At 65.4% G+C, this 56,264-nt stretch carries 53 protein-coding genes (2 of these 53 running past the window's edge); 33 read left to right on the top strand and 20 right to left on the bottom strand.

What is annotated here, in order from left to right:
- From tldD to ACZ41T_RS05545, 5 genes are all read right to left on the bottom strand, one after another.
- Window positions 1-934, bottom strand: partial view of a metalloprotease TldD gene (gene tldD, locus ACZ41T_RS05525; RefSeq protein WP_464923476.1) — the 5' portion only. The gene continues 539 nt to the left of window position 1, outside the view; 934 of the gene's 1,473 nt are visible here — the first part of the coding sequence; it begins with the start codon at window positions 932-934; the stop codon falls past the left edge of the window.
- Between the two features lie 276 nt (window positions 935-1,210).
- Window positions 1,211-2,155: a carbon-nitrogen hydrolase family protein gene (locus ACZ41T_RS05530; RefSeq protein ID WP_464923477.1), complete on the bottom strand. Its 945-nt coding sequence runs from the start codon at window positions 2,153-2,155 to the stop codon at window positions 1,211-1,213.
- A gap of 16 nt (window positions 2,156-2,171) precedes the next feature.
- Window positions 2,172-5,999, bottom strand: a complete 3,828-nt coding sequence (locus ACZ41T_RS05535; RefSeq protein WP_464923478.1) for a YhdP family protein — start codon at window positions 5,997-5,999, stop codon at window positions 2,172-2,174.
- 88 nt (window positions 6,000-6,087) lie between these two features.
- On the bottom strand, window positions 6,088-6,501 hold the full coding sequence (locus ACZ41T_RS05540) for an RNA-binding S4 domain-containing protein (protein ID WP_464923479.1): 414 nt from the start codon (window positions 6,499-6,501) through the stop codon (window positions 6,088-6,090).
- Complete coding sequence (locus tag ACZ41T_RS05545; RefSeq protein ID WP_464923480.1) at window positions 6,491-7,396, bottom strand: LysR substrate-binding domain-containing protein; 906 nt, start codon at window positions 7,394-7,396, stop codon at window positions 6,491-6,493. Before ACZ41T_RS05545 ends, ACZ41T_RS05540 begins: the two co-directional genes overlap by 11 nt.
- 78 nt (window positions 7,397-7,474) lie before the next feature.
- Between ACZ41T_RS05545 and ACZ41T_RS05550 the strand changes: the two genes are divergently transcribed.
- Both ACZ41T_RS05550 and ACZ41T_RS05555 read left to right on the top strand, forming a co-directional pair.
- Window positions 7,475-7,630 (top strand): hypothetical protein, encoded by a 156-nt coding sequence (locus ACZ41T_RS05550; RefSeq protein WP_464923481.1) that lies wholly within the window; start codon window positions 7,475-7,477, stop codon window positions 7,628-7,630.
- Window positions 7,631-7,710: 80 nt separating this feature from the next.
- Entirely contained in the window at window positions 7,711-8,280 is a 570-nt protein-coding gene (locus ACZ41T_RS05555) for an NADPH-dependent FMN reductase (RefSeq protein ID WP_464923482.1), read from the top strand.
- Window positions 8,281-8,355: 75 nt separating this feature from the next.
- Here the strand turns inward: ACZ41T_RS05555 and ACZ41T_RS05560 are convergent, their stop codons facing one another.
- Window positions 8,356-8,745 carry a translational machinery protein gene (locus ACZ41T_RS05560; protein ID WP_464923483.1) on the bottom strand — a complete coding sequence of 130 codons (390 nt, stop codon included), beginning with the start codon at window positions 8,743-8,745 and terminating at the stop codon, window positions 8,356-8,358.
- A 116-nt stretch (window positions 8,746-8,861) separates the two neighbouring features.
- Complete coding sequence (gene acs / locus ACZ41T_RS05565; RefSeq protein ID WP_464923484.1) at window positions 8,862-10,829, bottom strand: acetate--CoA ligase; 1,968 nt, start codon at window positions 10,827-10,829, stop codon at window positions 8,862-8,864.
- Between the two features lie 96 nt (window positions 10,830-10,925).
- On the opposite strand from acs, the gene glnE reads away from it, so the two are divergent.
- Complete coding sequence (gene glnE / locus ACZ41T_RS05570; protein WP_464923485.1) at window positions 10,926-13,610, top strand: bifunctional [glutamate--ammonia ligase]-adenylyl-L-tyrosine phosphorylase/[glutamate--ammonia-ligase] adenylyltransferase; 2,685 nt, start codon at window positions 10,926-10,928, stop codon at window positions 13,608-13,610.
- A 22-nt stretch (window positions 13,611-13,632) separates the two neighbouring features.
- Here glnE and ACZ41T_RS05575 read toward each other — a convergent pair whose 3' ends face one another.
- The 3 genes from ACZ41T_RS05575 to ACZ41T_RS05585 all read right to left on the bottom strand — a co-directional run bounded on the left by ACZ41T_RS05575 (window position 13,633) and on the right by ACZ41T_RS05585 (window position 18,019).
- Window positions 13,633-16,275, bottom strand: coding sequence for a cation-translocating P-type ATPase (locus tag ACZ41T_RS05575; protein WP_464923486.1), 2,643 nt, complete (start codon window positions 16,273-16,275; stop codon window positions 13,633-13,635).
- Window positions 16,268-17,281 carry a sodium:calcium antiporter gene (locus ACZ41T_RS05580; protein WP_464923487.1) on the bottom strand — a complete coding sequence of 338 codons (1,014 nt, stop codon included), beginning with the start codon at window positions 17,279-17,281 and terminating at the stop codon, window positions 16,268-16,270. Before ACZ41T_RS05580 ends, ACZ41T_RS05575 begins: the two co-directional genes overlap by 8 nt.
- Before the next feature lie 186 nt (window positions 17,282-17,467).
- Window positions 17,468-18,019 (bottom strand): DUF2062 domain-containing protein, encoded by a 552-nt coding sequence (locus ACZ41T_RS05585; RefSeq protein ID WP_464923488.1) that lies wholly within the window; start codon window positions 18,017-18,019, stop codon window positions 17,468-17,470.
- Between the two features lie 194 nt (window positions 18,020-18,213).
- Here ACZ41T_RS05585 and ACZ41T_RS05590 point away from each other — a divergent pair, with 194 nt between their 5' ends.
- The 7 genes from ACZ41T_RS05590 to ACZ41T_RS05620 all read left to right on the top strand — a co-directional run bounded on the left by ACZ41T_RS05590 (window position 18,214) and on the right by ACZ41T_RS05620 (window position 25,027).
- A complete protein-coding gene (locus ACZ41T_RS05590) occupies window positions 18,214-20,922 on the top strand; it encodes a cation-transporting P-type ATPase (protein WP_464923489.1) in 2,709 nt (902 codons plus the stop codon).
- Between the two features lie 79 nt (window positions 20,923-21,001).
- Window positions 21,002-22,738, top strand: a complete 1,737-nt coding sequence (locus tag ACZ41T_RS05595; RefSeq protein ID WP_464923490.1) for a potassium/proton antiporter — start codon at window positions 21,002-21,004, stop codon at window positions 22,736-22,738.
- 99 nt (window positions 22,739-22,837) lie between these two features.
- The gene (locus ACZ41T_RS05600; protein WP_464923491.1) at window positions 22,838-22,981 is read left to right on the top strand and encodes a hypothetical protein; all 144 of its coding nucleotides are present in this window, start codon (window positions 22,838-22,840) and stop codon (window positions 22,979-22,981) included.
- On the top strand, window positions 22,978-23,874 hold the full coding sequence (locus ACZ41T_RS05605) for a universal stress protein (protein WP_464923492.1): 897 nt from the start codon (window positions 22,978-22,980) through the stop codon (window positions 23,872-23,874). The genes ACZ41T_RS05600 and ACZ41T_RS05605 overlap by 4 nt, the downstream gene beginning before the upstream one ends.
- 4 nt (window positions 23,875-23,878) lie before the next feature.
- Window positions 23,879-24,568 (top strand): DUF502 domain-containing protein, encoded by a 690-nt coding sequence (locus tag ACZ41T_RS05610; protein WP_464923493.1) that lies wholly within the window; start codon window positions 23,879-23,881, stop codon window positions 24,566-24,568.
- Between the two features lie 52 nt (window positions 24,569-24,620).
- Entirely contained in the window at window positions 24,621-24,743 is a 123-nt protein-coding gene (locus tag ACZ41T_RS05615) for a hypothetical protein (protein ID WP_464923494.1), read from the top strand.
- Window positions 24,734-25,027, top strand: a complete 294-nt coding sequence (locus tag ACZ41T_RS05620) for a TA system antitoxin ParD family protein (protein WP_464923495.1) — start codon at window positions 24,734-24,736, stop codon at window positions 25,025-25,027. Before ACZ41T_RS05615 ends, ACZ41T_RS05620 begins: the two co-directional genes overlap by 10 nt.
- 114 nt (window positions 25,028-25,141) lie before the next feature.
- Here the strand turns inward: ACZ41T_RS05620 and ACZ41T_RS05625 are convergent, their stop codons facing one another.
- Together ACZ41T_RS05625 and ACZ41T_RS05630 are read right to left on the bottom strand one after the other, a co-directional pair.
- Window positions 25,142-25,474 carry a BON domain-containing protein gene (locus tag ACZ41T_RS05625; protein WP_464923496.1) on the bottom strand — a complete coding sequence of 111 codons (333 nt, stop codon included), beginning with the start codon at window positions 25,472-25,474 and terminating at the stop codon, window positions 25,142-25,144.
- Between the two features lie 215 nt (window positions 25,475-25,689).
- Window positions 25,690-26,592, bottom strand: a complete 903-nt coding sequence (locus ACZ41T_RS05630) for a mechanosensitive ion channel family protein (protein ID WP_464923497.1) — start codon at window positions 26,590-26,592, stop codon at window positions 25,690-25,692.
- A gap of 262 nt (window positions 26,593-26,854) precedes the next feature.
- Between ACZ41T_RS05630 and ACZ41T_RS05635 the strand changes: the two genes are divergently transcribed.
- From ACZ41T_RS05635 to ACZ41T_RS05685, 11 genes are all read left to right on the top strand, one after another.
- The gene (locus ACZ41T_RS05635) at window positions 26,855-27,937 is read left to right on the top strand and encodes a thioredoxin family protein (RefSeq protein ID WP_464923498.1); all 1,083 of its coding nucleotides are present in this window, start codon (window positions 26,855-26,857) and stop codon (window positions 27,935-27,937) included.
- A gap of 344 nt (window positions 27,938-28,281) precedes the next feature.
- Entirely contained in the window at window positions 28,282-31,080 is a 2,799-nt protein-coding gene (locus tag ACZ41T_RS05640) for a monovalent cation/H+ antiporter subunit A (protein WP_464923499.1), read from the top strand.
- Window positions 31,080-31,424, top strand: a complete 345-nt coding sequence (locus tag ACZ41T_RS05645) for a Na+/H+ antiporter subunit C (protein ID WP_464923500.1) — start codon at window positions 31,080-31,082, stop codon at window positions 31,422-31,424. The genes ACZ41T_RS05640 and ACZ41T_RS05645 overlap by 1 nt, the downstream gene beginning before the upstream one ends.
- On the top strand, window positions 31,421-33,100 hold the full coding sequence (locus ACZ41T_RS05650) for a monovalent cation/H+ antiporter subunit D (RefSeq protein ID WP_464923501.1): 1,680 nt from the start codon (window positions 31,421-31,423) through the stop codon (window positions 33,098-33,100). The genes ACZ41T_RS05645 and ACZ41T_RS05650 overlap by 4 nt, the downstream gene beginning before the upstream one ends.
- On the top strand, window positions 33,097-33,594 hold the full coding sequence (locus ACZ41T_RS05655) for a Na+/H+ antiporter subunit E (RefSeq protein WP_464923502.1): 498 nt from the start codon (window positions 33,097-33,099) through the stop codon (window positions 33,592-33,594). The genes ACZ41T_RS05650 and ACZ41T_RS05655 overlap by 4 nt, the downstream gene beginning before the upstream one ends.
- Entirely contained in the window at window positions 33,594-33,863 is a 270-nt protein-coding gene (locus ACZ41T_RS05660) for a K+/H+ antiporter subunit F (RefSeq protein ID WP_464923927.1), read from the top strand. The genes ACZ41T_RS05655 and ACZ41T_RS05660 overlap by 1 nt, the downstream gene beginning before the upstream one ends.
- Before the next feature lie 13 nt (window positions 33,864-33,876).
- On the top strand, window positions 33,877-34,209 hold the full coding sequence (locus tag ACZ41T_RS05665; protein ID WP_464923503.1) for a Na+/H+ antiporter subunit G: 333 nt from the start codon (window positions 33,877-33,879) through the stop codon (window positions 34,207-34,209).
- 162 nt (window positions 34,210-34,371) lie between these two features.
- Entirely contained in the window at window positions 34,372-35,715 is a 1,344-nt protein-coding gene (locus tag ACZ41T_RS05670; protein WP_464923504.1) for an NfeD family protein, read from the top strand.
- A 2-nt stretch (window positions 35,716-35,717) separates the two neighbouring features.
- A complete protein-coding gene (locus tag ACZ41T_RS05675) occupies window positions 35,718-36,476 on the top strand; it encodes a slipin family protein (RefSeq protein ID WP_464923505.1) in 759 nt (252 codons plus the stop codon).
- Between the two features lie 150 nt (window positions 36,477-36,626).
- On the top strand, window positions 36,627-37,292 hold the full coding sequence (locus tag ACZ41T_RS05680) for a Bax inhibitor-1/YccA family protein (protein WP_464923506.1): 666 nt from the start codon (window positions 36,627-36,629) through the stop codon (window positions 37,290-37,292).
- Window positions 37,293-37,298: 6 nt separating this feature from the next.
- Complete coding sequence (locus ACZ41T_RS05685) at window positions 37,299-38,096, top strand: TatD family hydrolase (protein WP_464923507.1); 798 nt, start codon at window positions 37,299-37,301, stop codon at window positions 38,094-38,096.
- A gap of 64 nt (window positions 38,097-38,160) precedes the next feature.
- On the opposite strand, the gene ACZ41T_RS05690 is transcribed toward ACZ41T_RS05685, so the two are convergent.
- Genes ACZ41T_RS05690 through ACZ41T_RS05700 form a run of 3 tightly spaced genes read right to left on the bottom strand, consistent with a single transcriptional unit; the run spans window position 38,161 to window position 40,067 of the window.
- Window positions 38,161-38,631 carry a methyltransferase family protein gene (locus ACZ41T_RS05690; protein ID WP_464923508.1) on the bottom strand — a complete coding sequence of 157 codons (471 nt, stop codon included), beginning with the start codon at window positions 38,629-38,631 and terminating at the stop codon, window positions 38,161-38,163.
- A gap of 12 nt (window positions 38,632-38,643) precedes the next feature.
- Window positions 38,644-39,285, bottom strand: coding sequence for a GTP cyclohydrolase I FolE (gene folE, locus ACZ41T_RS05695; RefSeq protein WP_464923509.1), 642 nt, complete (start codon window positions 39,283-39,285; stop codon window positions 38,644-38,646).
- Window positions 39,285-40,067 carry a dienelactone hydrolase family protein gene (locus ACZ41T_RS05700; protein WP_464923510.1) on the bottom strand — a complete coding sequence of 261 codons (783 nt, stop codon included), beginning with the start codon at window positions 40,065-40,067 and terminating at the stop codon, window positions 39,285-39,287. Before ACZ41T_RS05700 ends, folE begins: the two co-directional genes overlap by 1 nt.
- Window positions 40,068-40,236: 169 nt before the next feature.
- Here ACZ41T_RS05700 and ACZ41T_RS05705 point away from each other — a divergent pair, with 169 nt between their 5' ends.
- The 4 genes from ACZ41T_RS05705 (at window position 40,237) to ACZ41T_RS05720 (ending at window position 44,298) form a co-directional block, all read left to right on the top strand.
- Complete coding sequence (locus ACZ41T_RS05705) at window positions 40,237-40,959, top strand: rRNA pseudouridine synthase (RefSeq protein ID WP_464923511.1); 723 nt, start codon at window positions 40,237-40,239, stop codon at window positions 40,957-40,959.
- A 418-nt stretch (window positions 40,960-41,377) separates the two neighbouring features.
- Entirely contained in the window at window positions 41,378-41,809 is a 432-nt protein-coding gene (locus ACZ41T_RS05710) for a YybH family protein (RefSeq protein ID WP_464923512.1), read from the top strand.
- A gap of 123 nt (window positions 41,810-41,932) precedes the next feature.
- Entirely contained in the window at window positions 41,933-43,306 is a 1,374-nt protein-coding gene (locus tag ACZ41T_RS05715) for a phosphomannomutase/phosphoglucomutase (protein WP_464923513.1), read from the top strand.
- 14 nt (window positions 43,307-43,320) lie between these two features.
- Window positions 43,321-44,298: a magnesium and cobalt transport protein CorA gene (locus ACZ41T_RS05720; RefSeq protein WP_464923514.1), complete on the top strand. Its 978-nt coding sequence runs from the start codon at window positions 43,321-43,323 to the stop codon at window positions 44,296-44,298.
- Between the two features lie 10 nt (window positions 44,299-44,308).
- Here the strand turns inward: ACZ41T_RS05720 and ACZ41T_RS05725 are convergent, their stop codons facing one another.
- Window positions 44,309-45,490, bottom strand: a complete 1,182-nt coding sequence (locus tag ACZ41T_RS05725) for a hypothetical protein (RefSeq protein WP_464923515.1) — start codon at window positions 45,488-45,490, stop codon at window positions 44,309-44,311.
- Window positions 45,487-45,978 carry a thioredoxin family protein gene (locus ACZ41T_RS05730; RefSeq protein WP_464923516.1) on the bottom strand — a complete coding sequence of 164 codons (492 nt, stop codon included), beginning with the start codon at window positions 45,976-45,978 and terminating at the stop codon, window positions 45,487-45,489. Before ACZ41T_RS05730 ends, ACZ41T_RS05725 begins: the two co-directional genes overlap by 4 nt.
- Window positions 45,979-46,050: 72 nt before the next feature.
- Between ACZ41T_RS05730 and mog the strand changes: the two genes are divergently transcribed.
- Both mog and ACZ41T_RS05740 read left to right on the top strand, forming a co-directional pair.
- Complete coding sequence (gene mog / locus ACZ41T_RS05735; RefSeq protein ID WP_464923517.1) at window positions 46,051-46,605, top strand: molybdopterin adenylyltransferase; 555 nt, start codon at window positions 46,051-46,053, stop codon at window positions 46,603-46,605.
- Window positions 46,602-47,318, top strand: coding sequence for an EI24 domain-containing protein (locus ACZ41T_RS05740; protein ID WP_464923518.1), 717 nt, complete (start codon window positions 46,602-46,604; stop codon window positions 47,316-47,318). Before mog ends, ACZ41T_RS05740 begins: the two co-directional genes overlap by 4 nt.
- Before the next feature lie 127 nt (window positions 47,319-47,445).
- Here ACZ41T_RS05740 and ACZ41T_RS05745 read toward each other — a convergent pair whose 3' ends face one another.
- The 3 genes from ACZ41T_RS05745 to yjgA all read right to left on the bottom strand — a co-directional run bounded on the left by ACZ41T_RS05745 (window position 47,446) and on the right by yjgA (window position 52,473).
- The gene (locus ACZ41T_RS05745) at window positions 47,446-48,252 is read right to left on the bottom strand and encodes a hypothetical protein (RefSeq protein ID WP_464923519.1); all 807 of its coding nucleotides are present in this window, start codon (window positions 48,250-48,252) and stop codon (window positions 47,446-47,448) included.
- 64 nt (window positions 48,253-48,316) lie between these two features.
- Complete coding sequence (locus tag ACZ41T_RS05750; RefSeq protein ID WP_464923520.1) at window positions 48,317-51,820, bottom strand: DUF748 domain-containing protein; 3,504 nt, start codon at window positions 51,818-51,820, stop codon at window positions 48,317-48,319.
- Window positions 51,821-51,906: 86 nt separating this feature from the next.
- Complete coding sequence (gene yjgA / locus ACZ41T_RS05755; RefSeq protein WP_464923521.1) at window positions 51,907-52,473, bottom strand: ribosome biogenesis factor YjgA; 567 nt, start codon at window positions 52,471-52,473, stop codon at window positions 51,907-51,909.
- Between the two features lie 71 nt (window positions 52,474-52,544).
- Here yjgA and pmbA point away from each other — a divergent pair, with 71 nt between their 5' ends.
- The 6 genes from pmbA to ACZ41T_RS05785 all read left to right on the top strand — a co-directional run.
- Window positions 52,545-53,885 carry a metalloprotease PmbA gene (gene pmbA, locus ACZ41T_RS05760; RefSeq protein ID WP_464923522.1) on the top strand — a complete coding sequence of 447 codons (1,341 nt, stop codon included), beginning with the start codon at window positions 52,545-52,547 and terminating at the stop codon, window positions 53,883-53,885.
- Window positions 53,886-53,950: 65 nt separating this feature from the next.
- A complete protein-coding gene (locus ACZ41T_RS05765) occupies window positions 53,951-54,217 on the top strand; it encodes a BrnT family toxin (RefSeq protein WP_464923523.1) in 267 nt (88 codons plus the stop codon).
- 7 nt (window positions 54,218-54,224) lie between these two features.
- Window positions 54,225-54,455 carry a BrnA antitoxin family protein gene (locus ACZ41T_RS05770; protein WP_464923524.1) on the top strand — a complete coding sequence of 77 codons (231 nt, stop codon included), beginning with the start codon at window positions 54,225-54,227 and terminating at the stop codon, window positions 54,453-54,455.
- Window positions 54,456-54,560: 105 nt separating this feature from the next.
- Window positions 54,561-55,172: an arylesterase gene (locus ACZ41T_RS05775; RefSeq protein ID WP_464923525.1), complete on the top strand. Its 612-nt coding sequence runs from the start codon at window positions 54,561-54,563 to the stop codon at window positions 55,170-55,172.
- Between the two features lie 50 nt (window positions 55,173-55,222).
- Window positions 55,223-55,762, top strand: a complete 540-nt coding sequence (locus ACZ41T_RS05780) for a TRAP transporter small permease subunit (RefSeq protein WP_464923526.1) — start codon at window positions 55,223-55,225, stop codon at window positions 55,760-55,762.
- Window positions 55,762-56,264 carry the beginning of a TRAP transporter large permease gene (locus ACZ41T_RS05785; protein ID WP_464923527.1) on the top strand. It continues 895 nt past the right edge of the window, so the window shows 503 of its 1,398 coding nt (coding positions 1-503); the start codon lies at window positions 55,762-55,764; its stop codon lies off the right edge, out of view. Before ACZ41T_RS05780 ends, ACZ41T_RS05785 begins: the two co-directional genes overlap by 1 nt.

Here is a 56,264-nt window from a genome sequence, read left to right on the forward strand (position 1 = left end):
GGATGGTGCCGTCGTCGATGACGGTGACACCGGGGGCGGCGACGCGTTCGCCGATGCGGCCGGCAAATGCCGAGCTGCCCTTGCGGTTGAAGTCGCCTTCGAGGCCGTGGCCGATGGCTTCGTGCAGCAGGATGCCGGGCCAGCCAGCGCCGAGCACGACGGTCATGCTGCCGGCGGGGGCGGGACGGGCGTCGAGGTTGACCATGGCCTGGTGCACGGCCTGACGCGCGTATTTTTCCAGGATGTCGTCGGTGAAATAGCTGTAGTCGAAGCGGCCGCCGCCGCCGCCGGAACCCTGCTCGCGGCGGCCGTCCTGCTCGGCGATGACCTGCAGCGACAGCCGCACCAGCGGACGCACGTCGGCAGCCAGATGGCCGTCGGAGCGCGCGATGAAGATCACTTCGTATTCGGAGGCGAGGCTCGCCATCACCTGGATGACGCGCGGGTCCATGGCGCGGGCCTTTTTTTCCAGCCGTTCCAGCAGCGTGACCTTGTCGGCGTCGGCCAGCGAGACCAGTGGATCGACCGCGTTGTACAACTGGCGGCCTTCGCCGCGCTGCACCACGCCGAAGCTGCGATTCTGCCCGGCGCGGGCGATGGCGCGGGTGGCGTCGGCGGCGGCGCCCAGCGCGTCGAGACTGATGTCGTCGGAATAGGCGAAGGCGGTCTTCTCGCCCGAGATCGCGCGCACGCCGACGCCCTGATCGATGTTGAAGCTGCCGGATTTGACCTGGCCTTCTTCCAGGCTCCAGCCTTCGGAACGCGAATACTGGAAGTACAGGTCGGCATAGTCGACATCATGCGTCAACAGACGGCTGAATACCGGCGCGAGCTTGTCGGCGTCGAGCCCGTTCGGCGTCAGCAGCGTGGCCTCGGCGGAATGAAAAAGCTGTTCGGCGGTTTGAATGGGAACGAAGGCGTCGGTGGGGTTCATGATGCGTCCTAGGGCGTGTTAATACTGATTTCGCGTCCGCGTTGCCGCGAGAAAGCGATGGATGCAAGGCGCGGCGCGCAGGCAAGGGCCATCCCTTGCCAAGCGGCGCAACGCCGCAGACGCGCTTTCTCGCGGCAACCCGGAGGGACGGGGCCGATTCGGGCGCATCCCTTTGTCGCGAACCGCTTGCAGTGAACGGCACTGCGGCGCGTCTCGCTTCGCGGCCTGCATCCCGAATCGGCTTCGTCGCGGGCGTGAAATTAGTATTAGCACGCCCTACTTGGTGAGCTCGCGCTTGGCGACCGTACGGCGCTCGATCACGTCGACTTCGATTTGCTGGCACTGGATGAAGCGGTGCTTGAGTGCGGGCAGGCTCTTCCTGAGGCTGGCCTGGTAGGCCGGGTTGATGTTGGCGATGACGACGCCGGAGCCGCGCGGCAGGCGGTCGAGCACCACGCCCCAGGGGTCGACGATCATGCTGTCGCCGTGGGTTTCGCGGCCCGACAAGTGGTAGCCGCCCTGCGCCGGAGCAATCACATAGGCCAGATTCTCGATCGCGCGTGCGCGGATCAGGGTTTCGAAATGCGCGCGCCCGGTGGTGGCGGTGAACGCCGACGGCACCACGATGATGTCGACGTCGGGCATGGCGCGATACAGTTCGGGGAAGCGCAGGTCGTAGCAGACCGACAGGCCGATGCGGCCGAACGGACTGTTGACGACGACGGCCTTGTCGCCCGGCTCGATCAGTTTGGCTTCCTGATAGTGCTCGTTGCCGAGGTCGAGACCGAACAAGTGGATCTTGTCATAACGCGCCACCTGCTTGCCGCGCTCGTCATAAACCAGGCAGCTGTTGCGCACCTTGTTCGCCACGCTGGCTTCCAGCGGCACCGAGCCGCCAACCAGCCAGATTTTGTGTTTCTTCGCCATGCGCGACAGAAATGTCTGGATCGGGCCGTGGCCTTCGGCCTCGCGCGCCTTCACCACATAGGTATCCTTCATCGCCATGATGCAGAAGAACTCCGGCAGCACAACCAGATGAGCCCCTGCGTCGACCGCCAGCTCGATGAGCTGCTCGGCTTCGGCCAGGTTGGCCGGCACGCTGGGGCCGGACGCCATCTGGATCGCCGCCACACGCACGGTACCGGCCTGGGGCGCGGATTTCTTGACCTGGGCGCCTTTGGGGCGCGCCACGCTGGGTCTTGCTGGTTTTTTCGTCGTCATGTAACAGATTCCACGATCAAGGTTCAGAGGTTCCAGTTTTGGCCCGAGCCAACTTTTTCACATCGGGTTCCTGCCACGCCCCGGTCACCACGTATTCCTGGCTGGCGGCTTCCCCAAACGGATCGCGCAGCAGTTTTTGCGCGGCCAGCGCACCCACCCCGGCCAATGGCCCGCCGATCAGGGCGCCCGCCACTGCCAGGCTGTCCGACAATCTGGGGATCACTTTCACCCGCAGCTGCACCGATTCCTGGTTGAGGTCGGCCAGTCCGGACATATTGACCTTGGCAGCCGGCCCGCGCATCCTGAAATCATCGCTGTAGACCACGCCGCGCGCGATGCGCAGGGTGGCACCGATATCGTCGAAGGCATAGCCTTGATTGAAGATATCACGGAAATCGAAGCTTAGCCGGCGTGGCAGCGATTGCAGACTCAGCACGCCGAGCAGTTTGCCGGCGCCGGGGTCGATCTTGAGAAACTGCCCCCCCCCGGCTTTAAAGTCGAGCTGCCCTGCCAGCGTGTCGAACGCGAAATCGGCGGGCGAACCGGTCCAGCTGGCATTGCCATGGATGTCCACGCTGCCGCGCCGCAGCATATCGGCATAACCGAAGCGGTCCAGAAACTTGCCGGCGTCCAGCACTTTCAGATTCAGTTCGGCATGGGTTTCGCTCGGCGCGCCGGCGCGCCACAGGCCGCTCATGCTGAACACGCTGTCCGGGTGCGTGAGCCGCAGGCTGTCGATCACCAGCCCCTGCGGCGCGCCGTGCGCCACCACCTCCAGCCGCCCGAGCGACCGTTCCTCCAGGCGGAAGTCTTCCACCGTCATATCCAGCGTCGGAAAATCCGCGGCCGTCATGTTCAGGCCCTCCGCCTGGCCGGTTGCGGGCGCCGCGGCCGGAATGGTCAGCTGCCTGAACTGCACCGATACGCGGGCGGGCTGCTCTTTAAAGGACTCCGATCCACTACGGGCCGAAGCCTCTGTGGAATCGTATGCGCCGGCTGGACGATAGGTCAGCACGCCGTCCAGTTCGCGCCCGCTCACCTGCATACGCAACAGGCCGTTGCGGGCGTGCCCCTGCAGGCGCACCGCCTGATAGCGCCGCCCCATCAGATCGAGCGCATCGAAGCGGATATTGATGGCCGAAAGCGGCAAGGTCTGCTTGCCGTTGCCCTCGGGCAGCGCCGCCGCCCAGCCCGAAATGTCCAGGCCGCGCCCGCTGCCGGCCAGGCGCAGGCCGGGCTCGGCTGGCATTTGCGCGTCTCCTCCAAAGCGAATTTCACCGCGGCCAAAGCCGCCGGCCGTGGTGCTGCGCCATACGGCGCTGACGATTTGGTCCAGCCGCACTTCATTCAGCAGACCGTCGCCCTGCGGCTGGCGGACCAGCCGCAACGGCAGCGGCTGCGCGGCGGCCTTGGCCAATGGCGCGGGCAGGCTGGACGCCAGTCCGACGAGGTCGGATTCGATCTGGACACGCTCGCCCACGGGCTCCAGATCGATCCGGCCGCGCCATGCGGCCTGCCCCGACAAGTGCTGGCCCCATTCCGCGCCGAGCCAGGGCGACATGCCCGCAGCGGTGGCGCGCCCCTGCGCCAGAATCTGCACCAGGCCATCGCGGGTGGCCGTGTCGATGCGCAGCGGGCCGCCGAGAAACTGCGCACCGATGTTTCTCGCATTCAGGCTGTCATCGGTAAAATCGATATCGCCGCGCACCTGGTCGAGCTGCGGCAGTCCTGCCGGACGCAGGGTATCGCCCAGAAACGATAGCCGGCCGACCAGCGTGGTGTCGTGGCTGTGGTGCAGCGGAATAATCAGCTTCAGGGCTAGTTTCATCGGGCCGCTGCTGTCCACGTCGCGGGTGAACCCGCGCAGCTTGTCGCCAACCGGGCTGAAGTTGGCAAAGCGGATGAAATCCTGGATGGGTCCGGTGGCCTCGCCGTCGATATGCAACTGCTCCTCGTGATGGATCAGATCCGGAATAACGGCCCTCACCGGCGCCAGCGCCACCCCGTAGATTCGCGCCTGGCTGGAGGTCACCTCCATCGTCTTGCCCTCGAACAGCACGCGCCCCTGGATGTCGTCGATCCGCGGCCAGCCCGGCACATAGTCGATCACCGCATCTCTGGCCTGCACATCGACGCGGAACACGCCGTTGCCCTGCTCGAACGGGAACTGCGCCAGGTCGCCTTTGAGATCCAGCTGCACGTTGTCGGAGTGCCCGGCCACGACGGCCCGCCTCACCCAGTCGACCGTTTGATCGCCGATATTTTTCGGAAAGTAGCGGTATACCGCGGTGCCCTCGGCGCGGTTCAGATGCGCGCTCAGGTCGATCACGCCGGGCTGGCCGGCGATCAGCTCGTAGTGGCCTTTGGCCGTCCCGGCCATGTCCCGATTGGCGAATACCATTTCGCCCAGGGTCAGGCGGCGGCCGCGTGGCGTTTGCTTCCAGCTGCCGCGCGCATGCACGCTGTCGAATACGAACGACGGTTCACGGAACAGGTCGGGCAGGCTGAGGCTCAGCTGTTTCGAGTCTATTTCGAACACGCCCGCAGCCGCGTCCCCCGCGATGTGCCCGCTGAGATTGGACAGCCCGGGCTGGTTGCCGGCCGCCGTCACGCCGAAGCCGCTGAAGCGGGTCGCAATACTGAAGTTGTCCAGCCCGGGCTGCGCGCCGCGCCAGTGCAACCGCAAACCCTCGAGTCGCCCTTGCGGTTGCAGGGCCTGCAGGCGCGCACGCAGCGCCGCCTCCATCGGCAGGCTCGGCAATACCGATTGCCAGCCGCTCAGGCTGAGCGCCTGTGCCGTGAACTCACGCGACGTGCCGCTCCAGGTCAGGCCCGCGTTGAACGGTGCACCCAGGGCGGCGCCCGGCCGCGCCACGCGCAGGTTTTCAAGCGCCACGCGCTGACCGTCCGGGTCCCGCTGCCACACGGCCCGGCCTTGCACCGCGTCCAGCTTCAGCGCGGGCAGGCCGTCCCCCAGGGATGTTTCGATCGCGCGCAGGTCCAGTTCCGCGGCCACCCCGTCCAGCGCGCCGCGCACCACCTCGAATTTCAGCTTCAGCGCGCCCTGGCCTTGCCGGGGTTGATACGGCAGGGTCAACCAGGCACCCAGATGCGGAAACGACAGATCTGCCATGCTGGCGTCGAGGGTACCGTTCCAGGTCTTGAGGTCGTTCGCATCGCGTGCGCTCAGTTTCGCGTCGACCGTCAGCGGCCGGGCCAGACTGGCCGGCGGGACAGCATGCAGTTGCAGGCGGTGGGTGCGGCGCGCATTGGTCAGGGTGAAATCGACCGCGGTGAAAATCAGCGGCGGCGCGTTGCGCACCTCGTCCAGCCAGGTGAGCGTGGCGTGGCCGATGTGCACCCGCCCCTGCCGCAGCAGCCAGCTGGAAAAACCACTGTCGGGATCGGCCGGGTTGATGGGAATGCCGCCGACGTAGAAACGGCCATCGCTCGCGCGCCGCACCCCGAGTGTCAGCCGCTGTAACTCGATGCGGTTGAAGCGCGGCTCCAAAACCAGCAGCGAACGCCAGGCAAAAGCGGCCTCCAGTTCGGGCAGGTAAAGTGCCGGGCGGCCCTGTGGGTCGTACAGGCGCACACCCTGCAGGCGGAATTCGGGGCGCGCCTGCAGCCACACCCCCGACACCGCCTCCAGTGTCACCCGCTGGCCCAGCGCCCGCGACATCAGCCTCTCCACCGTGTCGCGGTGATCGGCGATATTCGGCAACACCCAGAAAAACACCAGCGCCGCTGCGGTCGCAAAGCCCAGTGCGGCCAGCGCAGCCAGGGCGGCCAGCCAGCGCGATGTGTGGCGCAGGAACACGGAAAGCGATGAAAAAACAGTCATAAAAGGGGGCTCGCGGATGCCACGATTCTATGCGCTTGTCCACGCCTTGCGGAGGATCCGGCAGGAAGTCCAACTACAGTTTCTAGAATCATTCGTCAGTGAAGCGGTGAATCAGGCGCCGGTCGCGCTTGGTGGGGCGTCCCTTGATCGCTGCCGCCGGGCTGGCGACCAGCTTGCGCTCGCTCGCCTGCTGCTGGCGCCGCACGTGACTGGCGGGGTCTTCTTCGTACAGCGCTTGCGCGACCGGCGCCGGGCCGCGCTGCATCGACAGCGCGCGTACCGTGACGGTCCAGTCGGCGTCGCCGATATGAAGATCCAGCCGGTCGCCCGGCCCGATCTCGCGCGCCGGCTTGACGCGCTCGCCGGCGAGCTTTGCGCAGCCCTGCTCGATGGCCTGGCTGGCAAGGCTGCGCGTCTTGAAAAAGCGTGCCGCCCACAGCCACTTGTCGAGCCGCATTTTTCCGCCCCGGCCTGTGTCGGGCATGGCTTTGTCAGTCGGCATCGAGCACCTCCGCCAGCACACCGGGCTGCGACAGCGCCCGCGTCCACCATTCGAGCGCCCGCCCCGCTTCGCCGCTGCGCCAGGCCAGGTGCAGGGTCTCATGCGGGTTGCCGCCGGCCCACTCGCACGCTGCCAGCCGCCCGGCGGCCACCTCGCGGTCGGCCAGCCAGCGCGGCAGCGCGCCCACCCCCAGCCCGGCCTGCTGGGCGGCGAGCTTACTCGGCAAATCGGCCACCGTCAGGCATGGCTGTTGCTGCAGCCAGCCCGCACTGCGCAACGGCAGGTTGCGCGCCGTGTCGGCGATCGCCACCGCACGATACGCCGCGATATCGGCCTGGTCGAGCGGCTTGTTGACGCGCGCCAGCGGATGCTGCGGCGCCACGCAGAACACGAATTCGATGCGGCCCAGCGCGCGACTGCGGAGACCGCCGCCGGCAGGCGTGTCACCGCCGGCGATCACCAGGTCGGCGCGACCGGCGGCGAGCGCGTCCCAACCGCCCGCCAGCACTTCGTGGCGCAACTTGACCTCGGTGGCCTGGCCCAGCCGATAAAACGCGTCGAGCAGCGGCAGCAGCGGCGCAATCGGCACAACGCCCTCGACCGCGACCGTAAAATCCGTCTCCCAGCCGCCCGCAACCTGCCGGATCTTGTGCGTCAGCGCGCTGGCCGCGGCCAGCAGGGCACGGCCGTCCTCCAGCAATACGCGGCCGGCCGGGGTAAAGCGTGCACGGTGGCCGGAGCGGTCGAACAGCAGCACGTCGAGGCCGGCCTCCATCTGCTGCACCGCGTAGGTCAGGCTCGACGGTGCGCGCGCCAGCTCTTCGGCGGCCCGTGCAAACGAACCCTTGCGTTCGATGGCATCAAGAATGATCAGTGCTTCCAGGGTGAGCGGCATGTTCGAAAAAATTGAACGAATAAGTCGAATTGTGCCGGCTTTACCCAACAGAAGCCACGTTTATATTGAATTCAACGCTTGAACATTAAAGCCGAAGGAGGTTTCCGTGCTTACCGTGCGCAAATCGTCCGGACGCGGACGCGCCTCCAACTGGATGCGGTGGCGAGCGGTCGGGTCGAGGTACGGGGATTGCCGCTGGACGCCAGCGAAGTCATCGGCTTCGACCTTCCCTGATCGTTCCTGAAACCGGTCGGCCTTCCGTCCCCATGACGGAAGACCGATACAATCACCCCTTTCCAACGCAAGGACACGCCATGCCCAAGATTCTCGCCTTTTCCGGCAGCATTCGCCGCGACGCCTGGAACCGCAGGCTGATCCAGGCGTCCGTGGACGCCACCCGGGCCGCGGGCGGCAACGTCACCCTGATCGATCTGGCGGACTATCCGCTACCGCTCTACAACGGCGACCTCGAAGACAAGGACGGCCTGCCCGACAATGCGCTGCGCCTGAAAGCGCTGTTCAAGAGCCACGACGCCTTCCTGATCGCCAGCCCGGAATACAACAGCTCGATTCCGCCGCTCCTTAAAAATACGATCGACTGGGTGTCGCGCGAATGGCAGGGCGAATCGGGGCTGGTGCCGTACCAGAACAAGGTGGCGGCCATCATGGCCGCCTCGCCGGGCCAGTTCGGCGGCATGCGCATGCTGCCGCACCTGCGGCAGATCCTCAACACGCTCGGTGTGCTGGTGCTGTCCGGCCAGTTCTCGCTGCCCGGCGCCGACAAGGCATTCGACGAAGAAAACGGTGCGTTGAAATCGCCGACGCGGCTGCATGACCTGGTGCTGGAACTGGTGAACACCGCCGCCGCCCTGAAGCGGGCATAAAAAAGCGCCGGGGAACCGGCGCTCAGGCTGCTGACAATACAAGAAGCAATGCCCCTTGAGAAGGGCATCATGCAATCATTGCGACAGCATCCTGTCCTTGGCCACGAAATACTTGCGGGCAAACGCGACCAGTTGGGCGTCGCTCGGATGATCCACGGTTTCCACCCCGATCACTTTATCGGAGACGCCTTGATCGTGGGAATGGATATGCTTGATCAGCCCGAGCTTGGCCTGACCAGGCCCCACAATCAGGATTTCCGCGGCGCCGGCGAGGGCTTCCACGACCTCGTGATAGTAATTCTGGTCTTCGGGCTGGCGACTGCCGCTGACCGAGCCCCGCTTGCGGTGGAGATTGCGATGCGGCGTGGCCGGGCTCACCACTGATTTTTCAACGTCATCCGGACTGATGTGCATGACGTTGGCTTCGTTGTGGTCGAGCCAGACGACGGCATGGTAATGAGACATGATTTTCTTTCGTGGTTGATGGTTGAATGGCTACCGATTCCAGCTAATGGCATGCGTGGCACGCGCGGGAAGACAAAGGCATGGATTGAACCACTTTTCCCCTCCCCTCACGCCGTTTATTTCACTGCTTCCTTCAGCTGCTCCAGAATCGCCGGGTTTTCCAGGGTGGAGATGTCCTGGGTGATTTCCTCGCCCTTGGCGATCGCGCGCAGCAGGCGGCGCATGATCTTGCCGGAACGGGTCTTGGGCAGGTTGTCGCCGAAGCGGATTTCGTCCGGCTTGGCGATCGGGCCGATTTCCTTGCTCACCCACTCGCGCAACTCGATGGCAATCTTGCGGGCGTCCTCACCAACGGGGCGCGCGCCTTTCAACACTACGTAGGCCACCACCGCCTCGCCCTTGATGTCGTGCGGGCGCCCCACCACGGCGGCTTCGGCCACGCGCGGGCTGGACACCAGCGCGGATTCGATTTCCATGGTGCCCAAACGATGCCCGGACACGTTCAGCACGTCGTCGATGCGGCCCATGATCCAGAAATAGCCGTCGCTGTCGCGGTGTGCCGAGTCGCCGGCGAGATAGGTCTTGCCACCGAGCTCTTCCGGGAAATAGGTTTTTTTGAAGCGCTCCGGATCGCCCCACAGGGTACGCAGTTGCGACGGGAAAGGACGTTGGATCACCAGATAGCCGCCGTGACCCTTTTCCACCGGACCACCGTGTTCGTCGGTGATTGCCGCCATGATGCCGGGTAGCGGCAGGGTGCACGAACCGGGCTTGGTCGGCACCGCGCCGGGCAGCGGAGCGATCATGTGAGCGCCGGTTTCGGTCTGCCACCAGGTGTCGACGACCGGGCAGCGGCCGCCGCCGATGACCTGGTGATACCACATCCAGGCCTCAGGGTTGATCGGCTCGCCCACCGAGCCGAGCAGACGCAGCGAAGACAGGTCGAACTTGGCCGGCTCATGGGAGCCGAGCTTGATCAGGCTGCGGATGGCGGTCGGCGCCGTGTAGAAGGTGGTGACCTTGTGCTTGGCGACGGTTTCCCAGAAACGCCCCGCATGTGGATAGGTGGGGATGCCCTCGAAAATGACTTCGGTCATGCCGAGCGCCAGCGGGCCGTAGGTGACGAAGGTGTGGCCGGTCACCCAGCCGACGTCGGCGGTGCACCAGTAGACGTCGCTATCCGGCTTGGCGTCGAACACCCACTCCATGGAGAGGATGGCGCCGAGTAGATAGCCGCCGGTGGAATGCTGCACGCCCTTGGGCTTGCCGGTCGAGCCTGAAGTGAAGAGGATGAACAGTGGATGCTCGGCGGAGACCCACACCGGCTCGCAGGTGTCGGCCTGGGTCTGCACCAGCTCGTGCCACCACAGGTCGCGCGCGCGCCAGTTGACCGTGCCGCCGGAGCGACGATACACGATCACGCGTTCGACACACGAGGTGTCGCCCATCGCCAGCGCCTCGTCGACCGCGCGCTTCAGCGGCACCGCCTTGCCGCCACGCATCGATTCGTCGGCGGTGATGACCAGCTTGGCCTTGGCATCCTCGATGCGCTCGAACAGGCTTTTGGCGGAAAATCCGCCGAACACCACCGAGTGGATGGCGCCGATGCGCACGCAGGCCTGCATCGCCACCACCGCCTCGATGCTCATCGGCATGTAGACGATCACGCGGTCGCCCTTTTCCACGCCGAGCGACTGCAGGCCGTTGGCGAACTGGCAGACGCGCGCGTGCAATTCCTTGTAGGTGACTTTCGTCACCGCGCCGTCGTCGGCCTCGAAAATCAGCGCGGTCTTGTCGCCGCGGGTCGCCAGATGGCGGTCCAGGCAGTTGTAGGAAACGTTGAGTTCACCGTCTTCGAACCATTTGTAGAACGGCGCCTTCGACTCGTCCAGGGTGCGGGTGAACGGCTTTTTCCAGTCGATCGTCCGGCGCGCCTGCTCCGCCCAGAAGCCCTCGTAGTCGGTTTCGGCCTGACGGCACAGGGCTTGATACGCTTCCATACCGGACACGTTGGCCTGCTTGACGAAGGCGTCCGCAGGCGGGAACACGCGGGTTTCGCTCAGAATCGATTCGATAGAAGCCATACGGTCTCTCCACTGATAAAGTGTTTGATAACCGCACAATTCTAATTCAACGCGCCTAATTCATAGCAGCCCAATTCAAGCCGCCCGATCCAAGCCATGAGCCATTCCGCACTCGACCGTGTTGTCCGCTGTTCCCGCTATGGCCGCCACCTGCTGGCGGCACACCCCCAACTGGCCGAGGCCGTGGCCGGACAACTCGACCAGGCCTTCGCCCGCGAAGCGATGCAGGCCGTTCTCGCCGAACCGCCGTGCGCCGACGAAGCCGCGCTGCATCGACGCCTGCGACAGCTACGCCAGCGCGTGTGGTGGGTCGCCACCGCGCGCGATCTGGCGGGCAGCGCCGATCTGGCCGAGGTGACGGCCACCTGGAGCACGCTGGCCGAGGTCTGCCTCGCGGCCGCGCTCGACTTCCATCATGCCGTACTCGCTGCGCGCCACGGCGAGCCACGCGACGAACACGGCCAGCCGCAACAGATGATCGTCGTCGGCATGGGCAAGCTCGGCGGCGGTGAGCTCAACGTGTCGTCCGACATCGACCTCATCTACCTCTACCCCGAGGAAGGCGACACCGCAGCCGATGATGCTGCCGCCGCAATCAAATCGATCAGCAACCACGAGTTCTTCGTCCGCCTCGGACGCAAGCTGACGGCCGCGCTGTCGGAAGCCACCGCCGACGGCTACGTATTCCGCGTCGACCTGCGGCTGCGCCCGTGGGGGGATTCCGGCCCGTTCACCATGGGCTTTGCGATGCTGGAGGACTACTTGGTCGCGCAGGGGCGGCCGTGGGAACGCTACGCATGGATCAAGGCGCGCCCGCTCACCGGCAGCCGCCACGACGAACTGATGGCAATCGTGCGGCCCTTCGTATTCCGCAAATACCTCGACTTCGGCGCGTTCGCCGCGATCCGCGCCCTCCACGTGCAGATCCGGCGCGAGGTCGCGCGCCGCGAGATGGCCGACAACATCAAGCTGGGGCCGGGCGGTATCCGCGAGATCGAATTCACCGCGCAGGTGTACCAGCTCATCCGCGGCGGCCGCATCGCCGCGCTGCAACAGCGGCCGACGCTGACGGTGCTGGGCGAGCTGGTGAAAAGCGGCCTGATGGCGGCCGACGCACAGCAGGAACTTGCCGCCGCCTACGATTTCCTGCGGCGGCTGGAACACCGGCTGCAATACCTGGACGACGCGCAAACCCAGCAGTTGCCGGAAGATGCCGAATCGCAGGCGATGCTCGCCGAGGCGATGGATTTCCCCGACTATGCCACACTGATCGCCGCGCTCGAGCGCCATCGCAACAAGGTTACGCGCCATTTCGAGCAGATGTTCGCCGCGCCGCAAACCGACCAGATAAGCCACCCGCTGACCGCCGTGTGCTGCGGCACGGCCGATGCCGAATCCACCCGCGCGCTGCTGGAAAACGCCGGCTACGACGATCCGGAGCGGGTGCTGGCCACGCTTGACGCGCTGCGCCAGCACACCGCGCGGCTGGCCGAATCGACGCAGCTCAGGCTCAATGCGCTCTTGCCGCCCGCGCTCGAAGTCATCGGCAGCCAGCCCGATCCGGCCGCCACGCTGGAACGCTTTGCCGCGCTGATCCAGGCCATCTCGCGCCGCGCCACCTACCTGGCGCTGCTGGCCGAATATCCGGCGGCGTTGCGGCAGCTGGTGCGCCTCCTGGCGGCGAGTCCATGGGCGGCGCAAGTGCTGACGCTGCAGCCGCAATTGCTGGACGAACTGATCGCGCCGCAATCCCTGATGAGCGTCCCCGACTGGGCGCAGCTTGCCGTGCAATTGCGCGACGAACTCGACGCCTATCCTGACGATACCGAAGCGCAGTTGGATGCGCTGCGCCGCTTCAAGCAGGTGCAGACGCTGCGTCTGCTGGCGCAGGACGTGGCCGGCCGGCTGACGCTGGAAGCGCTGTCGGATCATCTGTCATTTCTCGCCGATACGCTGCTTGCCGAGACACTCGACCGCTGCTGGGCCGGACTGAAGACGCGCCACCGCGACACCCCGCGCTTCGCCGTGATCGGCTACGGCAAGCTCGGTGGCAAGGAACTCGGCTACGCCTCCGACCTCGACCTGGTGTTCCTCTACGACGACGACGCCGAGCGCGCGCAGGAAATCTACGCGCGGCTGACGCAGCGCATCAACACCTGGCTCGGCACCCTCACCCCGGCGGGGATTCTCTACGAGACCGACCTGCGCCTGCGCCCGGACGGCGCCTCGGGCCTGCTGGTCAGCTCGGTCGAGGCGTTCCGCAACTACCAGCTGCATCACGCCTGGACCTGGGAACACCAGGCGCTGACGCGCGCGCGCTTCGTCTGCGGCGATGCGGCGATCGGCACAGCCTTCGAGACCCTGCGCCGCGAGGTACTCGCCGCGCCGCGCGACGCCGGCAAGCTGCGCGAAGAAGTGCTGGCGATGCGCGAAAAGATGCACGCCGGCCATGTCAACCACAGTGAACTGTTCGACCTCAAGCACGACAGCGGCGGCATCGTCGACGTCGAATTCTGCGTGCAGTACCTGGTACTGCGGCATTGCCACGCGCATCCCGAACTCGCCGACAACGTCGGCAACATCGCGCTCTTGCTGCGCGCGGGCGCGGCCGGACTGATTCCCGCCGACCTCGCGCAGGCCGCCGCCGATGCCTACCGGGAACTGCGCCGCCAGCAGCACGCGATCAAGCTCAGCGGCGCGGAGTATGCGCGGGTACCGCCATCCGACATGGCAAGCGTGTACGGCACGGTGAGGACGCTGTGGCGGCAGGTCATGGCTTGACCTGGATGACGCGGGGGAGCCGTTACGGATTGGCGTACAGCCAGCCGCGCCGCACCAGCGCCTTTTCGATCTCGACACCGAAAAACACCACCGAGGACAGCGCCAGGCACATGGCCAGTTCGCCCAGGCTCAGGGGCTCAGTCTTGAAGATGGCATTCAGCCAAGGCACAAAGAGCACCGCCATCTGCAGGGCGAAGGTCAGCAGCAGCGCGCCGATCAGCAGCCGGTTGGACAGCACGCCCTGAGTGAACAGCGATTCGCGCTCGGAGCGGATCGCCAGCACATGGCCCAGCTGCGACAGCGTCAGCACCGTGAACACCATGCTCTGCCAGTGCGCGGAACCGACGTGAATCGCCCACGCCTGCGTCAGCAGCGACACCCCGCCCATCAAGAGACCGACCCACAGCATATGCTGCCACATGCCGTGGGCGAAAATGCTTTCCCTGGGCGGCCGCGGCGGCCGCTGCATGAGGTTGCGCTCGGCGCGCTCGCTGGCCAGCGCGAGCCCCGGCAGGCCGTCGGTGACCAGGTTGATCCACAAAATGTGAATCGGCAGCAGCGGAATCGGCAGGCCGAGAAAGGGTGCGAGGAAGATGGTCCAGATCTCGCCCGAGTTGCTCGTCATGGTGTATTTGACGAACTTGCGGATGTTGTCGAAGATGCGGCGGCCTTCGCGCACCGCATGGACGATGGTGGCGAAGTTGTCGTCCAGCAGCGTCATGTGCGCGGCCTCGCGCGCGACGTCGGTGCCGCCCTTGCCCATGGCGACGCCGATGTCGGCCATCTTCAGCGCCGGTGCGTCGTTGACGCCGTCGCCGGTCATGGCAACGAACTCGCCCTGATCCTGCAGCGCCCGCACGATCTTGATCTTTTGCTCGGGATTGATGCGGGCGTAGACCCGCACCGATTTCACCTCGCGCTCGAATTCCTCCTGGCTCAATTGCGCCAGCTCGCTGCCGGTGAGCACGCGGCCGCCGTCCTCGATGATGCCCAGCCGCTCCGCGATCGCGCGCGCGGTGGCGGGGTGGTCGCCGGTGATCATCACCGGAATGATGCCGGCCGTCTTGCACGCGGCCACCGCTTCGGCCGCCTCGGGACGCGGCGGATCGATCAGGCCGGCCAGCCCGATGAAGCTGAGCCCGGCCTCCAGCGTGGCGGCATCGAGCGCGTCCGGCACCGCCGGCAGTCGCTTCAGCGCGAAAGCCAGCACGCGCAGGCCCTGCGCGGCCAGCTGTTCGGCCTGGTCCTGCAGCGCGGTTTGATCGAGGGCCATCGTGCCCTCTGCGGCAAGCTGGTCGATACACAAGGGCAACACGCCCTCGGGCGCGCCCTTGACCAGCATCAACACCGTCTCGCCGTCGCGATGCAGCGTGCTCATGCGGGCGCGTTCGGAATCGAAGGGAAGCTCCGCCACGCGCGGCAGCGACTGCTGCAGCGCGGCCTTGTCGAACCCGACAGCCTGCGCAGCGTCGAGCAGTGCGGTCTCGGTGGGGTCGCCGGTCAGAATGCCAGCCGCGTCCGCCGCAGCGTCGTTGCACAGCGCCATGGCGAGCCCCAGTTCGCACCACGGCGCGCCCTCGGCGCCTTGCAGCCCGGAACGGGTTTCGCCCGCGGCCAGCACGCGGTCGACCTGCATCTGGTTCTGCGTCAGCGTACCCGTCTTGTCGGAGCAGATATAGGTGACCGAGCCGAGCGTTTCCACCGCGGGCAGGCGGCGGATCAGCGCGTTCTGCCTGGCCAGACGCGCCGCCCCCAGCGCGAGCGAAATGGTGACCACCGCCGGCAGCGCCTCGGGGATGGCGGCGACGGCCAGGCTGATCGCGGTGAGCAGCATCAGCAGCGGCGGCTCGCCGCGCAGCCAGCCGGCGACGAAAATGATGGCGCAGATCGCCAGTACCACCAGCGCCAGATGCTGACCGAAGCGCGCCAGCCGCTTCTGCAGCGGCGTCTTGCCGGATTCGCCGGACAGCAGCGTGGCGATTTTCCCCAGCTCGGTCTTCATCCCGGTCGCCACCACCAGGCCGCGCGCGCGGCCGTAGGTCACGACCGTTCCCTTGTAGGCCAGGTTGAGGCGGTCGCCTAGCGGCAGTTCGGCTTCCTCGAGTTGCACCTCCCGTTTCTCGACCGCCTGCGATTCGCCGGTCAGCGCGGATTCGTTCACCTTGAGCGAAGCCAGTTCCAGCAGGCGCAGATCGGCCGGCACGATGTTGCCGGCTTCCAGTTTGACGATATCGCCCGGAATCAGCTCGGCCGCCGGGATCTGGTGGACCTTGCCATCGCGGATCACGCTCGCCATCGGCGCGGCCATCTGCTTCAACGCGGCCATTGCGCGCTCGGCGCGGTACTCCTGGACGAAGCCCAGGATGCCGTTGAGCAACACGATGACCACGATGGCGATGCTGTCCTGCGGTTCGCCGATCACGCCGGCGATGACCGCGGCAGCGATCAGCACCAGGATCATGAAGTCGGTGAACTGCGCAGCCAGCATGGCGAGTGGGTGGCGCCGGCCGGTTTCCCGCAGCATGTTGGGGCCGAATTGGGTCAGGCCGGCTGCGGCCGTCTCGGTGGACAACCCCCGGTGCGGGTCGCTGTCGAGGCGGGTGGCGGCTTCCGCGCTGCTCAGGCAGTGCCAGTGGGGCTGGGGTTTTTCGGCGCGATCAGCCATACAGATAAAGGAACCATGTGTTCAACAAATAAATGACCAGCAACAGCAGGCTGATCCAGCTGACCGTGCGCAGCACGCGCGATGCGGGCCGCAGCACCAGGCCGACCACGGCCAGTCCGCTCATCATCATGGCGGAAAAGGCGGAGGTGGCATGGGTGAGGGAGACATCGGCCAACAGGGGGCCAGGCAGGTAGGCCAGATCGTCGATGGCAAGGATGGCGATATTGAACAGATTGCTGCCGAACAGGTTGCCGATGGCCAGATCGACCGCGCCCATGCGCAGTGCGGCCACCGTGACCACGACTTCGGGAGCCGAGGTGATTGCCGCGACAAACAGCGTTCCCACGAAGCTTTGTTCCCATGCCATCACTACTGCCAGATCCCTGGCGATAAAGGGCAGCCAGATGCCGGCCGCCATCACCGCAACCGCGGCCAAGACGTAGCCTTGCACCGCCTGTTTCAAACTCATATCGGGATGAAGCTCGACGCGATCTTCCACGTACTCACTAATTTGCGTCTTCTCGTAACGGTAGAGCGAGCGCATGGCCAGCAGATACAGCAGCAGAATGACGGGCGTATAGAGGCCGACGTGGCCGAGGGAGGGCATGGCGCCTGCGCGATAGAGCAGCAGGTTGAATCCGGCGAAACCGATCAGGGCGATGCCGTAGCCGGCAGCCAGCACGTTGCCCTGGCGCGCACGCGTGTAGACGGATTCCTTGCGGTAGAGGAAATCGAGCAGCACGATGATGAGCAGGTTGAACACGCAACTGCCCATGATGTCGCCCACGGCGATGTCCGGCACGTTGGCGACTGCCACGGCAGACAGGCCGGTGACCAGTTCCGGCAGCGAGGTCACCGTGGCCAGCAGGATCAGGCCCACCCAGCCGCGGCTGAGCCCGCTTTTCTCGGCAATGATGTCGCCATAGCGCGAAAGCCTGACGCCCGCCACACCGATCACGGCGAGGCAGGCAAGCAGCGAAAGCCAGATGACGGTCAGGTCCTGCATGGCGGGTAGGGAATGCGGCTCCAGATCGATGGGGGCGTTGCAAACGCATGCAGCAAATTACGCACGGGCTGCACGAATCTGCATGCAGGAAATGTACGTGTCGAGCTGCAAGTATTGCCGAATTTGCGCTTTTGACCAGCAGCGGCCAGGAACGCGCTGAGGCAAGCTGGTGCTTGCCGGCCTGCCTCAGCGCTGGCGTCGCCGCGCCTTGCGGCGCTGCCAGGCGCGCACGATGCGCAGCCGCCAGGCCCAGTGCACGGCAAAATAGATCAGCACCGACAGACTCGCCGCCAGCGTCAGCAAGCCCAGCGCCAGCGGCGGCCCCACGGTGTACAGGCGGTCCATCCACAGCGCCAGCCCGGTCTCGGTTCTGGCCGCGACACGGTCGAGATCGACCGCGGCCAGCGCCACATCGGCATGCCCCAGCATCCAGGCACCCAGATGGTAGGCCGCGTAGTACACCGGCGCGAAGGTGATGGGGTTGGTAATCAGGGTGCTGCCGACCGCGGCCGGAATGTTGGCGCGCAGCAGCAGCGCCGCCACCGCCGCGAAAAAAATCTGCGCCACCGGCATCAGCAGGCCGAAGAAAACGCCGATGGCGAGACCCAGGGCCACCCCGCGCCGGTTGGCATGCCACAGGCGGCGGTCATGCAGCACAGGCCCCATCCAGCGCAGCGCGCGGTGTTCGCGCAGGGTCTGCGGGTCGGGAAGAAAACGGCGGAAAATCTTCGGCAGCATGGGGTTTCACACAACAGCAGCGGCGAAAAGATTTAAAGCTTGCGACGGCGCGCCCGCGACAGCGAATCCCGGCATTGCGCATCCGTGTTTTTGAGGTGTGCCAGTATTGTAGGGGGCGCTGACACAAATTTCACATTCTCGAAATGCGTTTCACTGCGATTCCAGCCGAACGTCGACCGAACCGGAGATATTGCTTGCTCGCCAACGAAGATTCGCCGCGCTGGCACAGCCTGTCCGCCAGCGACACCCTGACCCGACTCGAAGCGCCGCGCGAAGGCCTGTCCCCGGACGAGATCGATGCGCGGCGTGCGCAATTCGGCCCCAACCGGCTGCCCCCGCCACGGCCTCAGCCGGCCTGGCAGCGCCTGCTGCTGCAGTTTCACAACGTGCTGATCTACGTGCTGCTGGCGGCCGGGGTCATCACCGCGCTGCTCGGCCACTGGCTCGATTCCGGTGTGATTTTTGGCGTGGTGATCGTCAACGCGGTGATCGGCTTCATCCAGGAAGGCCACGCCGAAGAGGCCCTCGACGCGATCCGCGACATGCTGTCGCCGCACGCCACCGTCACCCGCGCCGGCGAGCGCCACGAAATTCCCGCCGAGGAGCTGGTGCCGGGCGACATCGTGTATCTCGCCTCGGGCGACCGCGTGCCCGCCGACCTCCGGCTGATCAGTGTCAAGAACCTGCAGGTGATGGAAGCTGCGCTGACCGGCGAATCGCTCGCAGTCGACAAGCATGTCGATCCGGTCGAAACCGATGCCGCGCTCGGCGACCGTGCCAGCATGGCATGGTCAGGCACCCTGGTCACCCACGGCCAGGGCACCGGCGTGGTGGTGGCCACCGGCACCGCAACCGAACTGGGCCGTATCAGCACACTGCTGGCAAGCGTCGAGCAGCTCACCACGCCGCTGCTGAAACTGATGACGCGCTTCGGCCAGTGGCTGGCAGGGGTGATCCTGCTGCTGTCGGCACTGATCTTCGGCTTCGGCGTGTGGGTCCGCGGCTACCCGGCGAGCGACATGTTCCTCGCCGCGGTAGGCCTGGCGGTGGCGGCGATCCCCGAGGGCCTGCCGGCGATCATGACCATCACGCTCGCCATCGGCGTCACCCGCATGGCCAAGCGCAACGCCATCATCCGCCGCCTGCCCGCGGTGGAGACACTGGGCGCGGTCAGCGTCATCTGCTCGGACAAGACCGGCACCCTGACCCGCAACGAAATGACGGTGCAGACCGTCATCGGTGCCGATGGCGTGTTCGCGGTGTCGGGCAGCGGCTACGCGCCCGAGGGTGGCTTTACCCGCGAAGGCGAACGCGCCGATCCCGAAAGGTACCCGCTGCTGCGGGAAGTGGCGCATGCCGCCTTCCTGTGCAACGACGCCGAGCTGCACGACACCGCAGAAGGCTGGCAACTGACCGGCGCCCCCACCGAAGGCGCGCTTCTGACTCTGGCGCTGAAGGCGGGGCTCGACCCGCGCCAGACCCGCGCGGCGCTGCCGCGCAGCGACGTCATTCCGTTCGAATCCGAGCACCGCTTCATGGCCACGCTCAACCACGACCATGCGGGGCGCGGCTTCATCTATCTCAAGGGCGCGCCGGAGCGGGTGCTGGCACTATGCGAGACGCAGCGCAGCGCCGGCGGCGAGGCGCCGCTCGATCCCGGCTTCCTCCATGCGCGCATGGAGGAAGCCGCCGCCCGGGGCATGCGGCTTCTGGCGCTGGCGGTACGCCACGAAACCACGACGACGCTGAACTTCAACGACATCGAGAACGGCGGCTTCACCCTGCTCGCCGTGCTGGGGCTGGCCGACCCGCCGCGCGAGGAGGCGATCCAGGCGGTCGCCACCTGCCGCGCCGCCGGCATCCGGGTCAAGATGATCACCGGCGACCACGCCGCCACCGCGCAGGCCATCGGCAAACAGCTGGGGCTGGGAGAAGCGGTGCGTGCGGTGACCGGCGCCGACATCGAGACCCTCGACGACGCGCAGCTGCGCGAGTTGGTCGCGAAGACCGACATCTTTGCCCGCGCCAGCCCCGAACATAAGCTGCGCCTGGTCGAAGCCCTGCAAAGCCTGGGGCACGTCACCGCGATGACTGGCGACGGCGTCAACGACGCCCCGGCGCTGCGGCGCGCCGACGTCGGCGTGGCGATGGGCCAGAAGGGCACCGAGGCCGCCAAGGAAGCGGCGGAAATGGTGCTGGCCGATGATAACTTCGCGTCGATCGCGCACGCCGTCGAGGAAGGCCGCACCGTCTACGGCAACCTGAAGAAAGCCGTCGTCTTCATTCTGCCCACCAATGCTGCGGAGGCAGGCATGGTACTGATCGCGATCCTGCTCGGCATCGCCCTGCCGATCACCCCGGTGCAGATCCTGTGGGTCAACATGGTGACGGCGGTGACGCTGGCGCTGGCGCTGGCCTTCGAGCGCCCCGAGCCCGAAGCCATGCGCCAGCCGCCGCGCAACCCGCGCGAACCGCTGCTGACGCGCTTCATGCTTTGGCGCATCGTGTTCGTGTCGGTGCTTCTGGTGGCAGGATCCTTCGGCCTGTTTCTGTGGGAACTCGAGCGCGGCATGCCGCTCGACGCCGCACGCACCGCTGCAGTCAACGCCCTGGTGATGGGCGAGATCTTCTACCTGTTCAACTGCCGCCGCCTCACCGCGCCAGTGGTCGGCTGGTCGGGACTGCTCGGCAACCGGGCGGTGCTGGTCGCCATCGGCATCCTCGTCGTGCTGCAGGGTCTATTCACCTACCTGCCCCTGCTGCAGACGCTGTTTGCCACCACCCCGCTCGACCTGGCCACGTGGGGGCGCATTCTGCTTTTCGGCGTCATCGTCTACGGCGGGGTGGAACTCGAAAAGGCCATAATCCGCAGTAATCACGCTTCTCTACGTAAAAAAACATGAACCGCATCGATTACGAATTCGCCCTGCTGAACCGCTTTCATCGCCGGCCGCGCGACAGACAGCGCCCGAGGTAAGCCGCATGGATTTACTCAATCAATTCGTCCTCGCCGGCGCCATTCTGCTGCTGCTTGCCATCCTCGCCAGTGCACTGTCGTACCGCATCGGCATGCCGCTGTTGCTGGTGTTCCTGGCGGTCGGCATGCTGGCCGGGGAAGATGGCCCGGGCGGCATCCTGTTCGACGACAGCGGCATCGCCTACACCGTGGGCAGCGTGGCGCTCGCCATCATCCTGCTCGACGGTGGCCTCAACACCCGTTCCGACAGTTTTCGCGCCGGCCTGCGCCCGGCATCCGTGCTGGCCACCGTCGGCGTGCTCGTCACCTGCGTGGTGACTGGTCTGTTCGCCGCCTGGATGCTCGATTTCGGTCTGCTCGAAGGCATGCTGGTCGGCGCCGTGGTGGGCTCCACCGACGCCGCTGCGGTGTTCGCCCTGCTGCACGCCAGGGGCTTGACGCTGAAGCAGCGGGTATCCGCCACGCTGGAAATCGAGTCCGGCAGCAACGATCCGATGGCGGCGCTGCTCACCATTGCCCTCATCGAGCTGATCCTTTCGGGTCAAGGCACGCCCGGCTGGGAAACGCTCGGTCTGCTCATCAAACAAATGGGCATGGGACTGGTCGCCGGCCTCGGCGGCGGCTGGCTGCTGGTGCGACTGGTCAACCGCCTGCCGCTGGAGCGCGGCATGTATCCCATGCTGGTCCTCGCCGGCGGCCTTGCGCTATACAGCCTCACTACGGTGCTGGGCGGCAGCGGCTTCCTCGCCGTCTACCTGGCCGGCGTGGTGGTGGGCAACAGCGCCCCGCGCGAATCGACCAACATCCTGCAGGTGCACAACGGTCTGGTCTGGCTGGCGCAGATTGCCATGTTCCTCATGCTGGGCCTGCTCGCCTCCCCCAGCAGCCTGCTCGAGCACGCCCCCTCCGCCCTGGCGATCGCACTGGTGCTGATGTTCGTCGCGCGGCCGCTGGCGGTGGCGCTGTGCCTGCTGCCGTTTCATTTTCCGTGGCGCGAACAGGTGTTCATCGCCTGGGTCGGGTTGCGCGGCGCGGTGCCCATCATTCTTGCGCTGTTCCCGCTGCTGGCGGGCGTGCCCGAGGCGGCGCTCATTCTCGATGTCGCCTTCTTCGTGGTGCTGATTTCGCTGACCCTGCAGGGCTGGACCATCCCCGCCCTGGCCCGCCGTCTGCGACTGCAGGTTCCGCCCGCGCCGACGCCGACCGAACGTTTCGATCTGGCGACGGCCCCGGCCGGCGGCCATGCTTTTTTTGGATACCGGCTGAAAGCGGACGGCCAGTTCATCGGCCGCCCCGCCAGCGCAATGCGCCTGCCCGGCGAGGCGCGTCTGCTGACCGTATTGCGCGATGGCCTGGCGCTGGTGCCTGAAGCAGCCGGCGAACTGGCCGTCGGGGATACGCTCTACGTAGTGGCAAATGAAGCGGACAACGCCGCGCTGGGCGATCTGCTGGCAACGCCCCGCGCGCCCGCCTATCTCGGTAAGCGTCAGTTCTACGGCGATTTCATCCTGAACGGCGAATCGATCATGTCGAATGTCGCGGCGCAATACGGCCTGCCCTTGCCGTCGGAAATGTCAGACCTGACGCTGGAGGCGTTTATCGCCATGAAGCTGCCCGGCGTACCCGTGGTCGGCGACCGCGTCCGGCTGGGCAAACTGGAATTCGTGGTGCGAGCGATCGTCGACGGTCGCATCAGGCAAGTCGGCCTGCGGATCCCGACCCATCTGGTCGATGCGCCATGAAATCGAACGCGCCCGGTGTTGTCCGGGGCCGTAAAGACGGCCATCATGGTTCTGGCCCGCCAGCCATGACAACCGAAACGAAGGATCACGCACACAACGATGACGCAGCCTTTTGACAAATTCGCCCTGTTCCCGATCGTCACCACCGTGCCGGGGGCGATCGGCATATTGCTCGGGCCAACGGGCTTCTCCCTGGTCTCAGCATCCGAATCGACCGAAAAAAACAAGGAGACCTCATCATGACTGCATCGTTTTCCCTGCTCGCCGCCACCGATTTTTCCGCCCCGGCGCGTCATGCGCTGGAACGCGCGGCGCAGCTTGCCGCAGCCCATCCAGGGACGCAGCTCACCTTGACCCACATCGTCAGTGCGTCGATGCTGGCGCGGCTGCGCGGGCTGATGCGCGACGAGGCACCGGCGATGGAAGCACGCGCCGCCGACGAAACGCAGCAGGCCCTGACAGAGCTGGCGACTCGCCTCAGCACGCAGTACGCGTGCCCGATCGACACCCGGTTGAGCCTGGGCTCGGCGCTGGATGCCATCACCGACCTCGCCGACGAACTGCCGGCGGACCTGCTGGTGATGGGCGCGCGCGGTGCAAATTTCGTGCGCGAGTTCCTGCTCGGCTCCACCACCGAGCGCGTGCTGAGCAGAACCCGCCGCCCCGTACTCGCGGTCAAGCATCGCCCGCAAGGCGCCTATCGGCGTGTGCTGGTGCCGGTCGACTTCTCGGTCCATGCCGTGGCCGCGGCGCAGACCGCGCACCGCTGGCTGCCCGACGCCGAGATTATTTTGCTGCACGCATACGAAGTCGATATCGAAAGTACCCTGCGTTTCGCCGGCATCTCCGACGAACAGGTCCATCAATACCGGGCGCGAGCTCGCGAGGATGCACTCTATTCGATGGCGCAGTTCGTCGCCCGGTTGTCCATTCCCGCGGGACAACTGACGCGCCACGTGGTGCATGGTGCGCCGACCCTGCGCATCCTCGAGCACGAGCAGTCGCTCGACGTTGACCTCATCGCCATGGGCAAGCACGGCCAGTCGACGCTGGAAGAATTGCTGCTCGGCAGCGTCACCAAGCATGTGCTGGCCTATTGCAGCAGCGACGTACTCGTTGCCGGCCATCCTGTTTAGCAGCATGACAACCCCGACCCGCCGCAAGCCGCACCTGTTCCGCTATCTGCTGATCGGCTTCTTCACCGTCGCCCCACTGTGGGTGACCTGGCTGGTGTTCGACTTCCTGTTCGGCCTGCTGGCCCATGCTGGCGCGCCCTTCATCAGGGCGCTGGCGCATTTGCTGCGGCCGCTCTCCGACACCCTGGCGGCCTGGCTACTGAATGCCGACGTGCAATACGCGCTCGCAGCCCTGTTCACGCTGGTCCTGCTGTATCTGATCGGCCTGTTCGCCACGTTCGTGATTGGCAAAAAACTCATCGCTACCGTCGAATACTGGGTCGGCCGCCTGCCGCTGGTACAGACCATCTATGGCGCCACCAAACGCTTCCTGCAAACCGTCAGCAAGCCACCGGTACCGGGGCAGCGGGTGGTGCTGATCAGCTTTCCCTCACCGGACATGAAAGCGGTCGGCCTCATCACCAAGGTCATGAAAGACGCCGACAGCGGGCAGGAACTGGCGGTGGTCTACGTTCCTACCTCGCCCAACCCGACCTCGGGCTACATCGAGATCCTGCCGCTGGCCAACGTGGTGATGACCGACTGGACGATGGAGGAAGCGATGAGCTTCGTCATGACCGGCGGCACCAATGCCCCCGAAAGCGTGCACTTCAACAATCCCCCCCACGCAGCCACAGAGGTGCAGCCCGAGTGAAGCCTTCCGTCCCGGCTATCTTGCCGCACTCTGGCGCAGCGTTCTGTTCGCCGTGCCGTGGTGGGCGCTGACCGGTGGCCGCACCGACAGCTGGGGCGGGGTAGGCAGCGTCAGCATTCTCACTGCGGCCATTCTCGGCCTGCGCCTGCCTGAGGCAGCGGCCGCGTGCTGCTGAGCCTGCTGCCGGGCACACTGGGGGCACGGTGGTCTGCTGCACTGTTGCAGCGGTGGCGCGCTGTCCTAGTGTTGGGACTTCGCCGGGTAAAAGTCAGCTCAGCGCTGGCGGGACGGCAATTTTTTTCGACTAAAGTCGTTGCTACTTTTGTAGCAATTCGCTTCGAGGTGAATCATGTACCCGTCCGTATCGACGACACCCTGTATGAAATGGCCCGCGCCCAAGCCCATGCCGAGCGACGCACCATCGCCGGCCAGATTGAATTTTGGGCCTTGTCGGCATGAACTGCGAAGTCAGGTGAGCGCAGCCATCAATCGCGCCATGGCCGCATGATTCGTGGGGAAACCTCAGTGGTAGACCCCATTTTTTCCTGACCCCGTTTATTCCGCGTTTCGCCCCTATTTTTTGATGCTCAAATGATTATGAACGGTATGAACACCATCAATGTCACGAACTAATTTATCCGCATAGTCAATTTGACCCTGGTTGTCGACAACGCCTGTGAGCTTGACGTCTCCTTTAGCGGTCACGGCGGTGATGTGAAAGCCCTTGAGGGTTTCATCCTGAACCAGCGCCGATCTGACAGCCTGATTCACGTCACTATCGTTAATGTGGGCTCCTTCAGTTGCACTCGGTTGTGTGCCTGGCATTTCTGTAGGTTTATTGCAACCAGCGATCAAAATCGTCACAAGTGTTATACCTAAAATAAGTAATCCATTGTGCTTTTTCATTTAAAACAACTCCTTAAATAGATGGTCGTCGAATGACAGCTCTGTTTGCAAATTTACTTCGCTTTTTCTCATGCAACTGTTCGCTACCGAACATTGTTCTAGTCCGGCGCGCATCAAGGTAGTGACAAGGGTAATGAGGTAGGGCAATGGGGTCGGACACCATCCCCCCTCCCCCGGGTCAACGCGCTTTAACTTAGGTAGGCCTGTGCAGTTGCTCAGTCCGTCGCGACCTGCTGCAGCACCCGCAGCGGCGGTGCGCTGCCGTCCTTGTTCTGGCCGGCGTACAGGGTGAGGTGGGGATAGGGAATCTCGATGCCGGCGGCGTCGAAGGCCTTTTTCAGGCGATACAGGAATGCGCGGCGGACCGTCCACTGTTCGAGCGGCATGACCTTGAAGCGGCAGCGGATGACGACTGCCGAATCCGCCCAGTTGTCGACCCCGGCGATTTCGAGGTCCTCCACGATTTTCTCGCCCAGTTCGGGGTCGCTGCGCATGCCGGCGGCCACCTCGCGCATCACAGCATAGACCTCGTCGACGTCCTCGCGGTAGGCCACGCCGATGTCGAGCAGCGCGAAGGCAAAGCCGCGACTGCGGTTGGTGACGCTGTCGATGGTGCCGTTGGGGATGTAATGCACGCTGCCTTCGTAGTCGCGCAGGCGGATGTAGCGCAGCGTCATCTCCTCGACCAGCCCGCCCTTGCCGGCCACCTCCACGACGTCGCCCTGGCGCACCTGGTTTTCCAGCAACAGGAAGAAGCCGTTGAAGTAGTCCTTGACCAGGCTTTGCGCGCCGAAGCCGACGGCGATGCCGAGCACGCCGGCAGTGGCCAGGATCGGTGCGATGGAAATGCCGACCGCGGAGAGCACCAGCATGCCGCCGACCAGCGTGATGATCACGGCGGCGACATAGCGGAATACGCGTTCCAGCGTATCCAGGCGCTTGATCCGTTCGCGATCGCCGAGGTCCTGCTGCATGTGCGTCCGCAGCCGCGCCAATCCCTTGCGCGACAGCCTGAGCAGGAGCCAGGTCAGCGCCAGAATGATCACAACATGGAGCGTGCTTTCCAGCAGCCACAGCCAGTCGCCCAGGGCCTGTTGCAAGGTGGCAAGTATTTCCATTCATGATCTCCTTTAAATGTGTGGGGCAGGTCGGAAATGGCGATGCGGCATGCGCGCGCCTCGCGGATGTCTGCACAGCGAGAACGATGACGGTGGGGCGCGGTCTGAAGTTTGTTTGGCCGAAAAGTGATGGCGACGCACGGAACAAGGCCTGAATTTCCGGCCACCTGTTGACTTGAAAGTCTAACCTATTGAGCCTGCCCGCCTGATCACCTGCTGCGATTGCCATCGACAATGCCGATGGCAACGGACGGAGAACCTCATGATGATAAAACGCTTTCTACCTGCTGTGCTGGGCTTGCTCGCGGCTTTTTCCGTGCAGGCTGCGGAACCGGCTCCAACTGCCCGGGTGGGCGCCTACTACGGCAGCAAGGCAACCGAATATCCAGCCTGGTTCAAGGCCAGCTTCCTGGACCTGCGGGAAGACATCGACGAGGCGCGAAAAAAAGGCAAGCGCGTCATCCTGATGTTCACCCAGGACGGCTGCCCGTATTGCTCGGCGCTGGTGGAGCGCAATCTGTCGCAGCGCGAGATCGAGGCCACGATGAGGGAGAAGTTCGACGTCGTCGCGGTCAACATCTGGGGCGACCGCGAGGTCGTCGGGCTGGACGGCAAGCCTTACACGGAAAAGAGCTACAGCGCGGCGCTGAAGATCCAGTTCACCCCCAGCCTGCTGTTTTTCGACGAAGCAGGCAAAACCGTCCTGCGGCTCAACGGCTATGTGCCGCCGGCACGCATGCAGGCCGCGCTCGACTGGGTCGGCGGACGCCATGAAAGCCGGGTCGCCTTCCGCGATTTCGTCGCCGCGCGCGAAGTGCCCAAAAAACAGGCCTCGGGCGAGATGATCGGGGAGGACTTCTTCCTGAAAAACGCCACCGATCTGCGACGCCGCGGCAAAGCGGCCAAGCCGCTCGCGGTGTTCTTCGAGCAGAAGGACTGCCCCGACTGCGAGGTGCTGCATCGCCGCGTGCTGGCCGACCCGCAAACCCGCGAGCTCATCGCCAGGTTCGACAACGTGCAGCTCGACATGTGGTCGCGCGACCTCATCACAACGCCGCAAGGCCAGCGCGTGACGGTGCGCGACTGGGTGCGCCAGCTTGGCGTCAACTACGCCCCCGGCATCGTCCTGTTCGACCCTGCCGGCAAGGAAGTCATCCGCTGGGAATCGTCTTTCCGCGTGTTCCATACCCTCGGCATGTTCGATTACGTCGCGTCGGGCGAACACCTCAGGGAGGCCAACTTCCAGCGCTTCCTGTCCGCCAGGACCGAGCACATCCGCGAATCCGGCCGCGACGTGAATATCTGGCGCTACGCGGACGAACCCGTCGCTCCCCCCGTACCCTGAGCAGCGCCACGGCAGGCCGGTGCCTGGCGATCCGGCACGCGCGCGAACGCTGGCCGATGCCTTGCCGGCATCCGGCGCTCCTGCGCAGATGCGGCGGGAAAGATGGCTCCAGAACTACTTTGAGCAGTTTGGGTGTTGGTGCTGTTGTCGACACTGCTGTCCTCGGGAACGATGTCCGCACGCCCTGGATCGTCCCTGCCCGTCCATTCCCCGTTTCGCATTTCCTGGCCTCGACTGAACCGCGCAACGCACTGCCCATGCCCGGCGCGGACTCATGGCGGTGCAACTCACGCTAGAATGACCGCGTTTTCCGCCGCCCGCCGGACCCCATCCCGATTCCATCGATGACGCTGTTCTTCGCTGTACTGACCCCGTTCGTGGGCGCGGCCCTGGTTGCGCTGGCGTCCCGCCTCGGCCGTTCACATTCCGCGTGGGCGGCGGGCGCGGTCACGCTGGCGGCAATCGCCTGGCTGGCGCCTTCGCTGCACCTGCCGTTCGACGGCGCCACGCTGATCCAGCAGCACGACTGGCTGCCCGCCCTGGGGCTCAATCTCACTTTCCGTCTCGACGGCCTGGCGTTGCTGTTCGCCGGGCTCATTCTCGGCATCGGCCTGTTGATCGTGCTGTACGCCCGCTACTACCTGTCCGAGCGCGACAGCATGGGGCGCTTCTACAGCTATCTGATGCTGTTCATGGGTTCGATGCTCGGCATCGTGCTGTCGGAAAACCTGATCCAGCTGCTGATTTTCTGGGAGCTGACCAGCCTGTCGTCGTTCCTGCTGATCAGCTACTGGCAGCACCGCGAGGAGGCTCGCCACGGTGCGCGCATGGCGCTGGCGGTGACCGGCCTGGGCGGCTTTGCGCTGCTGGGCGGCTTTCTGCTGCTGGGTCACATCGTCGGCAGCTACGAGCTGTCCGTGGTGCTCGCCTCGGGCGACCTGATCCGCGCCCATCCGCTCTATGTGCCCACGCTGCTGCTGGTGCTGCTCGGCGTCTTCACCAAGTCGGCGCAGTTCCCCTTCCATTTCTGGCTGCCGCACGCGATGGCCGCGCCCACCCCGGTGTCGGCCTACCTGCATTCGGCGACCATGGTGAAGGCCGGCGTGTTTCTGCTGGCGCGGCTGTATCCGGCGCTGTCCGGCACCGCCGAATGGTTCTGGCTGGTCTCCGGCGTCGGGCTCACCACGCTGCTGCTCGGCGCCTACGTCGCGCTGTTCAAGCACGATCTCAAGGGGCTGCTGGCGTATTCGACCATCAGCCACCTCGGCCTGATCACGCTGCTGTTCGGCCTGTCGACGCCGCTGGCGGCGGTGGCCGGCGTGTTCCATATCATCAACCACGCCACCTTCAAGGCTTCGCTGTTCATGGCCGCCGGCATCATCGACCACGAGACGGGCACCCGCGACATGCGGCGGCTGCATGGCTTGTGGGCCTTCATGCCCTACACCGCGACGCTGGCGATGGTGGCCGCCGCGGCGATGGCCGGGGTGCCGCTGATGAACGGCTTTCTGTCGAAGGAAATGTTTTTCGCCGAGGCGATGCACATTTCCGGCAGCTATATCGGCGGCTGGCTGCTGCCCGCGCTGGCGACGCTGGCCGGCGCGCTGGGGGTGGCTTACTCGATCCGCTTCATCCACGACGTATTCTTCAACGGCGCGCCGGTGGACCTGCCGCGCACGCCGCACGGACCGCCGCGCTGGATGAAGGTGCCGGTGGAAATCCTGGTCGTGCTGTGCCTGGCGGTCGGCATCACACCCGCGCTCACCGTCGCGCCGCTGCTGGCGGTGGCGGCGCAGAGCACGCTGCAGGCGCCGCTGCCCGACTATCACTTGGCGCTGTGGCACGGCGTCAATCCGGCCCTGGTCATGAGTCTGATCGCGTTGGCCGGCGGCACGCTGATTTACCTGGTACGCCGCCCGCTGTTCGCCTGGCACGAGCGCGGCCTCGGCCGGCTCGACGCGCGCATCGCCTACAACGCCCTGCTGGAGGGGCTGTTCGCGCTGGCGCGCGGCATCACCCGCCTGCTCGACACCGGCTCGCTGCAGCGCCAGGTGTTGTTCCTGCTGGCAGCCGCACTGGCGCTGGGGATCGCACCGTGGCTGGCGGGCGGCACGCCGCTGGCCGGCAGCCGTAGCGGCCTGCCGCTCGACCCCGTCAGCCTCACCGCCGCCGGCACCCTGATCGTCGCCACGCTCGCCACCGTGTGGTGGCACCGGCAGCGCTTCATCGCGCTGGTCACGATCGGTGTGGTGGGGCTGGTGGTGGCGCTCGTCTTCGTCAAGTTCTCCGCGCCCGACCTCGCGCTGACCCAGCTGTCGGTGGAGGTCGTCACCATTGTCCTGCTGCTGCTGGCGCTCTACTTCCTGCCGCAGCACGCCGCGCCGGAAAAAAACCGCGCGCGGCTCTGGCGCGACGGCACCATCGCCCTGACGGCGGGGGGCGGCACCGCCGCGCTGGCGTGGGCGGTGCTGACCCGGCCCTACGACACCATCGCCGGCTATTTCCTGGCGAACAGCGTGCCGGGTGGCGGCGGCGGCAACGTGGTGAATGTCATCCTGGTCGACTTCCGCGGCTACGACACGCTGGGCGAAATCACCGTGCTGGCGCTGGCCGGGCTCGGCATCGTGGCGATGCTGCAGGGCCTGCAGCTGGCGGCGCCCAACCGCGACGACGCCGGGCGCCCGTGGGATGCCGACGCCTATCCGGTCATCATGGCCACGCTGACCCGCATCCTGCTGCCGCTGGCGCTGCTGGTCGCGGTGTTCATCCTCTTGCGCGGCCACAACCAGCCGGGCGGCGGCTTCATCGCCGGCCTCATCACTGCGGTTGCGCTGATCGTGCAATATCTCGCCAACGGCGCGGTATGGACGCACCGGCGCATGGCGTCCGACAGTCACCCGCTGGTCGCCTGGGGGCTGGGGATCGCCGCCTTCACCGGGCTGGCGAGCTGGCTGTTCGGCTATCCCTTCCTCACCTCGACCTTCGGCCACCTAAACTGGCCCATCGTCGGCGAATTCGAGCTGGCCTCGGCGATGACGTTCGACCTCGGTGTGTATCTCGTCGTCGTCGGCGCCACGCTGATGATCCTGACCAATCTCGGCGGCCTGCACAATGCACCGCCCAAACACAGGCAACAGCACTGATGGAAGCGCTCATCGCACTCGTCATCGGCGTGCTCACCGCAGGCGGCGTGTTCCTCGCGCTGCGCGGCCAGACCTTTCCGGTGGTGCTGGGACTCACCCTGATGTCCTACGCCGTCAATCTGTTCCTGTTCGTCATGGGCCGGCTCGCCATCGGCGTGCCGCCGGTGATCAGCGCCGCGGCCGAGGGCTACACCGACCCGCTGCCGCAGGCGCTGGTGCTCACCGCCATCGTGATCAGCTTCGGCATGACCGCCTTCGTCATCGTGCTGGCGCTGAAGGCGCGCGCCGAGCTGGGCAACGACCATGTCGACGGCCTGCAGCATGAAGAGGACCGGCCCGCATGAACTGGCTCGATCATCTGCCCATCCTGCCGGTGGTGCTGCCACTACTTAGCGGGATTGTTTTACTTGTGCTGCGCCAAGACCGCCCACAGGGCGAGCGTCTGGCGGTGTCCTCCTTGCGAGATCTGCGCAATCGTTCGTTGTCACTGCAACGTGGCATCAGCCTGCTCGCCGCGCTGGCGCTGGTCCCACTGGCAATCGCTCTGCTCCAGACCGCCAGCGACGGTACGCATCTGGTCTACGCACTCGGCAACTGGGCCGCGCCCTACGGCATCGTGCTGGTAGTCGATCGCCTGGCGGCATGGATGCTGCTGACGACCGCGCTGCTGGCGGTGTTCGCGCTGCTGTATGCGATCCGCGGCAGCGATACCGAAGGCCGCCACTTCCACGTGCTGTTCCAGCTGCAACTGTTCGGCCTCAACGGCGCCTTCCTCACCGGCGACCTGTTCAACCTGTTCGTCTTCTTCGAGATCCTGCTGCTCGCCTCCTACGGCCTGCTGCTGCACGGCGGCGGCCGCAAACGGGTCAAGGCGGGGCTGCATTTCGTCGTCGTCAACCTGGTCGGCTCGACGCTGTTCCTGTTCGCCGTCGGCACCCTGTACGGCGTCACCGGCACACTCAACATGGCCGACCTCGCGGTGAAGCTCGCGGCGACGACGCCGGACAACCTGGCACTGGTGCAATCCGCCGGCCTGCTGCTGTTCGCCGTGTTCGCGCTGAAGGCCGCGCTGCTGCCGCTCTATCTGTGGCTGCCCGCGGCCTACGCCCACACCAGCGCGCCGGTGGCGGCGCTGTTCGCCATCATGACCAAGGTCGGCGCCTACTGCATCCTGCGCGTCTATACCCTGATGTTCGGCGACGACGCCGGGCCGGTCGCCAACCTGCTCGACCCCTGGCTCGCCCCGCTGGCGCTGGCGACGCTCACGCTCGGCATGCTCGGCGCGGTGGCCAGCACCACGCTGCGGCAGCAGGCAGCCTACCTGGTGGTGGCCTCGATCGGCAGCCTGCTGCTGGCCTTCGGCCTCGGCAGCACGGATGCAATCGCCGCCGGCCTGTACTACCTGCCGCATTCCGTCTTCGCCGCGGCCGCGCTGTTCCTGTTGGCCGATTCGATCGGTCGCGCGCGCGGCGAATTTGCCGACCGCTTCGAATCCGGCCCCGAGATGCCCGGTGCGCGCGTGCTGGGCGGGCTGTTCTTCGTCGCCGCCATGGCCATCGCCGGACTACCGCCGCTGTCGGGTTTCCTCGGCAAATTCATGCTGCTCAAAGCCGCGCTCGACTCGCCGCTGCTGCCCTGGGTGTGGAGCGTGGTGCTCGCCACCGGACTGGCGGCCATGATCGCGCTGGCGAGGAGCGGCAGCCTGCTGTTCTACCGCACCCACAACAGCCCGCACGAGCCGGGGTTGCTGACGCCGCCGACCGCCGCTGCGCTGGCCCCCGTCGCCGGCCTGCTGCTGCTGGTCGCAGGCCTGGTGATCTGGGCCGGGCCGCTATCAGGCTACGCCAGCGCCACCGCAACGCAGCTGCTGGCGCCGCAGCAGTACATCGAAGCCGTTCTGGGAACTGCCTCGCTCGAAGAGCGTGCACCCGCAAGGGGTACGCCGGCGGATTCCCCGCTGCTGGGCAGCGACCCTTCCGCAGCGTCTGGCGCCATACCCCTTGAAGGAGTCACGCCATGAGACGTCTGCTGCCGCACCCGCTGCTGACCGCCTCGCTCGTCATTCTGTGGCTGCTGCTGGTCAACCAGCTGACTGCCGGCCACGTCGTGCTGGGCGCGCTGCTTGGCTGGCTGATTCCTTTAGCCACATCGAGCTTCTGGCCGGAGCGCATCCACATCCGCCACCCGCTCACCCTGCTGCGCTTCCTCATCGTATTCGTCATCGACATCGTGCGCGGCAGCTTCCTTGTCGCCTGGCTGATCCTGCGGGGGCCCAAGCACCTGCGTCCGGTTTTCGTCGCGGTGCCGCTGGCGCTCGAAACCGATCTCGCCATCAGCCTTCTGGCCAACACCATCTCGCTGACGCCGGGCACAGTGTCGGCAAAACTGAGCGCGGACAAGCGCACGCTGATCGTGCACACGATCGACACCGGCGACGCCGCAGCGCTGGTCGCCGAAATCAAGCAACGTTACGAAACGCCGCTAAAAAAAATCTTTGAAGATGGGAGCGAATGATGCTGGAAACCGTCATCCCGATCGCCTTCACGCTGGTCAGCCTGGCCTTCCTGCTGAGCTTCTGGCGTTTGCTGCGGGGTCCAGACGCCCCCGACCGCATCCTCGCGCTCGACACCCTCTACGTGGACACCATCGCACTGCTGGTGCTGCTCGGCATCCACCTCGGCAGCGCCATCTATTTCGAAGCGGCGCTACTGATCGCGATGATGGGCTTCGTCGGCACCGTGGCGCTGTGCAAATACCTGCTGCGCGGCGACATCATCGAATGAGGATCGGGCAACCATGATCGACATCCTGCTCTCCCTCCTGATTCTCACCGGCGCGATCTTCACCTTCGTCGGTTCGCTCGGCCTGGCCCGACTGCGCGACTTCTACACCCGCCTACACGGTCCCACCAAGGCCACCACGCTGGGCGTCGGCTGTCTGCTGATCGCCTCCGCCCTGTTCTTCAGCGTACGCGACGAAGGGGTCAGCCTGCACGAGGTGCTGGTGACGCTGTTCCTCTTCATCACCGCGCCGGTCTCCGCCCACCTGCTCGCCAAGGCGGCGCTGCACCTGAAGGTCAAATCGCTCGCCCCGACGCCGGCACTGGATACCGACACCCCGCCAGATTGACCCGAACTGAAATTCCTCCCTGATGCGGGATCAAGACGCAAACGCGAAGGCACACGGCTCCAGGTTTCTTCGCGCTCCTTCGCGTCCTTCGCGGATAACGGGATTTCAACATCACCCATCCCGGCCCGGGGCAAGCCTGCTTTTTCGGTCTAAAGTGAAGCCATGGCCAACCTGCTTCGCTTCCTGTCGCGCCTTATCCTGCCCGCCTGCCTGATCCTGGGGCTGGTCGCGCCTGCCGGCGCGGCGATGGTGCGGGTGCTGACGGTACAGGGCGCGATCAGCCCGGCCAGCACGGACTACCTGTTGCGCGGCATGACCAAGGCGATCGGGGACCAGGCGCATCTGATCGTGATCGAGATGGACACGCCGGGCGGTCTCGACACCGCGATGCGCGACATCATCAAGGCCATCCTCGCCTCACCGGTCCCGGTCGCCACCTATGTCTCGCCCAGGGGCGCCCGCGCCGCCAGTGCCGGCACCTACATCCTGTACGCCAGCCACATCGCGGCGATGGCACCGGCAACCAATCTGGGGGCGGCAACGCCGGTCGAACTGGCACCGACCGGCGGCGGCGACAAACCCGACGCCGCCAAACCTGCCAACGTTCCGCCGCCGGGCGATCCCAAGATGCGCAAGGCGATACACGATGCGGCGGCCTATATCCGCGGGCTGGCCGAACTGCGCGGACGCAATGCCGAGTGGGCCGAGCGGGCGGTGCGCGAAGCCGTCAGCCTGTCTGCCTCCGAGGCGCTGGAACTGAAAGTAATCGACCTGGTGGCGACCGACCTCGACGACCTGCTGAAACAGGTCAATGGCCGCGTCATCCAGATGGACGGCCAGACACTGACCCTCGACACCACCAATGCCGTCATCGAACGCGTCCAGCCCGACTGGCGCAGCCGCCTGCTGTCGGTCATCGGCGACCCCGGCATCGCCTACATTCTGATGCTGCTCGGCATCTACGGGCTGATCTACGAATTTTCCAACCCCGGCATGCTGTTTCCCGGCGTGGTCGGCGGCATCTGCCTGCTGCTCGCACTGTTCGCGCTGCAGGTCATGCCGATCAGCTATGCCGGGCTGGCATTGATCATCCTCGGCATTGTCCTGATGATTGCTGAGGCCTTTGTACCCAGCTTCGGCGCGCTGGGGCTGGGCGGACTCACCGCCTTCGTCATCGGCTCGGTGATGCTGATCGACACCAACGTTCCCGGCTACGGCATTCCGTGGGTGCTGATTATCCCGGTGGCGGTGATCAGCGGCCTGTTCAGCTTCTTTGTCGTCGGCATGGCGCTCAAGGCACGCGCGCGGCCGGTGGTGACCGGTGCCGAGGAAATGGTCGGCGCCCGCGGTGAAATCCTCGACGACATGGAACACGAGGGCTGGGCCCGCATCCACAGCGAGCAGTGGCGGGTGCGCAGCAGCGTGCCGCTGAAGCGCGGCAGCCGGGTGCGGGTGCGGGCTCGCCACGACCTGATTCTGGACGTTGAACCCTTGCAAGGAGAATGATCATGTTTGAATTCGGCGGCATCACCATCGTCTTTATTGTCGTCGCGCTGCTGGTTTCCAGCATCCGCATCCTGCGCGAATACGAGCGCGGCGTGGTGTTCATGCTCGGGCGCTTCTGGAAGGTGAAAGGACCGGGGCTAATCCTCATCATTCCCGGCATCCAGCAAATGGTGCGGGTGGATCTGCGCACCGTGGTGTTCGACGTGCCGAGCCAGGATGTGATCTCACGCGACAACGTCTCGGTCAAGGTCAACGCCGTGGTGTATTTCCGCGTCATCGACCCGGCCAAGTCGATCCTGCAGGTGGAGGACTACCTCAATGCCACCAGCCAGCTGGCGCAGACCACACTGCGCTCGGTACTGGGCAAGCACGAACTCGATCAGATGCTGGCCGAACGGGAAACCCTCAACACCGATATCCAGCAGGCACTGGACACGCAGACCGACGCCTGGGGCATCAAAGTCTCCAACGTCGAGATCAAGCATGTCGACATCGACGAAACCATGGTGCGCGCGATCGCCAAACAGGCGGAAGCCGAGCGCGAACGGCGTGCCAAGATCATTCATGCCGAAGGTGAACTACAGGCCTCGGAAAAGCTTCTTGCCGCCGCCGAAGTTCTTTCCGGCCGGCCACAGGCGATGCAGTTGCGCTATCTGCAGACACTCTCCCTCATCGCCGGCGACAAGACCAATACCATTGTCTTTCCAATGCCGGGCGAGCTGATGAACCTCATGATGCGCGACACAAAACCCGGCGAGTAACGGCGTGCACGCGCAACCCCTGCGGCCGCAGGGTGGAAACTGCCGCCGCATCCCGGTATGCTCACCCCAAACCCGAAGCACTCGGGAACCTGTGCCCGCTACAACACTCTGTACTGGCACTGCCGTTTTCAATTCACGTGAGGAAACCACATGAACCCGCAAGTCACCACCCTCGGCCGCAGCCAGTCTGCGGTAGCCTCGACCAACAAGGTCGTCAAGAACACCTACATGCTGCTGTCGATGACGCTGGCATTCTCCGCGCTCACCGCCGGCCTGTCGATGTCGCTGAACCTGCCGCACCCCGGCATGATCATCACCCTGGTCGGCTATTTCGGTCTGTTGTTCCTGACCACCAAGTTCCGCGACAGCGGCCTCGGCATCGCCTTCGTGTTCGCGCTCACCGGCTTCATGGGCTACACGCTCGGCCCCATCCTCAACGCCTATCTGTCGCTGCCCAACGGCACCCAGGTGGTGATGATGGCGATGGGCGGCACCGCCGCGATCTTCCTCGGCCTGTCGGCCTACGTGATGACCACCCGCAAAGACTTCAGCTTCATGGGCGGATTCCTCATGGTTGGCATCCTGGTCGCTTTCCTCGCAGGTATCGGTGCGATCTTCTTCAACATGCCCGGCCTGTCGCTGGCAGTGTCCGCGATGTTCGTGCTCTTGATGTCCGGCCTCATCCTGTACGAGACCAGCAACATCATCCACGGCGGCGAGACCAATTACATCATGGCGACGGTCACGCTGTTCGTCGCGATCTTCAACCTGTTCACCAGCCTGCTGCACCTGCTGGGCTTTGCCAGCAACGACTGAACCTTGATGGCAGCAGCAAACGAAACGGCGTCTTCCAGGGCGCCGTTTTTTATCGATACCCACTGCCATCTCGATGCGGCAGAGTTTAATGCCGACCGCGATGCCGAGTACGCGCGCGCCGTCGCCGGCGGCGTCACCACGCTGGTGATTCCCAGCGTCAGCCGCGAGGGCTTCGCCGCGGTGGCCGCAACCTGCGCGCGCTACCCCGGCTGCCTGCCGGCATGGGGGCTGCACCCGATGTACATCGGCGTGCACCACCCCGCGCACCTGGCGGACCTGCGCGCGCAGGTCGAGACGCAGCGCCCGGTGGCGATCGGCGAAATCGGGCTCGACCGTTTCGTCGACCTCGACTATCCGACCCAGGAGTATTTCTGCATCGCACAACTCAAGATCGCGCGCGAATTCGACCTGCCGGTATTGCTGCACTGCCGCCGCGCCAACGACGACCTGCTCAAGCATCTGCGCAGGATCGGCGTGCGCGGCGGCATCGCCCATGCATTCAACGGCAGTCCGCAACAGGCGGACGTATTCATCAAGCTGGGGTTCAAGCTGGGATTCGGCGGCGCCTTCACCTGGCCGCGCGCCAACAACCTGCGGCGACTGGCGGTCGACCTGCCGCTGGAGGCGATCGTGCTGGAAACCGACAGTCCCGACATGCCGCCGGTATGGGTCGGGCGTGGCCGCAATGCGCCCGGCGAATTGCCGCGCATCGCGCAGACCCTGGCCGAACTGCGCGGAATTGACCTGGCCACCGTGGCGCAGGCCACCACGCGCAACGCCCACGAACTATTCGGCCTGGCTTAAGGGTGCGTCAGCTGGCGAAATTCCCCACCACTGCCCGGCGGCGGAGGACATTCGGCGCAGGACCTTACAGCCATCGCCGCACCCGTGCTTGATACTCGCGGTAGGCGTCACCGAAGCGGGCGTGCAGGTGCGCTTCCTCGTGGCGGATCACGCCGTAGCGCAGCATGGCCCAGATCAGTGGCGCGAACAGCAGCGGCCATACCGTGGCCAGCAGCAGCGACACCCCGGCGAAGATGAACCAGTCGCCGACATAGATCGGATTACGGCTGAAGCGAAACGGCCCGCCGATGCACAGGCTGGACGCCGCCTTATAGGGGTTGACCGTGGTGCGATGGCGCCAGAAGGTCACCAGCGTCCAGATGAACAACGCCAGCCCGATGCCAATCAGCAGCCAACCCAGCGGCCGCGTCGCCGTGCCCCAGTCCCATGTCAAGGCCAGAAAGTTGTGGTCCAGCCACCAGCCGCCAAGCAGCGCCGCGGCATAGGGCGCGGGCGGCAATACCCGTGTGGCCGGCTTGTGGGAAGGGAAAGCCATGCGGGAAGCCTCCTATCGCAAGTCGGACTGCGCCACCGCGTGCAGGAACTCGTTGCGCATCTGGTCGCTGTCGCGGAAGCAGCCGGTGAACGCCTGCGTGACGACCCGCTCGTCGCCGCGCCGGTCTTCACCCAGCAACAGGCACAACTGTTCGGCCTCGACGATGCAGGCCGCGCCCAGCGCCTGCCCGTGCGTCACCAGCGCCTCGGCGATGTCGCGCGTCATCCATTCCTGGTAGGTGAAGCGGTGGCCGATGGCATCGACCATGCGCGCGATGCGGCCGAAGCCGTGCAGCCGCCCGCCGGGAATGTAGGCCACGTGCGCCACCCCGCGAAACGGCACCAGGTGATGCGGGCACACGCCGTGCACCGCGATGCCGCGTACCACCACCATGTCGTCGCGGTCGTCGGCAAAACCCTCGCCCAGCGCGACGGCGGGTTCGATCGCGTAGCCGCCGAGCAGGCGGCGCTGCCACAGCTCGCGCACCCGCTCGGCGGTGCGCCCGGTATGCACCGAATCCGGCGCCACCCCGCAGGCGACGAGCATGGCGTTGACCGCCTGCTCGAACGCGACCGGGTCGAACGGCCCGGTCTGCGGAATGCCGAGGCCGCCGCCGCGCGGCATGTGGCAGTCGTCGTGGTCGCAGTCGGCCATTATTTGAGGGTCGCCTTGAGGAACTCCAGCGTGCGCGTCCACGAATCGGTATCGGCCGCGTTGTCGTATTTGAGCGGCAGCCCGAACTGCGCAGCGTAGCTGTCGGCTTCGCGGTTGGTGAAGGTATGCTTCACTCCGGGGTAGGCCACGAACATGTAGTCGGCCTTGGCATTGTCCATCTCGGTCTTGAACGCCTCGACCTGCTCGGGCGGCACGATGGGGTCGGCCTCGCCATGGAAGATGCGCAGCTTGGTCTTGATGCCGCCTGGCTTGACCGATATATCGGTCGCCAGCACGCCGTGGTAGCTGACCGCCGATTTCAGCGGCATGCCCGAACGCACCATGTTGAGCACCACGCCGCCGCCGAAGCAGTAGCCCAGCGCGGCGATCTCGCCCTGCTTCACGTTGGGCTGCTGGTCGAGGAAGCGGCGCGCGGCATCGAAACGCGCGTAGGCCAGCGGAGGATTCTTGTTGACGCTGCCCGCCAGCGCACCGGCATCCTTCGGATTGTCGGCCACCTGGCCGCTGCCGTACATGTCGACCACCAGGGCCACATAGCCGGCCTCCGCCAGCATGCGCGCGCGCTTTCTCGCGTAATCGTTGGCGCCCCACCACTCGGGCACCACCAGCACCCCGGCGCGCTTACCGTGGACCGCATCGTCGTATGCCAGATAGCCCTTCATGACGGTATCGCCCGCCTGGTACGTGACATCTCTGCCGATCACCGCGGCGAGGGCGGAAGAGGTAAAAAACAACAATGACAGCGCAAGTGCAGTTTTCATGGGCGTCTCCGGAAGCAAGCGATCAAGCGGCGATCGGGTTAATGGGTCCAAAAGCATACCGCGCCGGCACGCGCAATAACAACCGCATTTCCACCGCGGCCATGCGCCCGTGCTGTGCACGCCGCCCGTCCGGCGTAAACTCGCGGCTCCACCCGCACGTCCGACCGCCATGACCGAACCCGTCCGCCTTGCCAAACGCGTCGCCGAACTGCGTGGCTGCTCGCGTCGCGAAGCCGAGCAGTTCATCGCCGGCGGCTGGGTGCGGGTTGACGGCATCGTCGTCGAGGAGCCGCAGTTCCGCGTCACCGACCAGCGCATCGAAATCGACCCAAGGGCCGACCCCAGCCAGACCGAACCGGTCACCCTGCTGCTGCACAAGCCGCCTGGCTATCACATGATCGACGGCGAGCCGCCCGCGTCGCAGTTGCTCACCTCCGCCAATCTGTGGACCGAGGACACCTCCGGCCTGCGTCCGCTGAAAAAACACTTCGCCCAGCTGACCCTATGCGTGCCGCTGGAAACCGACGCCAGCGGCCTCGTCGTGTTCACCCAGGACTGGCGCATCGCGCGCAAGTTGACTGAAGACGCCGCCACCCTGGAGCACGAAGTCGTCGTCGAAGTCGCGGGTGAACTGGCCGCCAACGGGCTCAAGCGGCTGAACCGGGGCATCCCTTACCACGGCAAGACCCCGCCCGCCATCAAGGTCAGCTGGCAAAACGAAACCCGCCTGCGGGTGGCGCTGAAAGGCGCTCTACCGGGACAGATCGCGCACCTGTGCGAAGCCGTCGGCCTGCAGGTGCTGTCGATGAAACGCATCCGCCTCGGCCGCGTCCCGCTGGGAAAGCTGCCGGTGGGACAGTGGCGCTACCTGCGCGGGGACGAGTGGTTTTGAGGGCGGCAGCGCGGATTGCCGTGATTTTATATCCAGGAGCCTGTCGGACTTGAAGGAAATCGGCTGCAAATCCGCCTGGCCGGTTCATATTTCGCCGCCTTCTTGGGCAATAGAACGACTATTGCCCGGCGAAACCGTCAAAATTATGTCCCGTCGGGACGGTATCCCTTGGGGCTGCCCTCGCCCAGCCGAATTTTCGCTTCGATTCTTCAAGTCCGACAGGCTCCTGGCCGCACCGACCTCTGCGTCGTCGATGACGGATCGGTCGCGTCGAACATATCCTGACGACGGCACAGCTCCGAATCGTGCTCGCTGACGACTTGCCCGCTTCCTCCGCGGTCGCAACGACGGGCTATATTCGAATGAATTGACGCCTCCCTCGCTACAATTCCGGTTGTTATCACGCAATCCGAGAGTCATGCCCGAACGCACCCACTCCACCCCCGAATCCGTCGAAGCCGCTTTCTACGCCGCCTTCGAGGCGCGCAACCTCGACGCCATGATGGCGGTGTGGGCCCTCGACGACAGCATCGCCTGCATCCATCCGCTGGCCGCGCCGCTGGACGGGCGCGCCGCCGTAGCGGCCGGCTGGCGCAGCATGTTCGAGGCCGCCGGGCAGTTCCGCGTGCAGGTCGAAGTCGCGCATGAAATACGCGAGGCCGGCCAGGTCATCCGCATCGTGCGCGAATACCTGGTCATCGGGCAGGAAGCCGAGCCGCGCCCGCCGATTCTGGCAACCAATGTGTATCGCAGGGAAGCCGACGGCTGGCGCATGGTGCTGCACCATGCCTCGCCGCTCCAGGTCGGCGGTACGCCGCCCATGCGCACCCCGCCTGCGGTGCTGCATTAAGGATCAACCCGCCAGTCCAGCCGTATTCCGCCGCTCGCATCCGGACGACGATTTCATCGATTTCGGCTGGCTGCCGGAGTGCCGACAGGTAGAATCGACGCAATATCAATCAGGGAGCGCACTGTGGAATACCCCAAGGAAATCTTCAAGGCCTACGACATTCGCGGCATCGTCGGCAAGACCTTCACGCCGGAAATCGTCGAGGCCATCGGCCACGCCATCGGTTCCGAAGCGGTGACGCGCGGCCAGCACGAAATCTGCATCGGGCGCGATGGCCGCCTGTCGGGACCCGACATGGCCGCCGCCCTGGCGCGCGGCATCCAGAAGGCCGGTATCGGCGTGGTGGACCTGGGAATGGTCGCCACGCCGATGACTTATTTCGCGGCATATCAATTGAAGACGGACAGTGCGGTGATGGTCACCGGCAGCCACAATCCACCCGACTACAACGGCCTGAAGATGGTGCTCGGCGGCGAAACCCTGTCGGGCGACACCATCCAGAAACTGCGCGAGCGGCTGGTGAACAACGATCTGGCGCACGGCGCCGGCAGCTACCGCGAATACGACATCGCCGGCGAATACCTCACGCGCATCGTCTCCGACGTCAAGCTTGCGCGCCCGATGAAGATCATCGTCGACTGCGGCAACGGCGTGCCCGGCGCATTCGCCCCCAAGCTGTACCGCGACATGGGCTGCCAGGTTGAGGAACTGTTCTGCGAGGTCGACGGCAACTTCCCCAACCACCACCCCGACCCCTCGCAGCCGAAGAACCTGCAGGACCTGATCGCCGCGCTGAAAACCAGCGACGCCGAAATCGGCTTGGCGTTCGACGGCGATGGCGACCGATTGGGCGTGGTCACCAAGGACGGCAGCATCATTTTCCCCGACCGCCAGCTGATGCTGTTCGCCGACGACGTGCTCTCCCGCAACCCCGGCGCCGAAATCATTTTCGACGTGAAATCCACGCGCAAGCTGTTCGGCTGGATCACAGACCGCGGCGGTCGCCCGCTGCTGTGGAAGACCGGGCACAGCTTCATCAAGGCCAAGATGAGGGAAACCGGCGCGCTGCTGGCCGGCGAGATGTCGGGCCACGTGTTCTTCAAGGAACGCTGGTACGGCTTCGACGACGGGATGTATGCCGGTGCGCGCCTGCTCGAATACCTGTCCAGACAGGCCGACATCGACGCCACCCTGCACGGCCTGCCCGACACGCTGAACACGCCCGAACTCAATATCAAGATGGCCGAGGGCGAGCATTACGCGCTGATGGACACGCTGCAGAAAACCGCGCGCTTCCCGGACGCCCAGGAAATCATCACCCTCGACGGCCTGCGCGTGGAATACGCCGACGGCTTCGGCCTGGCCCGCCCGTCGAACACCACGCCGGTGATCGTGCTGCGCTTCGAGGCCGACTCTGCCTCCGCGCTGGAGCGGATCCAGGCCGACTTCCGCCGCGTGTTTCACGAGGCGGCGCCCGGCCTCGTGCTGCCGTTCTGAGGGCTATTTACCAGTTGCCGCAGGGGAACGTCATCGACTGTCTGCTCTTCCACGATTCCAAAGCTCGGGCCATTTCCCTCGACGACATCAGCGACCACGTCGGCCAGCCGGATCGTTTCATCTGGGTCGAGCTGAAATCGCCCGACAACCAGACCATCACCCGCCTGGGCGATGAGCTCGGGCTGCATGCGCTGGCGCTGGAAGATGCGATTTCCACCCACCAGCGCTCCAAGCTCGAGGAATATGAAGGGCACATGTTCATTGCGACGCGCACGGTGCAGTTATGCGACGCGCGCATGGAGATCGGCGAAACGCACGTGTTTGCCGGCAGCAACTACGTCGTCGCCATCCGCCACGACAACGGCGCCGGCTACCAGCGGGTGAGCGACCGCCTGCAGCGCCCCCCCAATGGCATCAAGGCGGCCGCGCCCTATGCGCTGTACCTGGTGCTCGACCTCATCGTCGACCGGTTCAGGCCGGTGATCGAAAGCATGCAGGACCGCTTCCAGTCACTGGAGAGCCAATTGATCAGCAGTACAAAGCCTGGGCGCGACATGCTGGAACGGCTCTACGCCATGAAGCGCGATCTGACCGCGTTGCGCGACGCCGCCGAACCGATACAGGAAATCACCCAGAACCTGATTCGCCTGCACCCGGAGTTGTCCACCAAGGAACTCAAGGCCTATTACCGCGACATCCACGACCATGCGATGCGGGTGTCGGCCGTGATCGACCGCCTGCGCATGTCGACCTCGGACGCGATGCAGTTCCATCTCGCCTCGCTGTCGCTGAAGCAGAACGAATCGGTGCAGAAGCTGGCCGGCTGGGGTGCGCTGCTCGCCTTGCCCACGGTGGTGTTCAGCCTGTACGGCATGAACTTCGCGATGATGCCGGAACTGACGTGGCCGTGGGCCTACCCGGTGCTGCTGCTGACGACCGGCGCGGCGGTCGCCTTGCTGTACCGGCGGCTGAAGCGGCGCGGCTGGATCTGATTCAAAATCTTTACTTGCGCACGGCGCGTGCATAGCGGACACGCGTGCCCGCTTTTTCGTCGTGATCCAGCCACACCACATGCAGCGATCCGGCGGCATCCAGCGTCCCCACCGGGTCGGATTGCGCGCCCAGCCCTGACGCAGCGGGCACCGCCACGTCGTCACCGAAGGCCTTGCCGTCCCACTCGGACAGCCACACATCCGGCGTGCCGTCGCGGGCGTCGTCCCACAGTGCCAGCAGCCGGCCACCGGCGTCGCCGACGACCGCCGCATGCCACTGCACCATGTTGTCGCCGAAGCTGTCCTGCACCCGGATATTCTTGCCGAAGCGGCGCGTCCCGCCATCCAGCGCCGCATACACGTCATAGCCGGAAAGGAAATCGCGCTTGTCGAGCCACACCGCCACCACGCCCTGCCCGCCCCAGGCGGTGAGTGTGGGGCGCATCGCGCCGGTCCCCGCACCCAGTCCCTCCGCGCTGGCACCGCTCGCCTGGTCGGTCAGGCGGGCCGGCCGCGCAAAGCGGCGGCCGTCGCGGCTGGTGCTCACCATCGGCACCGTGTGGTGGTTGCGCCGGTCCTCCCACGCCACCGTCACGCTGCCGTCTCCCTTGGTGGCCAGCGCCGGCCAGCCCTGTTCGTCGGCCGGTTTTTTCGCTTCGACCGGCCGTCGTGTCTTCACGCTGAGCGCATCCCCTTCCAACGCCAGCCGGGCGACGACAATGCGGCGGAAGCGCCCGGTCTGTTCGGCCCACGCGGCATAGATCCGCTCTCCCGCTGCGGCCAGCGTGACCTGCGCCGCCTCGGCGTCGGACAACTTCAGTACCGCGCCGCCGGGCAGCAGCCGCGCATGCGCCGTGCCGGCTTCTTCCCACGCCGCCACAAAGCGACCGTCGCCGAGGGCTGCCACCACCGGTTCGTAGCAGTCGCCCTGGCTCAGCCGGATCTCCAGCTGGAAGGCCGCCGCGGCCGCGGGCTTAGTCGCCAGATAGCACTGCGGGCTGCCGTCGCGGTTGTCTTCCCACACCACCGCCACGGTGCCGCCCGACACCGCGACGCCGCGGCGATTGGCCGATTCCAGATGCGGGAAGATCGCCGCACTACGAACCGAGTTGACGGTGAGCGGCGCGCTCCATTCCCACGCGGCGTGCGCAGACGACGCCAACAGCGCCAGCAGCAGCACCGCCGCCCTCACGACTTACCACCCAGGAATTCAAGCAGGGTCTCCTGCTTGTAATGTCCGCCACGCACGTAGCGGTCGTAATCGCGAAAATCCTGCACTGTCTTGAAGCCGGGAATCTGCATGATTTTGTCGCCCTGTGGCGTCAGGTAGACGAACAGCGGCGTGGCGAAAGCCTGCAGCCGCACCCCCAGTTCGGCCTCGGTGATGCGCTCGCCGGAGGGCAGCGTCAGCCGCTTGCCCGATTCGGCGTCGACGTAGACCAGCGTATAGTTTTTCGTGTACAACTGTTTCAACGCCGCGTCGGAGAAGGTCTGTTTGTTGGTGTGGTCGCACCATGCGCAGCCGTAGCGCCCGAAGTAGAGAAAGATCGGCTTGCCGCTTGCGCGCGCCGCCGCCAGGCCGGCATCGTAGCCGACAAACGGATAGCCCGGCGGCGGGTCGGCCAGCACCGTCGTTGCCCACAAAAAGCCTGTCGCCAGCAGCATCCCGATCCGTTTCATTCCGCTCTCCTCATCCACTTAGTCTGCATTCTGATAAATTCAGGCCCTCGCACAATCCTCTTTTATGACCACATGACCCACGATTCCATTCGCATCGGCCTGGTTTCCATCAGCGACCGTGCCAGCAGCGGCATCTACGAAGACCGCGGCCTGCCCGCACTCGAAGCCTGGTTCGGCGAGGTGCTGGCCAACCCCGCGCAATTCGTCACCCGGCTGATTCCCGACCAGCAGGCAGGGATCGAAGCCACGCTGATCGAGCTGGCCGACATTGAGCACTGTTCGCTCATCCTCACCACCGGCGGCACCGGCCCGGCGCCGCGCGACGTCACCCCGGAGGCGACGCTGGCGGTGGCGCACAAGGTACTGCCCGGCTTCGGCGAGCAGATGCGCGCGGTGTCGCTGAAGTATGTGCCGACCGCGATTCTGTCGCGTCAGGTCGGGGTGACGCGCGGCGCCAGCCTGATCCTCAACCTGCCGGGGCAGCCCAAGGCGATCAAGGAAACGCTCGACGGCATCTTCGCCGCCGTGCCCTACTGCATCGACCTCATCGGCGGGCCGTACCTCGAAGCGCGCGCCGACACGATCGCCGTGTTTCGCCCGAAATCCGCGCTGCGGTCGCCCGCATGACGGTGCTCGACGCGCTGGCGCGCGCCCTGCGCGACCTCTTCAACCTGCGCGTGCTGTGGGTGGTGGTATGGCCGATGCTGGTCGCCCTGCTGCTGTGGCTGGTGCTGGGGGTGACGTTCTGGAGCACCTTCTCCGGCTGGATCGCGCAGGGGCTCGACGCCATCGGCATCCAGACCTGGCTGGCCGAGCTCGAACCGGCCTGGATCGCCCATGGCATCCAGGCGCTGTTGCACCTCATGCTGTTCGTGCCGCTGGTGATGCTGACCGCGCTCGTCATCACCGCGCTGTTCGGCATGCCTGCGCTGATTCGTGTGGTGGCCGGGCGAGATTATCCAGAACTCAGGCGCGAAAACGGCGGCGGTCTGGTCGGCAGCCTGTGGAACGCCGTCGTCGCAATCGTCTTGTTCGTTGCCCTGTGGCTGGTGACGCTGCCGCTGTGGCTGATCGGCGTCGGCGTGATCGTGCCCTTCGTGGCCGCCGCGTATCTGAACCAGCGCCTGTTCCGCTACGACGCCATCGCCGAACACGCCAGCGCCGAAGAAATGGCGGCGCTGTTCGGGAGCGAGCGAACTGGCTGGTGGGGACTGGGCCTGCTGACCGGGCTGGTGCAATTCGTCCCCCTGCTCAACCTGCTGGGGCCGGTGTTCGCCGCACTGGCCTTCATCCACTTCGGTCTGGGGCGGCTCAACCAGCGGCGCCGTTCAGCGCCCTGAGCGTGGTTGTTGACGCTTCAGCGTCTTTAGCGCGTGGTTGTTGCCGATTCATCGGCTTTAGTGCGTGGCTGTTGCCGATTTATCGGCTTTACAACCACGGCCTCCCCCTTGCGGGGACAACCACGGCCTACTCCTTGCGGGTGGAGGCAAAACGCCGCCTGAAGCCCTCGTCGACATTGACCTCGTGAGCGGTCATCGCACCCATCACGCACCGCTCCAGACTGGGCGGCATCACCAGCCGGCCGGCGGCATCCACCAGCCGCCCGGCCATGATCTCGGCCTCGCGGCGCGGCAGATGTTGTGGCAGTTCGGACTCGGCATAGCCCTGCGGATAGACCGGCAAGCCCCCGGCGGCATATTTGTCGGTCGCGCCCAGCGTATGCAACAGCTCGTGCGCGATGACGATATTGTTCTGCCGCGTCTGCCGGGGATCGGCAAAGGCGTGCACCACGCCGATCAGGCCTTTCTGCAGCCCCAGCGAATGCTCCAGCGCCAGACCGTCCTGCGGCGCGTGATACAGCACGAACAGCTTGATCGTGCCCAGCTGCGGCAACCACGCGTCCGACTGCCGGTACACCCACCAGCGCAGCTGCAAGCTCCAGAACATGGTTTTCAGCACGCTGCCGTCGCGCGGCGGCGCCGGTGGTTTCTGCTTCGACTCCGGCAGCAAGGTGACCTGCATGGCCGGCGACTGCTTCACCCCGTAGCGCGCCGTCTCGCGTTCGAGAAAGGCATTGATGTCGTCGAAATCGCCCACCTGCAGCGCGCGGATCGTCTCTGCCGCCGGCACCGAGTCGTCGCCGTTGATCGGAATCACCGTCACCGCCAGCGGTGCCCGCCAGGCGCGCACCATGGACTGCTCCAGCCAGGTCATGCCGGCCACAGCGGCCAGCACCCCCAGCAGCAACAGGATTCGAATTCGGCGGAAAGTCATGATGGCACCGGCAGAGTCATTGGCCCGCCTTTAACGGCATCGCACCGTAGCGCTTGAATCCGTTTCAAGGCGTGGCCGCAGCGGGAACATCCGCGGGTGCGGCTTCAGCCGCCAGTGTCTTGCCCGCCCCCAGGCTCATCCTGCTGCCCACCAGATTGTCCTTGGCAGTCTGCGTGGTCGCCGCGGCCATGCTGACACGGCCGGCATCGAGTCCGATCCCGATCAGCTCATCGCGGATTACCTGTCCGCGTGTCTCGGCGAGCTTGATCAGCACATCGTCGTCGATTTTCGTCTGCCGGGTCAGGCGTTCCAGCAGTTCGGCGTGGAAGGCGGAGGCCGGGCCATCGTCGCGGGCCTTGAAGCGGCGCGCAAGGCGCTCCACCAACTCGCTTTCCATCACGCCCGCATCCTTGTCCCGGAAGCTGGCACGCAGTTTCTTGTAGTCCTCCTTGCCGACCTGTTCGGCGTAGCGGTCCTCGAGCCAGGTCTGGATTTTGTAAAGGTTCACGTCCACCGGGCCGGGGGCTTCTCCGGGTTCGAGCTTGATGCCAGCCACAGTTGCTGCTTCGTCGCGGATGGCGCGTTCCTGCAGGGCACGCCGGTCGGCTGCGGGGTCGTAGCCCGGTTCCAGGGTCAGCGTCAGGGCGGGCCGCTTGGCCAGCGCCTCGGCGATGGTCTTGAGCTTCTCCTGTTCGGGCGGCAGCAGCGCGCTGCTGCCGGGATCGAAGTCGACCGATTCGAGCTTTTCCGAACTCACACCGAGCAGTTTGCCGAGCGCGCGAAAGGGTGCAGTCACCAGCTTGGTCAACACGTTGACGATGGCTTTCCAGATGATCCTGCCGTAGCTGAACTTGGGATCGTCAAGGCTTCCGGAAATGGGCAGATCGAGGTCGATGATGCCGTTGCTGTCTTCCAGCAGCGCGATCGCGAGGTCGAGCGGCAGGTTTATCGCGTCGGGACTGTCGATGCGTTCGCCAAGCCGGAGTTTGTTGACGATGAACTTGTTTTCACCCGCCAGCTGGCGATCCTTGATCTTGTACTCGAGGTCGACCGAAAGCTTGCCCGAATCGATCCTGCGTCCGGCGAACTTACCCGAATACGGCGTCAGCTTGGTCATTTCCAGGTTGCGGAAGGTCAGCTTGAGGTCGGTGAAGTCGGTGGCACGGAACGGCTGGATCGAGCCGCGAACGCGCGCCGAGCCGTAGTCGTCGACCTTGCCGTCGAGCTCCACCTGCGCCGTCGTCGCCGGGTCGTTCGACAGGCCGGTGATGACGCCGCCGAGGTCGTGCATGCGGGCGCCGAACTGCGGCGTCAGCGAGAGATCGGCGAATTCCGCGTTGGCGCCGACGATGCGCAGGCGCTCGATGGCCAGCGGGAACGCGGGCGGCGCCTCGTCCGGCTTTGTCGCGGGTTTGGCCGAACCCTTGGCGAGTGGCGGCGCCGAGGTCTTTGACGGCGGGGTGCGCAGGATCTGCTGCAGGTTGACAGTCCGGTCCTCGAAGACGATCACCTTGCCGAAGGGATGGGTGGCGACCAGTTCGTTCATGCGCAGCCGGTTCGGCGCCAGCCCGACCCGCAGGCTGTTCGACGCGAGCTTCTGCCAGCCGAGGAAGGCCTCCTCGGTCTCCTCTTCGGTGATGGCCAGATCATCGATCGCGAAGCCGCCGCCGTAATCGAGCCGCATGCCCGATTTTGCCTGCGCGAACGTCAGTTTGCCGCGGGTCGCCGCCGTGCCCGAATGCAGGTTGAGACGGGCAAACTGGTTGACGTAGGGCGCGAAGGGCTTCAGCGACACCCCCACCAGCCGCAGGTCCAGCCGGCCCGAAGCCTTGCCGGGAACGACGCTGCCCCCGGCGTTGAAGCGTCCCCCCTGCCGGAGTGCGAAGCCGGCTTCCAGCGGCACCGCCTTGTCCAGGTCGAGGCTCAGGTCCTTCAGCGTGACAAAGCCCTGCACCAGATCGAGCCGCACCGGCTTCGCGGGCGACTGGTCGACGAAGCCGACCTCGATGCCGTCGAGGCTCAGGCGGGCCAGCTGCACGTCCATGGCGGAAGCGCCTGCCTCGGCTGGCGCCGGTGCCGCCGGGGCGCCGGGAGCCTTCTGCAGGATGGCGTTCCAGTTGAGGTTTTTCTTCTTGTCCAGCGCCACCGTGGTCCTGGCGCCATTCAGTTCGAGCGCCTCGATGACCAGGTGCTTGTCGGCCAGTTTCAGCCCCGCGTTGATCAGCGCCACACGCTGCAGTTCGGCCACCTGCTGCGCGCCCGACTGCACCTGAACCCGCCCCAGCGCCGCATTCACCGGCCCGATTTCGATCGCTGGCGTCGCCCCCACCTCGCCGGCCAGGGCCGCAGTCAGGCTGAAGCCCTCGGTGCTCACACTCAAAGGCCGCGCATAGCCCTGGTCGGTAAAACGCGCCGCCCAGTCGGCCAGGCTGATTTCGGCAATGCCGACTTTCCATGGCTTCGCCGGTGCCGGCTTGTCCGCAGCGGGCTGCGCGGCAGCGTCCTTTTTCGCCAGCGCGCCTTTACCCGCTGCCGCGAACAACGTCTGCCAGTCGAGCGCGCCGCGGACGTCGCGCGTCGCGGCAAGCCTGCCACCGCTCAGGCTGACGCCGGCCACCTTGATTTCCCGACCGGCCAGATCGAGGTTCGCATCGCTGACGCGCGCTTCGGCCAGCTCCAGCACCGGGACGCCGCCGCCACGCGGCGCCAGTACCAGGTTCTGCACGATCAGGTTGGCGCCGCTGACCTGCAGCCACGGCACGTCGGCGCCGGAGTCCTCGCGCACCATGGCAAAGCGGTAGCGCAGACCGGCAGCCAGGGTGCCGGACGGCAGTTCGAAATTGCGTGGGCTCTTGATCGCGCGCAGCAGCTTGGTCAGCTTCACCCCCTGCAAACCGACTTCGCCACTCGACGCCACGGGATTCAGCCCGATATCGCCCTTCCACTTGAGAGTACCGCCCTGCTCCGGCAGCCTGGCGGCGATCAGGTAATCGCCGCGGTCTTCCGGCAGGGTCGACAGGCCGTCGAGCTCGATGCCGAGCGGCTGCAGCGAGAACTTGAACGGCTCACCCACCCGGTTGGCATCGATGTATTCAATATCGCCGTTGTCGATCTTGATGTGGTCGATCAGCAGCCGTGCAATGGTGTCGCTCGGGGGGGGTTTGTCCTCGTTGAGCCGGGCGATCAGCGCCGCCCAGTTGAGCTTGCCGCCGGGTCGGACCTCAAGGGTTGCATGCGGCCGGCCGAGCTGGATGTCCCGGATGCGCCAGGCCCAACGGAACAGGCCGGTGGTTTCGAGGTTGAGATAGAGCTGGTCGAAGCCTGCCAGCGGCGCACCGCTCATTTCGGCCAGCCTGAGATTGTCGACCGTGGCTTCGAGCGTGAGCGGATTGAACCTGACCTCGTCGGCACTCAGACGGCTGGCGAGCTTTTCCTCGCCGATCCAGGGCAGCAGCTTCTGCGCCAGCGGATTGACCAGAAAAAAACCGAACACCAGATACAGTCCGAACAGCCCGGCGACGACCAGGAACGGCAGGCTCAAGACAAATTTGACGACACGTCTCCACATGCGGTCTCTCCCGGCTCAAACGCCTTAATATCCGCGAAGTGCGCGAAAAACGCCCTTCAAGATTTTCCTTCGCGTCGTTTCGCGGATCAATCCACTTTCTGCATCGCCTCGCGGATCACCCGGAAGATCTCGCGAAAGGCCTTCGGCGGCTTGTTGCGCGCCGCCTCGTCACGCGCATTGCGGATGATCTGCCGCAGATGCGTGGCGTCGGTGTCGGGGTATTTATTGAGGAAAAGCGTCAGCGCCTCGTTGTCGGCGATGAGCTTGTCGCGCCATTTCTCGGCCTGGTGCAGCTTGGCGGTTTCCGCCGCCGACACGCCGTTGAAGGCGTCGAGCTGCGCCTGGATCGGTTCCGGGTCGATGCCGCGCATCAACTTGCCGATGTATTGCTTCTGCCGCCGCAGCGCGCTGTTCTGGGTGATCTTGCGGCAGGCGGCCACCGCCGCGCGCAGCTCGTCCGGCAGTTCGATGCGCTTGAATTGCGCGTCAGGTAATTTGACAAGCAGCGTGCCCAGGTCCTGCAGGGCCTCGACGTCGCGCTTCTTCTGGCTCTTGCTGGGGCCGTCATAGACGTCATCGGGGTCGAATTCCAACTCTGCATCGGGGTCGATCAGGCGCACGGCGGGTCTTTCGGTTGCTGTTATGATCGTCATTGTAGTTTCTGCCCACATAAAACGTGCTGCCCTGAAAAACATTGCACCCCTATTTCTTTTTGTAAGCCGATATGTCCCGCTCCCAATTCAGCTATACCCGCGACCAGCTCATTGCCCTGTCACAGATCGTCATCGAGCACGCCGCCCGACAGGGGGCCACCGCCGCCGACACCGAAATATCCGAAGGCGTCGGCCAGAACGTCAGCGTGCGCCAGGGTGAAATCGAGACCATCGAGTACAACAAGGACAAGGGCGCCGGCGTTACCGTCTACATCGGTCAGCGGCGCGGCCACGCCGCGACCTCGGATCTGTCGGAAGCGGCGCTGAAAAGCGCGGTGGAGAAGGCGCTGACCATTGCCCGCTACACCGCCGAGGACGATGCTGCCGGACTGCCGGATGCCGACAGGCTGGCGAAGGACGTGCCCGACCTCGACCTCTATCACCCGTGGCCGCTTTCCGTCGAAGAAGCCGCCGAGCGTGCCAAGGCCTGCGAAGCAGCGGCGCTGGCGGTCGACAAGCGGCTGACCAACTCCGAAGGCGCGGGCGTCAGCCTGCACACTTCGCAGTTCATCTACGCCAACAGCCTCGGCTTCTGCAACGGCTACGCCGGATCGCGCCACGGCATGTCGGTCGCCGTCATCGGCGAGGACAAGGGTGCGATGCAGCGCGACTACTGGTACACCAGCGCCCGTAATGCCGCCGAGCTGGAATCCGCTGAAAGCGTCGGCCGCATCGCCGGCACCCGCACGGTGCGCCGGCTCAACGGCCGCAAGCTCGACACCCGCACCTGCCCGGTGCTGTTCGAGGCGCCGATCGCCACCGGCCTCATCGGCAACTTCGTCGCCGCGGTGTCGGGCGGCAGCCTCTACCGCAAATCGTCCTTCCTGCTCGACAGCCTCGGCAAGCAGGTGTTCGCGCCGCTGATGACCATCCGCGAGCAGCCCCTCATCCCGGGCGGCCTCGGCAGCGCGCCGTTCGACAGCGAAGGCGTCGCCTGCCTCGACCGCGACGTCGTCAAGGACGGCGTGCTGCAGGGCTATTTCCTGTCGACCTACTCGGCGAAAAAACTCGGCATGACGACCACCGGCAACGCCGGCGGCAGCCACAACCTCATCGTCACCCCCGGCGAGCACGACCTCGACGGCCTGTTGAAACAGATGGGCACCGGGCTGCTGGTCACCGAGCTGCTCGGCCACGGCGCCAACATGGTCACCGGCGATTACTCGCGCGGCGCCGCCGGCTTCTGGGTGGAAAACGGCGAAATCCAGTACCCGGTCGAGGAAGTCACCATCGCCGGCAACCTGGCCGGCATGTTCAAAGGCATCGTCGGCATCGGCCGCGACATCGAGCGGCGCGGCTCCAAGCAGGTCGGCTCCATCCTGATCGACAGGATGACGGTGGCGGGCAACTAGCAGCCCGTCAGACTGAATTCCCTATGCACGAATAATAATGCATATAATATATGCATATATGATGCATGGCGTTTGAATTCGACCCGAAAAAAGCAGCGACCAATCTGCGTAAGCATGGCGTCTCGCTTGCGGATGTCGAGCCGGTGTTTCATGACAATCAGGCTCTGACGCGTGAGGATGTGGATGCAAACGGCGAGGCACGCTTTGTAACGGTCGGCACGGATACGCTGGGGCGGATTTTGACAGTATGCTGGACCGAACGCGGCCAGACTATCCGCGTGATTTCAGCGCGGCTAGCCACTCAGGCAGAAAGGAAAGTGTATGAAAACTGAATACGATATGAAGAAAGCCAAGCGCGGCGCGGTAGCCGCGCCCGCCGGTAAAACCCGAATCACCATTTATCTGGATGATGCGATTCTTGCGGCTTTCCGCGAACGCGCCGAGGCCGAAGGGCGAGGCTATCAAACCCTGATTAATGAAGCCCTGAGCACCGCGTTAGCGGAAAATAACGCGCCTGTGACGATCGGCGCTTTGCGCAAAGTCCTGCGCGAGGAATTGCACGCAGCCTGACGCCACTCATTTCATAAGTATCCGGCTCCCGGCACCAACGCCCGGGGGACGAAACTTCAGGGGACGCTACTGAATGAATGCCTTCTGCCCGGCAAGCATGCTGACATGCAACTGATTCAACGTTTCCTCTTTCCGCTTTTCGCGCTCTCCCTGCTCGCCGCCTGCGAGCGTCCACCGACGCTGCCGAAACTCAGTGCAAACGACGTCATCGTCGCCTTCGGCGACAGCCTCACCCACGGCACCGGCGCCAGCGCAGACACCGCCTACCCTGCCGTACTGGCGTCGCTGACCGGACTCGCCGTGATCAACGCCGGGGTGCCCGGCGACACCACCGCCTCGGCTTTGCAGCGCCTGCCCGCAGTGCTGGCCGAACATCGACCGCGCCTGGTGCTGCTGTGCCTGGGCGGCAACGACATGCTGAGAAAGCAGCCCGAATCTGCCACCGAAAACAACCTGCGTCTGCTGGTGCAGACCATCCGCGCCAGCGGCGCCAACGTGGTGCTGATCGGCGTGCCCGCACCGAAGCTGTTCGGCGGCGCGCCGGACTTCTATGGCCGAGTCGCCGGGGACATGGGCCTGCCGCTGGAGCAGGACATCTTCAACGACGTGCTGAAGGACAACCGCCTCAAGTCCGACCCCATCCACGCCAACGCCGCCGGCTATCGCGTGGTCGCCGAGCGGCTGGCCGAATTCCTGCGCAAGGCGGGGGCGCTGTGACGGCTAAACAAAAAACCTTGATCCGCGAAGGATAAAAAAGGTTTTCCCGTATGAAAAATCTGCTCGCCCTCGCCCGCCTGATCGATGCACTGACCGAGCACGTGGGACGACTCGTCATCTGGCTGGTGCTCGCCGCCACGCTGATTTCGGCGGGTAACGCGCTCAGCCGCTATCTGCTCGGCGCAAGTTCCAACGCCTGGCTGGAAATCCAGTGGTACCTGTTCGGGGCGATATTCCTGCTGGCCGCTGGCTATACGCTGAAGCACAACGGCCATGTGCGCATCGACATTTTCTACAATCGTTTCGGTCCGCGCGGGCAGGCCTGGATCGATCTCGTCGGCGGCCTGCTGTTCCTGCTGCCGATGGCGGTGCTGCTGGCCTGGCTGGCATGGCCGATGTTTCATGAGGCCTGGGTGACGCACGAAATGTCACCCGACGCCGGCGGCCTCGTGCGCTGGCCGGTGAAACTGCTGCTGCCGGCAGGATTTTCCCTGCTCGCGCTGCAGGGGGTGGCCGAAGTGATCAAGCGGATCGGCGTGCTGTCCGGGCATCTGGAACTGCCGTGCGAAGCGCCGGAAGAAGACGTCTGATGGACGCCGAAATTCTGGCGCCGCTGATGTTTTTCGGCCTGGTGGCCTTCCTGCTGCTGGGCTATCCGGTAGCGTTTGCGCTCGCCGCCAACGGCCTGCTGTTTGCCGGCATCGGCATCGCCGCGGGGCATTTCGACCTCTCGCTGCTGCAGGCGCTGCCCGAGCGCGTCTACGGCATCGTCGCCAATCCCACGCTGCTGGCGATTCCCTTCTTCGCCTTCATGGGACTGATCCTCGAACGCTCCGGCCTGGCCGAGGATCTGCTCGACACCATCGGCCAGCTGTTCGGCTCGCTGCGTGGCGGTCTCGCCTACGCGGTGATCCTGGTCGGCGGGCTTTTGGCCGCCACCACCGGCGTGGTCGCCGCCACCGTTATCGCCATGGGGCTGATCTCGCTGCCGGTGATGCTGCGCTACGGCTACGACAAGCGGCTCGCGTCCGGCGTCATCGCCGCCTCCGGCACGCTGGCGCAGATCGTGCCGCCCTCGCTGGTGCTGATCGT

It is taken from the genome of Thiobacillus thiophilus, assembly GCF_055378705.1.

Excerpts from the sequence above, each read along its gene's own strand:
- ACZ41T_RS05685 (WP_464923507.1), top strand. The coding sequence starts at position 37,299 with ATGGCAGCAGCAAACGAAACGGCGTCTTCCAGGGCGCCGTTTTTTATC.
- ACZ41T_RS05600 (WP_464923491.1), top strand. The coding sequence starts at position 22,838 with ATGACGCAGCCTTTTGACAAATTCGCCCTGTTCCCGATCGTCACCACC.
- mog (WP_464923517.1), top strand. The coding sequence starts at position 46,051 with ATGACCCACGATTCCATTCGCATCGGCCTGGTTTCCATCAGCGACCGT.
- ACZ41T_RS05690 (WP_464923508.1), bottom strand. The coding sequence starts at position 38,631 with ATGGCTTTCCCTTCCCACAAGCCGGCCACACGGGTATTGCCGCCCGCG.
- ACZ41T_RS05630 (WP_464923497.1), bottom strand. The coding sequence starts at position 26,592 with ATGGAAATACTTGCCACCTTGCAACAGGCCCTGGGCGACTGGCTGTGG.
- ACZ41T_RS05700 (WP_464923510.1), bottom strand. The coding sequence starts at position 40,067 with ATGAAAACTGCACTTGCGCTGTCATTGTTGTTTTTTACCTCTTCCGCC.
- ACZ41T_RS05730 (WP_464923516.1), bottom strand. The coding sequence starts at position 45,978 with ATGAAACGGATCGGGATGCTGCTGGCGACAGGCTTTTTGTGGGCAACG.
- ACZ41T_RS05530 (WP_464923477.1), bottom strand. The coding sequence starts at position 2,155 with ATGACGACGAAAAAACCAGCAAGACCCAGCGTGGCGCGCCCCAAAGGC.
- ACZ41T_RS05640 (WP_464923499.1), top strand. The coding sequence starts at position 28,282 with ATGACGCTGTTCTTCGCTGTACTGACCCCGTTCGTGGGCGCGGCCCTG.
- ACZ41T_RS05545 (WP_464923480.1), bottom strand. The coding sequence starts at position 7,396 with ATGCCGCTCACCCTGGAAGCACTGATCATTCTTGATGCCATCGAACGC.
- ACZ41T_RS05765 (WP_464923523.1), top strand. The coding sequence starts at position 53,951 with ATGGCGTTTGAATTCGACCCGAAAAAAGCAGCGACCAATCTGCGTAAG.
- ACZ41T_RS05675 (WP_464923505.1), top strand. The coding sequence starts at position 35,718 with ATGTTTGAATTCGGCGGCATCACCATCGTCTTTATTGTCGTCGCGCTG.
- ACZ41T_RS05610 (WP_464923493.1), top strand. The coding sequence starts at position 23,879 with ATGACAACCCCGACCCGCCGCAAGCCGCACCTGTTCCGCTATCTGCTG.
- ACZ41T_RS05540 (WP_464923479.1), bottom strand. The coding sequence starts at position 6,501 with ATGCCGACTGACAAAGCCATGCCCGACACAGGCCGGGGCGGAAAAATG.
- ACZ41T_RS05575 (WP_464923486.1), bottom strand. The coding sequence starts at position 16,275 with ATGGCTGATCGCGCCGAAAAACCCCAGCCCCACTGGCACTGCCTGAGC.
- ACZ41T_RS05625 (WP_464923496.1), bottom strand. The coding sequence starts at position 25,474 with ATGAAAAAGCACAATGGATTACTTATTTTAGGTATAACACTTGTGACG.
- folE (WP_464923509.1), bottom strand. The coding sequence starts at position 39,285 with ATGGCCGACTGCGACCACGACGACTGCCACATGCCGCGCGGCGGCGGC.
- ACZ41T_RS05780 (WP_464923526.1), top strand. The coding sequence starts at position 55,223 with ATGAAAAATCTGCTCGCCCTCGCCCGCCTGATCGATGCACTGACCGAG.
- ACZ41T_RS05745 (WP_464923519.1), bottom strand. The coding sequence starts at position 48,252 with ATGACTTTCCGCCGAATTCGAATCCTGTTGCTGCTGGGGGTGCTGGCC.
- acs (WP_464923484.1), bottom strand. The coding sequence starts at position 10,829 with ATGGCTTCTATCGAATCGATTCTGAGCGAAACCCGCGTGTTCCCGCCT.
- ACZ41T_RS05740 (WP_464923518.1), top strand. The coding sequence starts at position 46,602 with ATGACGGTGCTCGACGCGCTGGCGCGCGCCCTGCGCGACCTCTTCAAC.
- ACZ41T_RS05665 (WP_464923503.1), top strand. The coding sequence starts at position 33,877 with ATGATCGACATCCTGCTCTCCCTCCTGATTCTCACCGGCGCGATCTTC.
- ACZ41T_RS05750 (WP_464923520.1), bottom strand. The coding sequence starts at position 51,820 with ATGTGGAGACGTGTCGTCAAATTTGTCTTGAGCCTGCCGTTCCTGGTC.
- ACZ41T_RS05670 (WP_464923504.1), top strand. The coding sequence starts at position 34,372 with ATGGCCAACCTGCTTCGCTTCCTGTCGCGCCTTATCCTGCCCGCCTGC.
- ACZ41T_RS05705 (WP_464923511.1), top strand. The coding sequence starts at position 40,237 with ATGACCGAACCCGTCCGCCTTGCCAAACGCGTCGCCGAACTGCGTGGC.
- ACZ41T_RS05710 (WP_464923512.1), top strand. The coding sequence starts at position 41,378 with ATGCCCGAACGCACCCACTCCACCCCCGAATCCGTCGAAGCCGCTTTC.
- ACZ41T_RS05585 (WP_464923488.1), bottom strand. The coding sequence starts at position 18,019 with ATGCTGCCGAAGATTTTCCGCCGTTTTCTTCCCGACCCGCAGACCCTG.
- ACZ41T_RS05660 (WP_464923927.1), top strand. The coding sequence starts at position 33,594 with ATGCTGGAAACCGTCATCCCGATCGCCTTCACGCTGGTCAGCCTGGCC.
- ACZ41T_RS05650 (WP_464923501.1), top strand. The coding sequence starts at position 31,421 with ATGAACTGGCTCGATCATCTGCCCATCCTGCCGGTGGTGCTGCCACTA.
- ACZ41T_RS05635 (WP_464923498.1), top strand. The coding sequence starts at position 26,855 with ATGATGATAAAACGCTTTCTACCTGCTGTGCTGGGCTTGCTCGCGGCT.
- ACZ41T_RS05770 (WP_464923524.1), top strand. The coding sequence starts at position 54,225 with ATGAAGAAAGCCAAGCGCGGCGCGGTAGCCGCGCCCGCCGGTAAAACC.
- ACZ41T_RS05535 (WP_464923478.1), bottom strand. The coding sequence starts at position 5,999 with ATGACTGTTTTTTCATCGCTTTCCGTGTTCCTGCGCCACACATCGCGC.
- ACZ41T_RS05595 (WP_464923490.1), top strand. The coding sequence starts at position 21,002 with ATGGATTTACTCAATCAATTCGTCCTCGCCGGCGCCATTCTGCTGCTG.
- ACZ41T_RS05680 (WP_464923506.1), top strand. The coding sequence starts at position 36,627 with ATGAACCCGCAAGTCACCACCCTCGGCCGCAGCCAGTCTGCGGTAGCC.
- ACZ41T_RS05775 (WP_464923525.1), top strand. The coding sequence starts at position 54,561 with ATGCAACTGATTCAACGTTTCCTCTTTCCGCTTTTCGCGCTCTCCCTG.
- ACZ41T_RS05555 (WP_464923482.1), top strand. The coding sequence starts at position 7,711 with ATGCCCAAGATTCTCGCCTTTTCCGGCAGCATTCGCCGCGACGCCTGG.
- ACZ41T_RS05580 (WP_464923487.1), bottom strand. The coding sequence starts at position 17,281 with ATGCAGGACCTGACCGTCATCTGGCTTTCGCTGCTTGCCTGCCTCGCC.
- ACZ41T_RS05560 (WP_464923483.1), bottom strand. The coding sequence starts at position 8,745 with ATGTCTCATTACCATGCCGTCGTCTGGCTCGACCACAACGAAGCCAAC.
- ACZ41T_RS05645 (WP_464923500.1), top strand. The coding sequence starts at position 31,080 with ATGGAAGCGCTCATCGCACTCGTCATCGGCGTGCTCACCGCAGGCGGC.
- glnE (WP_464923485.1), top strand. The coding sequence starts at position 10,926 with ATGAGCCATTCCGCACTCGACCGTGTTGTCCGCTGTTCCCGCTATGGC.
- pmbA (WP_464923522.1), top strand. The coding sequence starts at position 52,545 with ATGTCCCGCTCCCAATTCAGCTATACCCGCGACCAGCTCATTGCCCTG.
- ACZ41T_RS05605 (WP_464923492.1), top strand. The coding sequence starts at position 22,978 with ATGACTGCATCGTTTTCCCTGCTCGCCGCCACCGATTTTTCCGCCCCG.
- yjgA (WP_464923521.1), bottom strand. The coding sequence starts at position 52,473 with ATGACGATCATAACAGCAACCGAAAGACCCGCCGTGCGCCTGATCGAC.
- ACZ41T_RS05655 (WP_464923502.1), top strand. The coding sequence starts at position 33,097 with ATGAGACGTCTGCTGCCGCACCCGCTGCTGACCGCCTCGCTCGTCATT.